This window comes from Lachnoclostridium sp. MSJ-17 (assembly GCF_018918205.1).
GTDB lineage: Bacteria > Bacillota > Clostridia > Oscillospirales > Acutalibacteraceae > Ruminococcoides.
The window spans coordinates 1-55,967 of sequence record NZ_JAHLQB010000032.1 but is presented as its reverse complement, the minus strand read 5'-3'; the positions used below and the strand labels follow the sequence as shown (position 1 = coordinate 55,967).

Below are 55,967 nucleotides of genomic sequence, written 5' to 3'. Positions count from 1 at the left end.
TGGCACCGCGGAATAAGGGCTTACGAAAGCGCGGGTTCCTGATCGGGGAAACGCAAACTGTCATTATTCACAAAAACCTCTTGCAAAGTTTGTACTGCAAGAGGTTTTATTTTTCGTTATAAGAAATATAATCTTGTGCGGATTTGATAAAATGAATTTGTATCATGGGACAATTATTGATATTTTTCAATATTCCCCGTAAACAAGTACGTATTAAATTTTATACAGGAGTGATAACGGTGAAATTCAAAAAATCATTATCGTTGTTGCTGGCTTCCGTCCTGGTAATGGGCACGGCGACCATCGCCGTGAACGCCGCGGTTGATGACGATTCCGTCGGCGCGTATTCCAACCAGAATTACCTTGAATCCCAGGCAAGCGCAGCTTACAACACACCCGACCTCGGCTGCACATATTCGCCGAGTTCGACTACCTTCAAGACATGGTCTCCCGACGCGACCGCAGTCAAGGTCAAGCTCTACAAGACCGGCTCTGACGCAGAGGCAGGCTCAGGGGTCATCGGCGAGTATCAGATGACCAAGGACAGCTCCACAGGTATCTGGAGCTACACCCTCAGCGGCGACCACAAGAACGAATACTATACCTATATTGTCAGCGTCAAGGGAAAGACCAACGAGACCCAGGACGTCTATTCCAAGGCTGTCGGCGTAAACGGCAACCGCACCATGATCGTTGACCTCGATTCCACCGACCCCGACGGCTGGAACAGCGACAAGCACGTCGTATTCCAGAACGCGGGCGAGGCGGTTGTATGGGAGGTTCACGTGCGCGACTTCTCAGCGTCCGACACCTCGGGCGTCAGCTATGAAAACAAAGGCAAGTACCTCGGCTTCACCGAGGGCGGCACTACGCTCAACGGTCAGTCGGGCGAAATTTCCACAGGCATCGACTACCTCGTCGAGCAGGGGATCAACTGCGTACAGCTCATGCCTGTCTATGACTTCCAGTCCGTAGACGAGACCTCGCCTTCCGCCACCAACCGCAACTGGGGCTATGACCCGCAGAACTACAACGCTCCCGAGGGCTCCTATTCCACGAACCCCTACGACGGCAATGTCAGAATCAAGGAATTCAAGCAGATGATTCAGGCGCTCCATGACCGCAACATCTCCGTTGTTATGGACGTTGTTTACAACCATACCTTCAACACTTCTTCTTCGTTTGAAAAGACAGCGCCGGGGTATTACTACAGAATGAACGGCGGCACCTTCTCCAACGGCTCAGGCTGCGGCAACGAGACCGCTTCCGACAAGAGAATGTACAGAAAGTACATGATCGAATCCGTCAAATACTGGGCTGAGGAGTATCACATCGACGGCTTCCGTTTTGACCTCATGGGTCTGCACGACGTTACCACCATGAACGAGATCCGCGCGGGTCTTGACGGTCTGGGCAGCGACGGCAGCAAGATCCTCATGTACGGCGAGCCGTGGACAGGCGGCGACACCCTCAACCCCGACCCGATCTTCAGCTGGCAGGGCACGGGTATCTCCCGCCTTAACTCGCGCGTAGGCGCCTTCGGCGACCAGTACCGCGACGCTATCAAGGGCGACACCGACGGCACAGGCAAGGGCTTCGTACAGGGTAACACCACCTCGAACACCGGCAACATCGTTCTCGGCGTTCAGGGTCAGCCCTATAAGGTTACCGCTCCCAAGGGTCCCGCTCAGGCGATCTCCTACGCCGACGCTCACGATAACCTCATCATGTGGGATAAGATCGTAAAGAGTAACGGCGGCTCCGACTACACCGGCACAAACGCCAGCTACCAGAGACAAATGAAGGAGATCTATACCCTCCTGCTCACCTCTCAGGGCATTCCGTTCATGACGGCAGGCTCCGAGTTCGGACGCACCAAGAATGGCGACCACAACTCCTACAAGTCCCCTGATTCCATCAATGCTATCGACTGGAGCCGCGTTAAGGCTATGTCGGGTCTTGCTTCCTACTACAAGGGACTTCTCCAGATCCGCAAGAACTACACACCGCTCCACAGCTCGAGCATCATCAAGCCCTCGTTCCAGTCCAACTACGGCGACGTTGTGGCTTACACCTACACCAACAACAAGGCTGCCGAGTGGAAGTACCTCGCGGTTCTCGTTAACGGCGGCTCACAGGCTTATTCAATCAACCTGCCGACCTCCAACTGGACTATCGTTGCCTCAACCGATCAGGGCGCGGGTCTCAAGAGCCTCGGCACCGTTTCGGGCAGCAGCGTAAGCGTTCCCGCCAAGGGCTCGCTCGTTCTCACCGACACAGGCAACTTCACGAACCTCGGCGTTACCGAGAACTTCGGCACCCTGACGATAAACCATGTTGACGACAAGGGCAACCTCCTCAAGACCCAGACCGCCAAGTACAGAGAGGGCAGCACCTACCGCGCCAATCCCGACAGCAGCATTCTCTATGACTACACCCTTATCCGCACCGAGGGCGAGACGACCGGCACCGTAGCGGCAAACGGCAGCTACACCGTGACCTTCGTTTATCAGACGTCAGGCGCAGGCTCCGGCTACGTAAACGTCACCCACGTTGACGCGAACGGCAAGCAGCTTGCGGAGCCTGAAAAGACCCGTTGCAAGGTCGGCGCGACCTACAGCACCGCGCCTGCCTCGATCGCGGGCTATCAGCTTGACACCACTAAGATTCCCGCCAACGCCGCGGGTACCTTCTCGGGCGATGTAGACGTCAGGTACGTTTATACGCCGTTGAATTCCAGCACGGTCAAGATCCATTACAAGAATACCAACAACTGGTCGACTGTCCGCTGCTACGCGTATTATACAAATGACGCCGGCACAACCGTTGAGCTCAACGGCAAGTGGAATTCTGCAAAGGTAATGAACTCTGAGGGCAGCAACTGGTACGGCGCGACATTTACCGCACCCAAAGCCTATGCGCTTTTCCACAACGGCAACGGCTCCTCAAATACCGCGCAGGATCCCGGCGAAGTCGGTTATCTCTGCATCGGCGAGGTTTGGATCGAGAGCGGCGTGACAACCTTCGGCACACAGGTCATCACCAGCCATGTTGACGCCAAGACCGGTCAGAAGATCGCGGAAGACGTGGTTGAAACCGCTTCCAAGGTCAGCTCCACAGACAGCTACACCACCTCTCCTCTCGCGGGCAGAAGCGACGTTATTGTTCCCTCTAACGCGACAGGCAAATACAGCGTAGGCGCTGTCAACGTTGTATATTACTACACAGGCTCCGAGCCTCAGCCCACCACGGCTGCTCCCACGACGGTTCCCGAGCCCACAACTACCGTTCCCGAGCCTACCACGACGGCTCCGCAGCCCACGACCGTTGAGCCTCAGCCCACGACCGTGCCTCAGCCCGTCGAGAAAATCTGGATCGGCGACGTAAACTTCGACGACAAGATCAACGTTGTCGACGCTACCGAGATCCAGAAGATCGCGGCAGAGCTTGTAACTCCCACCGAGAAGCAGAAGATCGCAGCCGACTCTGACGACAACGGCGTAGTTACCGTTGTTGACGCTACATATGTACAGAAGTATGCGGCGTCTCTGCCCGATACGGCTAACGTAGGCAAGTACACAGACGACCCGACTCAGCCGACGATTGCTCCCGAGCCTACCACAGCGGCTCCTCAGCCCACAACGGCAGCTCCCGAGCCCACAACGGCGGCTCCCGAGCCTACAACGGTTCCCGAGCCTACCACAACGGCTCCTCAGCCCACGACCGTACCCGAACCCACTACTCTGCCTCAGCCCGAAAACGTGATCTACCTCGACCCGACCTCTACCATGACCGGTACTGAGGTCTGGTGGGCATACACCTGGACTTCCGGCCCCGGGGACGAGGCGTGGATCGAAGGCGTTGACGAGGGCGGAATCTGGAGATTTGACGGCGTTACCAACTCAAACGTCATCTTCATCAGAATGGACCCTGAAAAGGCAGGACCTTCATGGAGCGGAGCATGGAACCAGACCGAAGACCAATATGTTGAACTCGGCGGAACCTTCGTCACCTCCGGCTGGGGCTCCGGCTATGGCGCTAAGCTCGAGGGCTTCTGGTCATAAGTCAGTTCACGACAAATAAATATTTTGCATAGCGTAGGCGGCAGTCTTTGATAAGGCTGCCGCCTTTTTTCTATGTTTAAAAAGAGTCCCGCGGCGTGCGGGAAAAAAATATTTTTTAAAAATTTTTTTAAATTGCATATTTTTATGCAATTTTTTTCATTTTTGCGGGGTAGGTGGAAGGCAGTCATTCACGCCTTTCGAAAATCTTATGGAGGTGACGGTTATTAAAAACAAGCTGACCGCAAGGGAGAGGGAATTCTGTCTGCTCTTCATGCAGACGGGAGACGCGGCGGTCTCCGCACGGCGCGCGGGGTTCAGAAATCCCGGTGCTGACGGCGAAAGGCTGCTGTGCGACGAAAAAATCTGCGCGGAGCTTGAGCGGCTGTCGGATTACCGGGCAAGACTTCTCCGGGCGATGGCGGTCATCGGCTACCGTAGGCTCGCCTTCGGCAGTACGTCTGACGCGGCGTCGCTGATGTTTGAGGAAAACCCGAGCCGCGAGACTCTCGAAAACATGGATCTGTTCCTCGTTTCCGAGATAAAACGCCCGAAGGACGGTGCGATGGAGATCAAGTTCTTCGACCGCGTCAAGGCGCTCGAGAAGCTTGAGACGCTGAGTATGGAGCGCGAAGGCGCCGGCAGTCTTTACGACGCGATCGGCAGCGTAGCCGCGGGAAGTGAGTACGATGATTAGCTCGTTCTCAAAAAAGCAGCGCAGGGTGCTGAGCTGGTGGCACCGCGATTCGCGCGATTATCTGCGCGACGCGATAATCTGCGACGGCTCGGTGCGCAGCGGCAAGACCTTCTGCATGTCGCTCTCGTTTGTGCTGTGGAGCTTTTATTTTTTCGGCAACGGGGATTTCGCGATCTGCGGAAAGACTATCCGCTCGCTCAGGCGCAACATGATCACGCCGATAACGTCGCTGCTGCAGTCAGCCGGGTTTTCGTGCGAGGAAAAGCTCAGTCAGAACCTCCTGCTCGTGACCTACCGCGGCAGGACGAACCGGTTCTATCTCTTCGGCGGAAAGGACGAGGCGTCAGCCGCGCTTATACAGGGCATGACGCTCTCGGGCGTGCTGTTCGACGAGGTCGCGCTGATGCCGCGCTCGTTTGTCGAGCAGGCGCTCGCTAGGTGCTCCGTCGACGGCTCGCGGTTCTGGTTCAACTGCAATCCCGAGCACCCCGAGCACTGGTTCCACCTCGAGTGGATAAAGGGAGCGCAGGCAAAAAACGCTCTCTATCTCCACTTTACGATGGACGATAACCCGTCGCTGTCCGATGAGGTAAAGCGCAGGTACGAGAGTTTGTACTCCGGCGTTTTCTACGAGCGCTTCGTCAAAGGGAAATGGGTCGCCGTTCACGGCGCGGTCTATCCCTTCATGGCGGACGAAAAGTATTACTTTGAGGTGCCGCAGGGCGAATTCGGCGAATACGCCGTTTCCTGCGACTACGGCACGGTCAATCCTGCTTCCTTCGGGCTATGGGGCAAGCGCGGAGATGTTTGGTACAGGATCGACGAGTATTACTTTGACTCACGCGCCGAGGGCTTTCAGAAAACCGACGAGGAGCACTATTCAGCGCTCTGCGAGCTTGTCGGCGGCAGGCATATCCGCGCTGTCGCGGTCGACCCGTCGGCGGCGAGCTTCATCGAGGTCATACGCAGGCACGGAGTTTTTCAGGTCGTGCCGGCGCAGAACAATGTTGTCAACGGTATCAGGCGTGTGTCGCAGGCGCTCAAGAGCGGCAGGATCCGCATTTGCGGTAATTGTAAGGCGTCGCGGCGAGAGTTTTCGCTCTACCGCTGGGACAGCGAACGTCACGCTGATTCTCCCGTCAAGCAGAACGACCACGCGATGGACGACATACGGTACTTTGTGACAACCTTAATGGACGGCGGCAGCTTCGTACCCGTGATTGCCGCCGCAAGATAGGAGGAAAACAATGTTTGGTAGAAAAAAGCAGGGCAGGGAGGTGAAGCGGGTCGCGCAGACGGTTCCGAAAAGTCCCTGTGACAGCTCTCTGCTGAATCTTTCGCGGTACGCGGTTCAGACGAGCGCGGAAAGACAGCTCTATTCGGCGCTCAGGGAGTCCGTGCCGATGATCGACGCCGCGCTCGGCAAGATCATCAGGCTTATCGGCGGCTTTCATATCCGCTCCGACAACGCGGAATGCGAGAGCCTGGCGCAGCATTTTGTCAAGGAGGTAAAGTCCAACGGCACCGACCAGGGGCTGCACGGCTTTATTTACACCTACCTCGACACCATGCTGACCTACGGCGAGGCTGTGGGCGAGATGATACCCTCGCCCGACGGACAGGGCATCGCTGCTGTTTACAACGCGAGACTCGACGACGTTGAAATACGCGCCGACGGCTCGCCGCTCAATCTTCTCGTCTGCAGGCGCGACGCCGGAGGTAACGTGCCCGTCAGGTATCAGAATCTGGTGGTGGTATCGCTGCTCAACCAGCGCGCGGGCACCGCGAGAGGAACCTCGCTGCTCAGAGGTCTGCCGTTTGTCAGCGGCATATTGCTGAGAATATTCGAGTCGGTTAAAAACAACTGGGAGAGGATCGGCGACGTCCGCTTTGCCGTGACCTACAAGCCCGAAAACGGAGTTTTCAGCGAGGAAAACGCTCAGCAGATCGCCGACGAATGGCGAAAGGCTATGCGCAGCGACAGCGTGTGCGACTTTGTGTCCGTCGGCGACGTCAGCGTAAAGGTCATCGGCTCTGAGAATATCATGCCCGAGTGCGAGGTTCCCGTCAGGGCGCTGCTTGAGCAGATAACCTCAAAGCTCGGCATACCGCCGTTTCTGCTCGGTCTCTCGTGGTCGAGCACTGAGCGCATGAGCAGTCAGCAGGCGGATATCCTCACCAGCGAGCTGGAGTTTTACCGCGACACCCTCGAGCCTGTGATAAGGCGCATCGTGCGCACGCATCTTCAGCTGAGCGGCTGCAACAGCGCGTTCAGGGTCGAGTGGGACGACATCAACCTTCAGGACGCGGTCGAGCTTTCGCAGGCAAGACTCAACAACGCGCAGGCGCAGAAGCTCGAAAATGAAATCGGTTGGGAGGAAGAAGATGGACAATAAAATCACCAAGGCGGCAGCCGGCGGCGTCTCGCCGGACGCGTGCAGGGCGACGGCTGAGGAGCTGGAGCTGATAAACACCTACACCCGCAGGACGCTCTCGGAAAACGAGGTCTACGTCTTTACCGTCGTGCTCTGCGACAACGACGTCGACCGCGACGGCGAACGCTTCACCGTGGAATCGCTGTTCGCTCTCGAAAAGCTCTTTGTCGGCAAGACGGGCATTTTTGACCACGACCCGAGCGCAAAGAACCAGACCGCGAGGATAATCTCGTGCAGGGTCGAAAACGTCGCGACCCGCACCACCGCGACAGGCGACGAGTATTTCCGCCTCACGGCGCGCGCCTATCTGCCGCGCACTCAGGGCAACTCCGAGCTTATCGCCGCTCTCGACAGCGGCATCGTCAAGGAGGTCAGCGTCGGCTGCGCGGTAGGAAAGATACTGTGCAGCGTCTGCGGCGAGGATATAAGTCTCTGTCCCCACAGAAAGGGCGAGACCTACGGCGGCAAGCTCTGCTGCGGCGAGCTGAGCGAGCCATACGACGCATACGAATGGAGCTTTGTCGCGGTTCCCGCCCAGAAGAACGCGGGCGTGACAAAGACAGCTTACGGAAAGGAAAATGATATGGAAGGAATTATGAAAAAGCTCTCGCGCGGTCAGAGCGCGACCTTCAGCGACCGCGACTGCAAAAAGCTGCTCGAGTACATCGACAGCCTCAAGCAGAGCGCCAAGGACGGCGTGTATTACCGCGACAGTCTTACCTCGGAGGTGCTGCGCCTTTCGGCGGCGGTACAGCCGGGCATTTCCCGCGAAACGATGGAGAGCGTGACCAAGGGTATGACGGTAGCGCAGCTCAAGGAGTTCAAAACCGCCTTTGAAAAGCAGCGCGCCGAGCTCATTCCCATCACACCGCAGCTCTACACCGAGAAAAAGTCAACCAAGTCCGACCTCAACGGACAGTATCACATTTAACTTAAACGGAGGTATTTGAAATGAATGTAAACTTTAAGGGCTTCAACGAAAACGTGCTCACCTTTATCGCGGCGTCAGCTCTCACTGCAACGGGCGTTCCCGTCAAGATGAGCGCCGACGGCACCGTTACCGTCAGCGGCAACGGCGATCCGTTCATCGGCGTCTGCGTCGGTCTGAGAAACGGCTACGCCGCAGTTCAGGTCGCAGGCTACGCCGAACTTCCCGCGGCGGCAAAAATCACCGTCGGCTACCAGAATCTCGCCGTCAACAGCTCCGGCAAGGTCGCCGCTAACGCCAACGGCAGAGAGTATCTCGTCGTCGACGCGGACGCAACCAGAGTCGGAATAATTCTTTGATCTTAAGGAGGTATTTTTATGGCAACTTTTGAAAATATTAACATTGAGAAGGGTATGTACCAGAACAAGGGCGGTCTGACCGCCGCTCTCGAAAAGCTCGACCCCAGCGAGAACTACGCAGGCACCTCTCTCGAGGGTCTTGACGCGTTCTCACGTCAGCTCAAGCGCTACGACATCAGAGTCAGCGGCAGAGGCAGCGACTGCGTTGAGAAGTTCTTCCAGACCTCAAACTCCGCGGCGCTTTTCCCGGAGTATGTGAGCCGCGCGGTTCGTCAGGGCATGGAGAGAGCTGATATTCTCCCGAACCTTGTCGCTACCGTCACCGATATCGAGGGCATGGACTACAGAAGCATCGTTTCCGCTCCCACGGAGGACGAAAAGAGCCTCAAGATCGTCGGCGAGGGCGCGGCGATCCCCCAGACTACCGTCAGGACCCGCGAGAATCTCGTCAAGCTCCACAAGAGAGGCAGAATGCTCGTCGCTTCATACGAGGCTCTGCGCTTCCAGAGACTTGACCTCTTTACCGTCACCCTCAACCAGATCGGCGCGTACATCGCCCGCGAGCAGCTTCATGACGCGGTCGACGTGCTTATCAACGGAGACGGCAACTCAAACGCCGCTTCGGTCATCACTCCCGCAACCGCGGGTACGCTGACCTACGGCGACCTTGTCAAGCTCTGGGCGAATATGACTCCCTACGAGCTCAACACAATTCTCGCGCCTACTACAGAGATGCAGAAGATCCTCGCCCTCACCCAGATGCAGGATTCCCGCGCGGGTCTTGACTTCCAGGGCACCGGCAAGATGATCACTCCCATGGGCGCGACCCTTCTGCACGTACCCGAGATGACTTCGGGCAGAATTATCGGTCTCGACAGGAACTGCGCGCTTGAGATGGTTCAGGCGGGCGGAGTTGTGACCGACTACGACAAGCTCATCGACCGTCAGCTCGAGCGCGCCGCGATCACCTGCACCGCAGGCTTCGCGAAGATCTTCACCGAGGCAAGCAAGATGCTTACCGTCTGATGAGGTGAGAGTGTGAACATTGCAAATGTAGACGAGCGTTTTATGATGCTCGCGGGAGTAAGACCCGACGAGATGTGCCGATGGCGCGGTCTTGTTGAGGACGCGCTCGAGTATATCGGGGCGCATACAAGGGTCGGGTCTCCCGACGAAGCCCAGACGAGAGCGCTTGAGCTGCTCGCCGCCGCTTACGCGTACAGGCTCTTTGAAATCTGCAATGCCGACAACCTCACTTCCTTTACCGCGGGTGACGTGAAGCTCACGTCATCCGCCGGCGAAGGCGGAGCGGAAAAGCTGTGGCGCAGCCTGTGCGCGGAGTATTCGGGGCTGATAGACACAAAGGGCTTTATTTTCGGAAGGATAGTGATTTAATGAGTCTTATGGGCGCGGTGTCAAATTCCATCGCGAAATTCGGCGGCGACGTCGAGGTCACTCAGGGCAGCTCAAGCGTGAAAACCCGCGCTATCGTTGAGCCGCTGCGTTACAAAAATAAAATCTATATCGGCGGCGAACAGCGAAGCCTCGGCTCGCTCATACAGGACAGGTATCTGTATATCGGACAGCCCGACGTACCTCTGCGCGCAAACGCGTCTGTAATAGAATCGGTCGGCGGCAAATATATTGTAAAAAGGTGCGAAACCTATTACGTTCAGGACAGACCGGTCTATGTCTGGGCGATTATGGTGCCCTTCGGGGCAAGACGGGAGGATGATTATGACTCAGATTAACGAACAGGCGGACGGTATCGTGCTCGGACTCAAGGCGATCCCCGCGCTGAGCTCAGTGCGCTTTGTCAGGGAGTATTCCTCGGAGCCGATAGAAACTCCCGTCAGCGGCTTTCTCGCTGCGGTCGGGGTCAACAGCGCGGAGCGCAAGAACGGCTTTATCGGCGGCGACGCTACCTCCGCGCTCAAGGGCGAGATGTACTCGGCTTCTATCGAGATCAGGCTCTATTCACCCAACGGCGGCAACGGCAGCGGTCTTTCGGAGATCGCGGGAGAGATTCTCTCGGGACTTAAAACCGCGGATACCGCGGGCATTGTCTCAGAGCCTTCGGTGTCGTCTATCGAGTTCGACACGGAGCTCAACACGATATTCCGCAGGATCGGCTTCCGCCTTGAATTCTGTCTGTGTGAGGAGGGTTCGGCATGATTGCGTCATTTCTCAAGGGCTGCGACGTGACCGTCACAGCGGACGGGGCGAGAGTCGGCGGCGTTATCTCGGTCGAATGCGGTCAGAATAATACCGTTGAAAAGATAGAGGAATACCTGACCGACGTGCCTGCAGCGCAGCTTTCAAGTTCATCATACTATGTTAAGCTGCGCATGCGCGTTCAGCCGTACTCGTCTATCGGGCTGAATCCTTCGGCGGTGACCTTGGCTTACGGAAACAAGCGCGTTTCATACACCGGCTGCTGCGTGGAAAGTGTGAAGTGCGAGATCCTGCCCGACTCTGCGGTGGAGTACGCCGTACTTATTTCGGCGGGAGAAAGGAGCGTTGAAAATGTCTGAGACAGATAATTTCAGCCTTGCCGAGCTCAGCGAGCTGCTCGAACAGGAGAGCCGCCGCTACAGCCGCAGGCTCGACGAAGAACAAGAGGTGAACGGCGAATGAAGCAGGTACCGATGAAGTTCAAGGGCTACAGCTGGAGCCACAACCCGCGGGAAATCGTATTTGAGAACGCAAAGCAGCTCAACGAGACTCTCGCGCCGTTCGGCAAGAGCCTTGTGCAGAACACGGGCAGGCGCAATATGAAGATCTCGGGCGAGGGCGAGCTGTTCGGCGCGGATTGTGTTGAGCAGTTCAAGGAGCTTCTCGGGCTGTTCCGCGAGGGCGGCGCAGGAGTGCTGACGATCCCGAATTTTCCCTCGTTTTACGCGGAATTCGAGAGTATCAGGCTGATCGGCAAGCCGCGTAACGACGTGCTGACCTACGGCTTTGCGTTCAGGGAGCTGATGGAGGAACGCGGCGACAGACGGCGCGGGGTGATCGCCGCCGCGAATGAAAACCTCTGGGATATATCCTACAAATACGGCGTGGACATAGACACTCTCGTGCGCCTGAATCCGCAGGTGAAGCGTCCCGATATTCTCGCTGAGGGCGAGGTGGTCAGGCTTTGCTGAAATACATACTGACGCTTACGGACAAGAGCGAATTACCGCTCAACAGCGTGCTGTCCGCGCGTCTGGACAGCGAGCTTGACGTACCTGCCGACAGCCTGAGCGTGACGGTTCCGTATTCGGACAGGCTCCGCGAAAAGGCGGACATGCTCTCGGCGTATTCGGTCGGCAGCCGTGTTTTTTACGGGCAGATCGACGAGATCATCACCGTAAAGGACAGCGGAAAATGCCTTCTGCGCTTCAGCGCGCGCAGCCTTGCCGCGTTTTTGCTCGACAACGAGGCTGAGCCGCTTGTATATACAAATCCCTCGAACCGGATGATGCTCGACCGCCACCTAAAGCCCTTCGGGATAACCTCCTGCGAGGAGGAGCGTCACCCGCTTTACGACAGCCTGAAAATCGACAAGGGCATGTCGCATTGGCAGGTGCTCGAAAGCTACTGCGCCAAGCGCTACGGAGCGAAGCCGCGTATCGCGGACACAAGGGCGATATTAAAGGGCTTCCGGGCGCAGGGCGAGGTGATTTTCGGCGCAGGCGGGATAAGTATTCTCGAAAAAACCGACAGCTTCCGCAGGTACAAGCTCATTTCCGAAACGAGGGTGCGGCTGACTAAAACCGGCGGCTACGATTCGCGCGTTATAAATGAGAATCCTGACGCGGCGGCTGTTACCCGCGTGCGCTACGTCAACGCCGTCGCCGACAACATCAGCCTTGACACCGCGAGCCGCATTATTGAGAAGGGCAACCGCGAGGCAAGGCTTGTAAAGATAAAATGCGCGGGCGATCTGACGGATATTCTCGGAAAAACCGCCGTTGTCGACGGCGAAAAGGGTTTTATCGCGGCGGGACTCAGCTACAGCATGAGCGACAAGGGCGAGTATACCGCCGTGAGCCTGAGAAAGGAGATTTAATATGTGGCTGATGAGCTATATAACAAAAAATTCAATAACGCCGCCTAACGCCGTAAAAGGGGACGTCCAGGGCAATGACGGCAGCTCCGTGAGGTCGTCGGGAGAGCACAAAAACCTGCCCTGCTGCGCGCCATACGGAGTGTTCAGCATTCCTCCGTCGGGAGAGAGGGCAGTCGTGCTTCCTCTCGACGACGGAGAGGTCAGCGTAGGCGTGATCTCCTCAGCGGATAATCTCAGCGAGGGCGAGATCATGCTCCGCTCGAGCGGCGGCGCTTCGATAGTGCTCAAAAACGACGGCACTGTGCTGATAAACGGCAGGGTGTTCGAATGAGAGACGTAAAAACGGAGTACGGCGATATCGTCCTCGACAGCGCGGGCAGAGCGGAGCTTTTGTCGGAAAAGGACTCGGAGTTTCAGCGCGCGCTGATTCGCATAAGCGCGAAAAGAGGTAGTTTTATCTACGACAGACAGCTCGGCGCGGACTGTGAGGATATCGGCGGAGAATTGATTTTGCAGCAGTACGACAGGGCGTTCTGCGAAGCGCTCGCGCCCTGTGAAAACGTCTCGGCACAAGCCATTGCCGTCACAGATAACGGAGTGCGCGCCGAGATAAATGTCAACGGTGAAACAAGAATAAGGGAGGTGCGTCACTACGGATAACTATGACGCGATTTACAGCAGAATGAAGGCGCGCTACGAGCAGGAGAGCGGCTTTGAGGTGGACGAGGCGAGCGACATCGCCATTCGCCTAAAGGTGCTCGCTGGCGAAATATACAATATGCAGACGACGCTCGACTGGACGAAGCGGCAGATGTTCGCCGCCACAGCGACGGGCGACAACCTCGACAACCTCGCCTCACAGCGCGGACTTACGCGCAAGGCTGCGGTCAAGGCGACGGGTCAGATAACCTTCCGCCTTGCCGAAACGCTCGACTACGCCGTGCCCATACCGAGAGGTACGGTTGTCGCGACGGACGACGAGATCCCCGTCCGCTTCGTAACCACAGAGGACGGCGAGATTCCGCAGGCGACGTATTCCGCCGCCATAAACGCCGAGGCTGAGCTTGCGGGCTACCGCGGAAACATCAACGCAAACTCCGCCACCGTGCCTGTAACGGTGCCGGCGGCGGTCAGCTCAGTGTACAACGCCTCGCGCTTTACGGGCGGCAGCGACGAGGAGAGCGACAACAATCTCCGCGACCGCGTTCTAAAGACCTACACCGCCGTTCCGAACGGAGTCAACGCGGATTATTACAAGAATCTCGTGCTCACGGTCGAGGGCGTCGAAAAGGCGGGCGTTATCGAGCGAATCGACGGCTACGGCACTGCGGGCGTGTACGTCTGCGGACTGCGCGAGCAGGTTTCCAACGCGGTCGTCAGCAGGGTCAACGCTCTGCTCTCTCAGAACGACTGCGTCGGAGCAATGGTGACTGCGTACCCCGCGGTGCTGAGGAGCGTCGACCTCGATGTTGTCGTCACGCGAAAGCCGGGCTACAGCGCGCAGGACGTGCGTGTGGCGATCGAAAACGCCTTCGCGGATTATGTTTACTCTATTCCGATGGGCGAGAGGTTTTATCTTTCGGCGCTCGGAAAATATATGCTCGACACGGGGTGCATTGAAAACTACGTTTACGACTCGTCGATGACCGATATCGGCGCGACAGCCGCGACCTGCTTTATGCCGGGCAACGTGATATTAGGGGTGAGCGAATGACATCTTATGAGTCGATGAGCTCGAAGCTTCTTCAAACGGGCTTGTACTCGATCGGACAGGGCGGAGCCGTGGACTGCGAGCTCAAGGCGTATGCCGTTGAGCTTGACAGGATATACGCGGAGCTTGATACCATGATACGCGAGGCGTTCGTTCCTACAGCCGAGACCTACGGCATAACCGAGCGCGAGAAATTCATCGGCAAGGAGAGATCTGACCTGACCCTTTCAAGGCGGCGCGAGCTGCTTATGCTCAGGGAAACGCGGGCGTCGGGAGGTCACGGAAGCGCGGATCTGAATCAGCTTATCGAGGCGCTCGGAGTGACGGATTACACGGTGTCGATCGTGCAGCGCAACGGCAAGATCACAATTACCGTAAACGATCCGCTCACCGCCGTTCAGAAGGCGGATTTCGAGAAGGGAATCAAGGCGTTTACCCCGGTGACCTTTGAAACGATTTTTGAATATAATGCGTAAGCGAGAAAATACTCAAAACAAGTTCGGTTTTTATTTGTAGGGGAGCTCCTTGCGGGCTCCCGTCAAAATCGCAGTGTTTCTGCGATTTTGAATGACAGCCGCAAGGGCTGTCACTACGTTGTAAAGGAAACAGACGCAAAAAAGCTCCGCGCGCCGGTGGGCGCCTTCTCCCGCCTATAATGACGTTCATCCTTCGCAATGTTCATCGACGGCGGGGTTATACAAATAGAAAAAGCTCCGTCTGAGTTGACAGACGGAGCTGATTTGTTTTTTATTGTATACCCTTTGCGAAGGAATTACTTGCTGTTTACAGCAGCCTGAGCAGCAGCCAGTCTTGCGATCGGCACACGGAAGGGTGAGCAGGATACATAGTCAAGACCGATCTTGTGGCAGAACTCTACAGATGAGGGATCGCCGCCGTGCTCGCCGCAGATACCTACGTGGAGCTTGGGATTAACGGGCTTGCCGAGCTTGATAGCCATTTCCATGAGCTTGCCTACGCCTGTCTGGTCGAGCTTAGCGAAGGGATCGTTCTCAAAGATCTTGGTGTCGTAGTAAGCGTTGAGGAACTTGCCTGCGTCGTCACGTGAGAAGCCGAAGGTCATCTGGGTGAGGTCGTTGGTGCCGAAGCAGAAGAAGTCAGCCTCGGTAGCGATCTCGTCAGCTGTAAGAGCAGCTCTCGGGATCTCGATCATTGTACCAACCTCATACTCGAGCTCTACGCCTGCAGCAGCGATTTCAGCGTCAGCGGTCTCAACAACGACCTTCTTGACGTACTTGAGCTCCTTGATCTCGCATACGAGCGGAATCATGATCTCGGGCTTAACGTTCCAGTCAGCGTGAGCCTTCTGAACCTCGATAGCAGCGCGGATAACAGCCTTGGTCTGCATCTTTGCGATCTCGGGATAGGTGACAGCCAGACGGCAGCCGCGGTGACCCATCATCGGGTTGAACTCGTGGAGAGACTGAATGATAGCCTTGATCTCGTCAACGGTCTTGCCCTGAGCGTCAGCCAGCTTCTTGATGTCCTCTTCCTCAGTGGGAACGAACTCGTGGAGAGGCGGATCGAGGAAACGAATGGTTACGGGGCAGCCCTCGAGAGCCTCGTACAGAGCCTTGAAGTCGCCCTGCTGATAGGGAAGGATCTTGTCGAGAGCAGCTTCTCTCTCCTCAACGGTGTCAGCGCAGATCATCTCTCTGAACGCAGCGATTCTGTCCTCTTCGAAGAACATGTGCTCTGTACGGCACAGACCGATACCCTCGGCGCCGAGCTCTCTTGCCTTCTTGGCGTCAGCGGGTGTGTCGGCGTTGGTGCGGACCTTGAGGGTTCTGAACTTGTCAGCCCAAGCCATGATTCTGCCGAACTCGCCTGCGATCTCAGCGTCCTTTGTAGCGATAGCGCCGTCGTATATGTTACCGGTAGAACCGTCGATTGAAATATAATCTCCCTCGTGGAATTCCTTGCCTGCGAGAGTGAACTTCTTGTTAGCTTCATCCATAACGATGTCGCCGCAGCCGGATACGCAGCAGGTACCCATACCACGGGCAACAACGGCAGCGTGAGAGGTCATACCGCCGCGAACGGTCAGAATACCCTGTGAAGCCTTCATGCCTGTGATGTCCTCGGGAGAGGTCTCAAGACGAACGAGAACAACCTTCTCGCCCTTAGCGTTCCAAGCTTCAGCGTCCTCAGCAGTGAAGACGATCTTGCCGCATGCAGCACCCGGGGAAGCGCCGAGACCCTTGCCCATGGGAGTAGCAGCCTTGAGAGCAGCCTGATCGAACTGGGGATGGAGGAGAGTGTCGAGGTTTCTGGGATCGATCATCGCAACAGCCTCTTCCTCTGTTCTCATGCCCTCGTCAACGAGGTCGCATGCGATCTTGAGAGCAGCCTGAGCGGTTCTCTTGCCGTTTCTGGTCTGGAGCATGTAGAGCTTGCCGTGCTCAACGGTGAACTCCATGTCCTGCATATCTCTGTAGTGGTTCTCGAGAGTAGCGCAAACCTGCTGGAACTGCTCGAAAGCCTCGGGGAACTTCTCAGCCATCTGAGCGATGGGCATGGGAGTACGAACGCCAGCAACAACGTCCTCGCCCTGAGCGTTTGTAAGGAACTCACCCATGAGCTTCTTCTCGCCGGTAGCGGGATCTCTTGTGAAGGCTACGCCGGTACCGCAGTCGTCGCCCATGTTACCGAATGCCATTGACTGTACGTTAACGGCAGTACCCCATGAATAGGGGATATCGTTGTCGCGGCGGTAAACGTTCGCTCTGGGGTTGTCCCATGAACGGAATACAGCCATAACAGCGCCCATGAGCTGCTCCTTGGGATCGTCGGGGAAGTCCTTGCCAATCTTCTCTTTGTACTCTGCCTTGAACTGATAAGCCAGCTCCTTGAGGTCGTCAGCGTCGAGCTCTACGTCCTGCTTAACGCCCTTCTTCTCCTTCATCTCGTCGATGAGCTCTTCGAAGTACTTCTTGCCGACCTCCATAACAACGTCGGAATACATCTGAATAAATCTTCTGTAGCAGTCCCAAGCCCAACGGGGGTTGCCGGACATCTCAGCGATGGTGTTGACAACAGTCTCGTTAAGACCGAGGTTAAGAATTGTATCCATCATACCGGGCATGGAAGCTCTCGCGCCGGAACGTACGGAAACGAGGAGCGGGTTCTCCTTGTCGCCGAACTTCTTGCCTGTGATTTCTTCCATCTTGCCGATGTACTCGTTGATCTGACCCTGAATCTCGTCGTTGATCTTCTTGCCGTCCTCATAATACTGAGTACAAGCCTCTGTAGTAATTGTGAAGCCCTGGGGTACGGGAAGACCCATGCCGGTCATTTCAGCAAGGTTAGCGCCCTTACCGCCGAGAAGCTCACGCATGTTCGCATTACCTTCTGAGAAAAGGTATACCCATTTGTTTGCCATTGGAAATCATCCTCCTAATGAAAAATAATTTGGCTGTAGCAAAAATGCCCAAAGGCAGTCCTGCCAAACTATATGCCTACAGTGTATTATACCAAATTCTGTTAAAAATAGCTATATATTTTAAAAAATTTTTCTTATAAAAAACAACACTAAATTTTATTAATATTGTATAAATCGTTTAAAATGGCTTTGACAAGCGATTTTTTGATTATTTCACTTGAAATTTCGGCTTTTCTGCGATAATATTAATATTGAACAACGCTGTGCCAATACGGAAATATACGGCACGGAATCCTGCGGACAAACATGATTTTTCCGCATATTCAAGAGGTAATATATGAGTAACTGCGCAATTATTCTCGCGGGCGGCGAGGGCAAGAGAATGAAGTCCGACAAGCCCAAGACACTCTCAGAGGTGCTCGGTCAGCCCATGCTGCTCTGGGTCATGAACGCGCTCAGAAAAGCCGGTATCGACGACATCTGCGTCGTCAAGGGCTACAAAAAGGAGTGCATAGAGGAGTACCTCGATACTCTCGATTTCAAGGTCGAGAGCGTATTTCAGGCGGAAAGACTCGGCACGGGTCACGCCGTTATGATGGCGAAGGACTTCCTCGAAAGACACGACGGCAACGTCGTTATCCTCAACGGCGACGCGCCCTTTATGAGCGCGGAAACGATCGAAAAATCACTATCTCAGCACACGTCTACAGGCTGCGCCGCTACGGTCATTTCCGCGAGAGTGGACGACCCCTCCGGCTACGGCAGGATCGTGCGCGATGAAAATGGCAATCTCAGGGCGATCGTCGAGCACAAGGACGCCGACGAGGAGACCCTCAGAATCGACGAGGTCAATTCGGGCGGCTACTGGTTCGACTGCAAAATGCTTCTCAGCGTTCTCGGCAGCATAAAGAGCGACAACAAGGCGGGCGAGTATTATCTGCCCGACGCGATAAAGCTTCTGCTCCAGAGCGGCAGGACCGTCGGAGCTTACACAGCACAGTGCAGCGACGCCGTTTTGGGCGCAAACGACCCCGCTCAGCTTGAGGAGCTGAATCAGATCGCTTTGAAAAAGGGTTATACCTGTTAATATACAGCGAGCAAAGTTAATACGAGGAATAAGGAAAAGGAGTTAGAATCAATGAATTTTCACGGCAAGGACATCAAAATCTTCGCAGGCAATTCAAATGTTGATGTGGCTCAGGGAATCGCAGGCTGTCTGGGTCTGTCTCTCGGCAAGAGCGACTGCACGCACTTCTCCGACGGCGAGATCGCGGTTTCGCTTCACGAGTCTGTAAGAGGCAGCGACTGCTTCATCGTTCAGTCCACCTGCACACCCGTCAACGACAACCTGATGGAAATGCTCATCATGATTGACGCGATGAAGAGAGCCTCCGCGGCGAGAATCACCGCCGTAATGCCCTACTTCGGCTACGCGCGTCAGGACAGAAAGGCTAAGGCGAGAGATCCGATCTCTGCAAAGCTCTGCGCTGACATCATCACCACCGCGGGCGCTGACAGAGTTCTTACAATGGATTTGCACGCAAATCAGATTCAGGGCTTCTTCAATATCCCTGTTGACCACCTTCACGGCGCGGGAATCCTCGCCAACCACATGAAGGAGAAGATCGGCGGCAACTTCGACGACTTCATCGTTGTGTCACCCGACCTCGGTTCCGTTACACGTTCGCGCAACTTCGCTTCCAAGATCGGCACAGGTCTCGCGATCATCGACAAGCGCAGACCAAAGGCTAACGTCTGCGAGGTCATGAACATCATCGGCGACGCGAGAGGCAAGAAGGTCATTCTCGTCGACGACATGATCGACACCGCCGGCACTCTCTGCAACGCGGCTAATGCTATCGTTGAAAAGGGCGGCGCTGTTGAGGTTTACGCCTGCGCTACTCACGCGGTTCTCTCGGGTCCCGCTATCGAGCGCATCAAGAACAGCGCGATCAAGGAGGTAATCCTCCTCGACACTATCCCCGTTCCCGAGGACAAGATGATCGACAAGTTCACTGTGCTTCCCACGGCTCCCATCTTCGCAGAGGCTATCGCGAGAATCTATAACGACAAGCCCTTCACCGCGGCGTTCAACTAAAAGCGGCAAGGCAAACAAATATACAATCAAGGCGGACTGTAAAAAGTCCGCCTTTTGAAAGTTCAGAGTTCAGAATTGTATTTAGTTGGCAGTTGGTAGTTTTTTGCCGCTTCGCTCCGAATATAATTCGGGTGCGGGTGTCCCGCCGTTCATTGTCAATTGTCAACTGTCAACTGTCCATTGAACTCTTAACTCTCACAACGGAGTGATGAAATGTTTGGCTTTAAGAAACCCGGCGGTCCTGTCGAGTACCTCATCGTAGGTCTCGGGAACCCCGACAAAAAATACGAGAACACCCGCCACAACTGCGGTTGGCTTGCCCTCGATCATATCGCGGAAAAACGCGGCTGCCGCATAAACAAAATCAAGTTCAAGAGCTTTGTCGGCGAGTGCACCGTCGGCGGCAAAAGAGCCATGCTGATGAAGCCGACCACCTACATGAACAACAGCGGTCAGGCAGTCGTTGAGGCGATGGATTTCTACAAGCTCAAGCCCGAGAACGTCATTGTCATCTTCGACGACATCTCGCTTCCCGTCGGCAAAATGCGCATACGTTCAAAGGGCAGCGACGGCGGTCAGAAGGGCATGCGCAGCATAATTTATCTCAGCGGCAAGGACGATTTTCCGCGCATAAAAATCGGCATAGGCGCAAAGCCTAATCCCCGGTGGGAGCTTGCCGACTGGGTGCTCTCGAAGTTTACGAAGGACGAGCTGAAAGCTCTGACCGAAATGTTCGACAACGCGAACGACGCGATCGACCTCATGGCTGAGGGAAAAACCGACCGCGCCATGAATATATATAACTGATATGAAAAAGGATCTTTCGTACCGCTACGCCCTGATCGACGCGTTCCGAGGCTTCGCGCTCGTCAATATGGTCGCCTATCACTTCTGCTACGACATTTTCGCGGTCTACGGACTTGACCCCAAATGGTTCACGTACCCGTGGGTGATCGTCTGGGAACGCTTCATCTGCGTGAGCTTCATATTGATTTCGGGAGTGTCGCTGCATTTCTCGTACCACCCGATAAGGCGCGGACTGATAATCAACCTCTGCGGTCTGCTCATCACCTTAGTCACCGCTCTGTTCATGCCCGAGCAGGCGGTGTGGTTCGGAGTGCTCAATCTCATCGGCTGCGCAATGCTGATAGCGACGCTTTTCCGCAAGCTCCTCGAAAAGATAAACCCCTTTGCGGGAGCTGTGATGTCGCTGCTGTTCTTCGCGGTTTTCTACGGAGTGCCCGAGAGGTACATAGGCTTTTTTAACATCAAGCTTTTTGAGGTGCCGGACTTTTTCTATCAGTTCAAGTACGTAGCCTTCCTCGGTTTTCCCGACAGCGGCTTCCGCTCGGCGGACTACTTCCCGATAATCACGTGGATATTTATCTTTTTGCTCGGCTTTTTCCTCTGGGGCATCGTAAAGCGTTATCACAGGGAGGAGCTGTTCCGCAAGGGCTTTCCGCCGCTCAATTTTCTCGGAAGGCACGCGCTTATCATCTATCTCATACACCAACCGGTATTGATGGGGATATGCTTCCTCATATTCAGATATTGATTTAATAAAACTATGAAAATGGACTTTATCGCGCAGGCGTTAGGCGGCTCCTCGCCGTTTTTGACCCTGCGCAGAAATCTCAAAACAGGACGTTCGCTCTGCGTGTCGGGACTATCGGCGGTCTGCAAGGCGGACGTGATATTCACCCTCATTCGAAAGAATGGGGGTCAGGCTCTTTGTATCGCTTCCGACGAGAAGGAAGCCCAGACCCTGTGCAACGATCTCTGCGGCATGGGTCTGCGCGCGTTCGTATATCCCGTCCGCGACTACAATTTTCTCGATTTACAGAGCCGCTCCCGCGAGTACGAGCACATGCGCCTCAAGGTGCTGCTCAAGCTTATCGAGGAGGAGTGCGACGTTGTAATATCCTGCCTTGACGCGGCGAGCCAGCTCACCGTTCCGCAGGATTTCCTCGCGGATATCGTGCTCTCGATGTGGGAGGGCAAGACCCTCGATCTTGACCGCGCGGTGCGTGCGCTTACGCTCCTCGGCTACGAGAGGTTCGACGCTGTTGAGGGCAGCGGTCAGTTCTCGCTGCGCGGCGGAATCCTCGACTTCTTCATGCCCGACGCGGATTATCCCGTCCGCGCGGAATTCTGGGGCGACGAGATCACCGACCTGAGCTATTTTGACATAGAAACCCAGCGCAGGTTCAAGAAGGCAGGCACTATCCACCTGACTCCCTCGACCGAGATCATCATCGAGGACAGAGAGGAGCTAGCCGAAAAGATCGTTCACAAGGCGGGGCTTCTGCGCGGCAAGGGCGTTGTAAAGGCGCGCGAAAAGCTGTACGCCGAGGCTGAGCTTATCCGCAGCGGCGCGACTCCTGCGAACGCCGACAAATTCATCGGTCAGATCTACGGCAAGCCCGAGTGCCTGTTCGATTATTTCAGCCGCGATTCGCTGATGTTTATCTCAGAGTTCAGCAACGTCCGCGACAGGGGAAAGTCGATGGACTTCCAGAACGCCGAGCTTTTGAAGGAAGGTCTTAAAGAGGGCTTCCTCGCGCGCGGGTTTGACCGTTTTCAGCTGACATACAACGAGTGCATGGAGCGTTTCTCGTCGCACGGAGTTATTCTGCTCGAGAGCTTTGTGCACGGCAGCATAGATCTCAAGCTTTCGGAGATAATCACCTTCACCGCAAAGCAGCTCACCCAGTGGACGGGTTCGTACAAGCAGCTGCGTGAGGATCTGAACGGTCTTTTCACCACCGGCAGCCGCGGAGTTATCCTCGCCGGCACCGAAAGAGCGGCTAAGAACCTCTGCGACAACCTTATTGCCGACGGTTACGACGCTCAGTACGTCGCCTCGCTCGAAAAGGCTTCAAAGGGCAGGCTCTACGTCATGCCGGGCGCGCTGAGCGCGGGATTTGAGCTGCCCGGCGAGAAATTCTTCGTCATCACCTTCGGCTACAATTCCTACCGCCCCGAGAAAAAGCGCAAGCGCCGCGGCAAAAAGGAAGGACAGGAGATATACAGCCTGTCCGAGCTTACCGCGGGCGATTACGTCGTTCACAGCGTCCACGGCATCGGTATTTTCAGCGGCATACGGAAAATCGACACCCACGGCATCGTAAAGGACTACATCAAAATCGACTACGCGAAGGGCGACGCGCTCTATGTGCCCGTCACTCAGCTCGACATGGTCGCGAAATACATCGGACCTCAGGAGAATTCACGCGTCAAGCTTAACCGCCTCGGCTCCGGCGACTGGCAGAAGGCTAAGGCGAGAGTAAAATCTTCCGTCAAGGACATCGCAAAGGAGCTTATCGCGCTTTATTCCGCGAGAATGAAGGCAAAGGGCTACGCGTTCTCAGGCGACAACGAGTGGCAGCGCGATTTTGAGGCGGCGTTCGAGTACGAGGAAACGCCCGACCAGCTCGCCTGCATCCGCGAGATAAAGCACGACATGGAGCGCACCGTTCCCATGGACAGACTGCTCTGCGGCGACGTCGGCTTCGGCAAGACAGAGGTCGCTCTGCGCGCGGCGTTCAAGTGCGTCGCGGATTCAAAGCAGTGCGCGCTTCTCTGTCCGACGACTATCCTCGCGTGGCAGCACTACCAGACCGTGACCAAGAGATTTGAGGGCTACCCGATACGCGTGGAGCTGCTCTCGCGCTTCCGCACCCCAAAGCAGCAGAAGGAGATCCTCGAGCGGCTCAGGCGAGGAGAGGTGGACATGGTCGTAGGCACCCACCGTTTAGTCCAGAAGGACGTTGAGTTCCGCGATCTGGGGCTTGCGATCATCGACGAGGAGCAGCGGTTCGGCGTGGCTCAGAAGGAACGCTTCAAGGAGCTTGTAAAGAACGTCGACGTGCTCACTCTCTCCGCTACACCTATTCCGAGGACTCTCAACATGGCTATGAGCGGACTGCGCGACATGAGCGTCATCGAGGAAGCTCCGATGAACCGTCAGCCCGTACAGACCTACGTGCTCGAGCACGACAACGCTGTTATCTACGAGGCGATACGGCGGGAGATGCGCCGCGGCGGTCAGGTGTTCTACCTGCACAACAACGTCGAGACGATCTCGTCCTGCGCATCACGGATTCAGGAGGCTATTCCCGACGCAAAAATCGCGATAGGCCACGGCAAGATGAAGGAAAACGAGCTCAGCGAGGTCTGGAGACAGATGCTTGAGCAGGAGATAGATATTCTCGTCTGCACGACAATAATAGAAACGGGAGTCGACCTTCCGAACGCAAACACACTTATTATAGAAAACGCCGACTGCATGGGTCTGTCGCAGCTCCACCAGCTGCGCGGACGCGTCGGCAGAAGCGCAAGAAGGGCTTACGCGTACTTCACCTTCCGCCGCAGCAAGGTTCTCACCGAGATACAGCAGAAGCGTCTCGCGGCGATCAGAGAGTACACCGAGTTCGGCAGCGGATTCAAGATCGCGATGCGCGACCTCGAGCTGCGCGGCGCGGGAAATATCATGGGCGCTCAGCAGCACGGTCACATGGAGAGCGTCGGCTACGATATGTACCTAAAGCTGCTCGGCGAGGCTGTCAGCGAGGAGAGAGGCGAAACCGCGCAGACAAAAGACCTCGACTGCCTTATCGACATCTCCGTTGACGCGCATATTCCCGAGTATTATGTCGAGAGCCTGACGCTCAGGCTCGACGTTTACCGCCGCATAGCCGATATCCGCACTCCCGCGGACGCCGGCGACGTGCGCGACGAGCTGCGCGACCGCTTCGGCGAGATACCGAAGTCGGTGCTCGGACTGATAGAGATCGCGCTTATCCGCAACCGCGCGAACGCCCTCGGAGTTTACGAGATACGCCAGAACGAGGGAAATCTTCTGCTCTATGTCAGGGAGATCAAATCGCCCGCAGTCGCCGATCTGCTCATATCTCTCAACGGCAAGGCGTCGCTGAACGCCGGACAAAAGCCGTTTTTGTCGGTAAAATGCCCCAAGGGAGAGGATTCCGTGGCTGTATTAAAGCGTGTTTTCGGCATAAATTAGAAAAATTTCAACAAAATTTTTTTAAGATATAGACAATGACGAAAAAATTGTGTATACTAGTACAGTACGCACCCATATGTGAATGGGTGAAATTTGTGTAAGGATGGTATAAAAATGAAACCAACGGTTAAAATCGGTTCCTTACTCCTCGCTGTAGTGATGGCGTTTTCCGCAGCGTTCGCCACAGGCTGCAGCATGGGCAAGGAATGGTCTTACAAAACAAGCGACAAGGAGCTCGCCATAGGCGTGTACATCTACTGCCTTGATCTTGCCTTCCAGCAGGCTCAGACAAAGGCTAAGGAGCTCGACGACTACGACGGCACCAACGACAAGTGGCTCGACCTTGAGATCACCGACGACGACGGCAACACCGCTGTTGCCAGAGAGTGGATCAAGGAGGACGCCCAGAAGAAGTGCCTGAACTTCCTCGCTGTCGAGAAGGCGATGAAGGACGAGGGCGCGTCTGTTGACGAGGCAACCCAGCAGGCTGCCGACGAGCAGGCAAAGACATACTGGAACGTAGGTCAGTACGCAAACTACGGCTACATCATGCCCATGAGCAAGGATCTTGAGCCCTACGGCATTTCCTTTGACAGCTTCCGTTACTGCACCTCGCAGTACTCCGTAAACTACAGCGCTCTCTTCGATACGCTCTACGGCGCGGGCGGTTCTCAGGAGGTTTCTGACAAAGAGCTCGAGGATTACTTCACCGAGAACTACGTTGATTACAGCTACATTCCCGTTAAGCTCTACGAGGCTTCGACCGACGAGGCGGGCGAGTCCACAGACGTCGCTCTCAGCGAGGACAAGATCGCCGAGTACACCTCTGAGCTTGAGGGTTATGTAAAGGATATCAACGACGGCGGTTCCTACGACGACGCGGTAAGCGCTTACACCGAGAAGCACGAGCTCACCGAGAGCCCCGCGGTAGACAACACAGAGCAGCTTGAGAGCGTTTCCGCAGGCGACCAGATCAAGGACGCGCTCAAGGAGCTCGGAAACAACAAGGCAGTCACCGTCAAGGTAGGCGAGGGCAACACAGCCATGCTCTACCTTGTATACAAGAGAAACAGCGCGGATTCCGCCAAGGATTACCTCGAGAGCGAGCAAAACCGCGCCGGCGTCCTCAACACAATGAAGAAGGACGATTTCGAGGATTACATTCAGAAGATCGCAGATGACCTCGATTACGAGAAGAACTCAGCCGTAGACGGCTACGATCCCAAGATGTTCTTTGTAGCCGAGCAGCCTACAACGGCGGCTGAGGAGACAACCTCCGCGGAGGAGGAAACCACCGCAGAGGAATAATCAACCTTTCAAAAGGAGGTTTTTATGGGCAGACATACAAGAGTAATCGCAGCTATATTAACCGCAGTATTCCTTTTCAGCGCGTTCGGCGCGGCTTCGGTTTACGCCGAGGTCGACATCGAGCCGAATCCCGATCCCGTTGTGACAGAGCCCTACAATCCCGAACCGGAGCCGACATATCCCGATATGCCGGTAGATCCCGATCCCGTTGTGACGGATCCTCCGTACAATCCCGAGCCCTACAATCCCGAGCCCTACGATGACGGCGGCAACACCGGCGGAAATACGGGCGGCAACACCGGCGACAACACAGGCGGCGGTACCGGCAACAACGGCTCAGGCTGGGTCGACGGCGACGGCAATGTATACAGCAGTCCGCAGGACGTGTATGTCGGCGGCGGTCAGAGCTACCAGCCTCCGCAGAGCACAGCTCCGTCAGCGGCGCTCTACGAAACCAAGGAGAAAAAGACCGACGACAAGACCCTGTCCTCCAACGACTGGGGCGACATCGCGGCAAAGCTCAAGAACGCTTCAAACACCCCGGGCGATGACGACGGCAGCGGCGACTTTTCCTTCATTCAGCAGAACACGGCGAGAGAGGATAACGGTCACTGGATCCTTATCGTTGGAGCGGCATGTCTGACGCTCAGCCTCGCGGGCTTCATCTATCTGATCGCTTCGGCGGTGTCACGCCGCAGAAAGCTCAAAACCGCTATGAGCACAAACGGCGCTCAGAACGGCTATTACCGTGCAAACGACGATTACGACGACGGCTACAAGCCCGCAGCCAAAAAGGAAAAGACTCCCCGCAACGGAAAAAGATATAAGTAAATAAAACAAAAACGTCTCTGAATGATCAGGGACGTTTTTTTATTATTCAAAGCCTATGTAATTGAGCTTTATCAGGTAGATGATGAAAATGTGGACGGGATAGATCAGGTAGAACAAATACTTCAGAAACGCGCCGCGGATAAAGCCGCGTTTGCCGTTATAAAGAGAAATCGGAAGGAACGCGAGCGCGACAAAGCGGAAGTTGTTGAGCAGAACCGCCGTAAAGACGCGAAGTATCTTCTGTTCTCTCAGGGCATAGAGGAGGATAATGAACGCAAAGCCCTGAATGCTGTAGTCCGCGTCAAGAAAATATGAAACCACCGCAAGACAGAGCAGCGACAGAAACACGCGCAGCGGTTTTTCGCGGAAGCGCTCTATCGCGCACAGACCGAGGTAGCCGAGCAGCAGGGTGAAAAAAACGTTTTGCTCCGGATAATACAGTGTGCCGTTGTGCTCGAGGTCGTAGGGGATTTCAGATATGACCGCGAGAATCGCAAGACTTGCGCCGTAGCGGATCTTGTTCCGCGTGTGAAGAAAGCCCTCAATCAGCAGGAAGCAAAAAATCGGAAAGGCGAACCTTCCGAGGTCACGCATCAGACGGTACAAGGGCAGCTTATACCCTCCGGCTTGAAGCAGAATGATATTATGGTCGACAAGATGACAGCCGACGTGGTCGATGATCATAGAGATCACCGCGATGAGCTTTAGCATGCTGCCGCTGAGTACACTGAAACGGTCGGGAATGAAGTCCTGCCGTATCATAGCCCGAACATCCTCTGCGCGTTTTTGTACATGAGGTTTGCGTAATCCTCAGCGGAAATCATTTCTTTAAGCTCGTTGAAATACTGCTGGTACAGTGAACGTTCGCCTGTTCGGTTATGGAGCAGGGTGTCTTTTCCGTCGATCGGATTGTCGGTGCCGAATAGCATTTTTTCGCTTCCGTAACGCCGTATCGCCTCGACGGTGGTACTGACGGGAACCCACGTCGTGTCGCCGTAGAGGTTAGGCAGCTTGCCGAGCAGATCGAGGGCGACTGAGTTGTCGGTGCCGAGATCCATGTGTACCATAATGAATTTCAGCTCGGGGTGACGCTTCGCGGCGTTGTAAAGGTGCGGCGACATAGCCTGTTCGCAGCCGCCGGTGTGCGACGCTATGGGCAGCCCGTACTCTGCGGCGAGCTTGTATATCGGTTCCAGACGTTCGTCGTCGGGAGCGGTCAGCGAGTGGAACGGGTGCAGCTTTATTCCGTAGATGATATCGCGGTTTTCCCTGAGCAGCGACTCAAACTCCGCGTCGGGCAGCTCCTGTTGGATACGCAGCCACGGCATTATTCCGAGCCTGTCCTTATGCGGGCGCACGGCTTCAACGGTCTGGCGCAGAAGCTCATTCTGCGGCTTTGAAAACGGCGGCGGAACGGGCATGCCCTGATGGTCGTTTTCCGCGCCCTCTATGTTGCTCAGGATCGTGAAGCCGATTCCGTACCTGTCCATCGAATAAAGAACCTGCTCTATCGTCATGTCGAACGGCGGGAGAGTGCCGATATGAGCGTGAGTATCTATAATCATTTTTTTGCCTCCTTTATCAGCTGCACCACGCATTCGATATGCTCGGTGTGCGGGAACATATCCACGGGCTGGATTTTTTTGACCTTGTAATCGCTGTTGTCCGCGAGAAAGCGCAGGTCACGCGCTAAGGTCTCGGGATTGCAGCTGACGTACACGACCCTTTCGGGCGACATCTTTATCAGCGAGCGCAGGAATTTTTCGCTGCTGCCCGCTCTCGGCGGATCCATGAACACCACGTCGGGACGTTCATCTTCTTCGGCGGCGGATTCCATGAATTCTCCGGCGTCGCCCTTGTAGAAGCGGATATTTTTCAGGCCGTTGCGTTTGGCGTTGGTTATCGCGTCACGCACGGCGTCGCCGTTGAGCTCGACTCCGATAACTCTGCCGGCTCCGTTTTTGGCGGCGACGATGCCTATCGTGCCGATGCCGCAGTAGGTGTCGAGAACGGTTTCATCGCCCCTGAGCCGCGCAAATTCGATCGCCTTGCCGTAGAGCACCTCCGTCTGAACGGGATTTATCTGGTAGAAGCTCTTGGGGGAAATGCGGAAGCGGCAGCCGCAGAGCACGTCCTCGATATAACCCCTGCCGTAGAGCACGGTCTGTCTGTCGCCGAGGACGAGGTTGGTGCTGAGGTTGTTGACGTTCTGCACGATCGTCGTGATCTCGGGGAACTGTTTCAAAACAGCCTTCACGAAGTTGTTTTTTGACGGAAATACGGGAGTGCCGGTAACGAGCACGAGCATTATCTCGTTCGTTGAGAAGCCGCGCCTGACAAGCACATGACGAAGAAACCCCTTGCCGGTGTCCTCGTTGTAGGTTGTGAGCTTGAATGACGGAAGCAGCCTGCGGACTGCGACGATGATCCTGTCGGCGGTCTCGTCCTCTATCATGCAGCTGTCTATGCCGACTACGTGGTGGGTGCCCGACTGGTAAACGCCCGAGATGATTTTGCCGCTCCTGTTTGTGTAGAACGCCGCCTGAACCTTGTTTCGGTAGTGACAGGGTTTTTTCATTCCGATGATCGGCTCGACCCTGCAAAACCGGCGGAGAAGGCGTTCGACCTTTCGCTGCTTGAAGCCCAGCTGATCGGGATACGCGGTGTCAAGCTGGCAGCCGCCGCATTTTTTGTATACGGGGCAGCGTTTTGTTGTAGATTTTTCCATAAAAATTCCTCCGCTCTGTTCTGATTATATTCTATCATCAACAGACTTCAATTTCAACCCGGAAAACGCTTGACAAAAAGGATAATTGGGAATATACTGTCAATGATGACGGCAAAGGCGCTGCGGGTATGTCCGCGGCGTTTGTTTTTTTGAAATTACAAAAATTTTCAGTTAGGAGAGTATTTTATGTCAAAGGTGCCCGAAATGTTCGGATGCATGGTATTCAACGACAAAAAAATGCAGGAGAGACTACCCAAATCAACCTACAGGGCTCTCAAAAAGACCATTCAGGACGGCGAACCGCTCGATATCACCGTGGCTAACGTTGTCGCGGCGGCGATGAAGGACTGGGCTATCGAGATGGGCGCGACCCACTACACCCACTGGTTCCAGCCGATGACGGGAGTTACCGCCGAGAAGCACGACAGCTTCATTCAGCCCCACGGCGACGGCGTTATCATGGAGTTCTCGGGCAAGGAGCTCATCAAGGGCGAGCCCGACGCTTCGTCCTTTCCCAGCGGCGGTATCCGCGCAACCTTTGAGGCGAGAGGCTATACGACATGGGATCCCACCTCGCCCGCGTTTGTCCGCGACGGCTCTCTGTATATTCCCACCGCCTTCTGTTCCTATACAGGCGAGGTTCTCGACAAAAAGACTCCGCTTCTCCGCTCGATGGAGCGCATGAGCACCGAGGCGGTCAAGATACTTCACCTCCTCGGCAAGACCGAAGTTACACGAGTCACGACTACTGTCGGTCCCGAGCAGGAGTATTTCCTCATCGACAAGGAGCTTTACGATCAGAGAGAGGACCTCAAGCTCACCGGCAGAACCCTTTTCGGAGCGAAGGCGCCCAAGGGTCAGGAGCTTGACGACCACTATTTCGGCGCGATCAAGACAAGGGTCGCGGCGTACATGAAGGATATCGACGAGGAGCTGTGGAAGCTCGGCGTGCTCGCAAAGACCAAGCACAACGAGGTCGCTCCCTCACAGCACGAGCTAGCTCCGATCTTTACCACCTCGAATATCGCGAACGATCACAACGAGCTGACAATGGAGATCATGCAGAAAACCGCCGAGCGTCACGGACTTGTCTGCCTGCTCCACGAGAAGCCCTTCGCAGGCGTGAACGGCTCGGGCAAGCACAACAACTGGTCGCTGAGCACAAATACCGGCGAGAACCTGCTCAGCCCCGGCAAGCACCCCGAAAATAACCTCACCTTCCAGCTCTTCCTCGCGGCTGTCGTAAAGGCTGTCGACGAGTATCAGGATCTGCTCAGAGCTACCGTAGCCTCCGCGGGCAACGACCACAGACTCGGCGCAAACGAGGCTCCGCCCGCAATTATGTCGGTATACCTCGGCGACGACCTCGGCGAGATGGTTCAGGCTATCATCGACGGCGAGGACTATGTCAGCCACGGCAAGGAAAAAATGGAAACCGGCGTTGAGGTGCTCGCCGACTTCAAGAAGGACACCTCAGACCGCAACCGCACATCTCCGTTCGCTTTTACAGGCAACAAGTTTGAGTTCCGCGCACTCGGTTCCGCGCTCAACATCGGCTGTCCGAACTACATGCTCAACACAATGGTAGCCGAGGAGCTCAGTCAGTTCTACGTAGAGCTCAAGGGCGCCGAGAATATCAACGCGGCTGTCCGTTCTCTCGTCAGAAACGTGCTCACCGAGCATCAGCGCATCATCTTCAACGGCGACAACTACGCCGACGAGTGGGTAGAGGAGGCTCAGAGACGCGGCCTTTACAACCTCAAGTCACTTCCCGACGCGTTCTCGCACTTCCTCGACAGAAAGAATATCGACCTCTTTGTCAAGAACAAGATCGTCACCGAGGCGGAGTACCGCGCGCGTTACGAGATCGAGCTTGAGACCTACTGCAAGCAGATCAACATCGAGGCGCTCACCATGATCGACATGGCTAAGAAGAAGATCACTCCCGCGGTCACCGCTTTTGTAAGGGAGCTCACCGACGCGGCTCTCGCAAAGAAGGCGCTTTCCGCGGCTATTCCCACAAGCGTTGAGGAGGATCTTATCATGAGCCTTTCAAACAAGCTTGTCTGCTTTGTCAAAAAGACCTCGGAGCTTGAGGACGCTGTTATGAACGCGGGCGACGCATCGTCCGATCCCCTCGAGAGAGCTAGATATTTCCGCGAGAGCATCTTCGCCAAGATGCAGGAGCTGCGCGCCGTCGGAGATTCAATGGAGACCGAAACCGCGGCTGATTTCTGGCCTTATCCCTCGTATACCGAGCTGCTTTTCGGCGTTTAAGGCTTTTTTGTACAACGTGACAAGGCGGAAAATACTTTTGACGGCATTTTTGACTCGATAGACAAATTTAGTCCGAATAGTTGTAAAAATAGAATAAAAACCAATCCGAATTATTGAAATCTTTAGTACAGAGAAGTATATAATCTGGGTTATGTTGCGCTAAAATTAGATGTAATTTGCAAAAAACACTTTACAAACCAAATCATTAGTGATATAATCTATACGTAAATTCTTCGAAAATGGTTTTCAGCGGTTCTGTAACCGTTTTCTGAGGATTACATAAATTACTCAAAAGGTGGTAGAAAACAATGAAAAAGTTATCCGCAATCTTCGTTGCACTTCTTCTCGTTGCCGTATCCGCTGTTTCAGCTTTTGCTGCCGGTATCAATGACAATGAGCAGAAGGTTCTTGACGAATTAAAGACCAGTGTTAAGATGCAGGGTACTGAGATGTACTTGCCCGAAGCTTATGTAAATCAGGCTGAGAATTTCTTTAACACTATTGACATGACTGAAGATCAGGCTGATAAGGTTCTCTCCGCTATCAAGAGCGGCAAGACCCAGCTTGAGGCTACAGGCGCAAAGAATATTGCTGATTGCACAACTGCTCAGAAGAAGGAGCTCATGACTACTCTCAAAAACGTAATGGCTCCCCTAAACGGCACTGCTTCCTATGATAAGACCACAGGTGAGATTACCCTTAAGTCTGAGAGCGGCGAGGTTATCTTCAAGGCTGTTCCTACTCTCGTAGAAAAAGGCAGCAGCAAGGGCGAGGACGTTAACGGCAAGACCACAGACGGCGGCGTTGTTAAGACAACAGGCGCTTCTGCTAACACCATGACCTTCGTTATCATCGGTGTAGCTGCAGTTCTCGTTATCGCAGGCGGCGCTTTCTTCGTAATTAAGAAGAGAGGCTAATGTCCGGTCAAAACAGACACAGGCACAATAAAAAAGTTGGTGGGAAGAGTTTTGTGATTCTTCCCATTATCTTTTGTCTCGGAATATTTTTGGTGATATACGCGGCGCTTGTTCCTTCTGTCGGACCCTTTGTCGCTGCGGCAGGCATGGTGTTTTCTGACTCAGAAAAAGACTACTCTACCGAATATAAGAATATTTTTGTGCCTGTAAAAGAAAATGAAACGGTAGAGACGGTAACCGACAGCAGCGGTAAGGAAGAGATTAAATCCGAGGTGGTTGAATATCCGAACTACGGCAACCAGTTCGGCGAAATCAGCATTCCCGACTGCGGAATCGAGTGCCCTCTGCTCATGGGTGACGGAGACATTGCGCTCAGCAACGGCGTTGGTATTTATTACGGAAGCTTTGTTCCGGGTTATGGCGGCACAACAATGATCGCCGGACATAACAACACCTATTTTAACGGCTTAAAATACGCCGCTCCCGGTCAGAAGATCACAATTAGAACAAGCTACGGTAACTACAAGTATACTATAAAGGAAACGGCGGTTAAGGAAGCGCTTGACACCGATGCGTACGATCTGTCTGCCGACTATGAGAATCTGGTTCTGTACACCTGCTATCCTTTTGACGAAATCGGTCTTACAAGCAAGAGATTCTTTGTTTACGCCGATCTGACCGAAGGTATTGCTATCGAGAAAGCGGCGGAGTAAGTGATATTATGAGCAAAAAAACAGTAAGCAAAAAAATACGCGACATTATTTTCGGCGTCTTATCGTTTATTCTGGCGCTTTTTCTTTTTGCGGATTCTATTTGTGTTTTATCCGTTGCATTTGTTTTTAATAAAAACGCATGGATCGATCAGATGCATCTGTCAAACTACTTTGTTGATAAAACGGATGAGGTTAAAAATAAACTGATCATTCTCGGTAACGCAAGCGGCTTGGCGCCGGAGTTTTTTGATAAGGTTGTCGATACTATTCAGATCACCAAGGATACGCAGACTTATCTTGACGCGTACTTTGACGGAAAGAACGATATTATCGATACAACTGTTTTTAAGCAGACGTTCTATTCGGAGCTTGAAGCATACGTCAAGGAAAAAAATGCAAAAGTCGACGACGCTAACGTTGATTATCTGGTCAAACAGGCTGAGCATATTTACACCAAAAGCCTCGAAATTCCCCTGCTTTACAGGTTATCGGTATATTTTACTGCGCTGAGAAAGATAATCCCATTTATTATTGCGGGACTCACGGCGCTTTCTGCGGTAATAGTGCTTATTCTGTTTTTGGGTAACAAAAAATGGCGTCACCGCGCTTTTAAATACCTGTATTACGCGTGTGCGGGTACATGCCTTTCGCTTCTTGCTGCTGCGGTTTATCTGTCTGCCATCGGCGGACTTAAAAAGATAGTCCTCGAATCAAGAGCGTTATATAATATGGCGGTGTCTTACGGCAACAGCCTGACAGTTGCGTTTTGGGCATTGACAGCGTTTTTCTTTATAGTGGCGTTCGCACTGTACTTTGTATACCGTTCAAAATACATTAAGGTTATATCATCCGACTGATAATTGAAATTTGAAATTTAGAAAACATTTTTTCGGTTTTGTGCCCTCGCAAAAAAAGGCGCGAGCAGCGGCTTGTGAGGGCTAATTTGTTATCTGAAAGGGTGTTTTTTGTTAATATGGATACTGCTTTTTGAGCTTTATTACAAATAGTAAAATGTGTTGGGGACGAAACTAACAATAAATTAAATATTGCTTAAATAAATATCGGCTAAACGGAGAATTTTCTTAATAAGCCGTTATTTGTCGGTGCTCTGCTTGAATTATTTAAGCCATTATTGTATAATTAAATGCGGTCAAAAGTTGTTATCTTACGATTATTTGAAAGGTGAGTGAATTGAGTGGAAGAACGTGATGAGATATTAATTTCACCTAAAACGATAATTGAGGTGCTTAAGAAAAACCTGGTATTTATTATTATCACCGTATTGGTATGTACCGTCGGTTCTTTTTTCATTACCAATTTCCTGGTGACGAAGCATTATACCTCATCTATTTCGCTGTATGTAGAAACCGTCGATCTGCAGGCGGATTCTCCGAACAGCGCGGTTTATTCTCTGAACATGCAGAATTACGCGCTTAAGCTCGTTAATACCTACATCAGAATGCTGGACACAAATACCTTCTTCACCAAGCTCGCCGATGAGCTTGGCGACAAGTATACCGCGGCGCAGCTGCGGAGCATGGTCACCTTCACGAGCGATGATACTACGGAGGTCTTTAATGTCAGCGTTGTTTCCGATTCTCCGACAGAATCAAAGATCATTGCGGATACAATCGCTGAGGTAGCGCCCGATACCATTTCAAACCTTAAGTCAAACGCAAAGCTCAAGGTTTGCGATGAGGCGCAGATGCCCACAAAGCCGTCGTCGCCGAGTGTGAGCAGAAACGTGATAATCGCTTTTGCTATCGGTTTGGTGCTCTCTCTCGTGATATCGTTTGTCAGACATTTCCTTGACAAGAAGATCAAGTATGACGACGAGATGACTACTATCTGCGATATTCCCGTACTGGCTGCAATCCCCAGCTTTGACACGTATATAAACCAGAAGGGCAAGAACGGAGGCGCAAAGGATAATGGCAAAGAATAATAACAATAATAACAGCTACGGTACAGACAGAAAAAGAGCCGATAACCTGCTAAACATGGAGGCTATCGCTTTCCAGATCAGAGAATCGTACAAGACTGCCAGAACCAACATCGTTTACTCGATTATCAAGAAGGGCTGTAAGAAAATCAGCTTTACCAGCGCCAACAAGGGCGAAGGCAAGACCGTTACCTCGGTCAACATAGCGATCGCTCTTGCTCAGCAGGTAAACACAAGGGTTCTGATCATCGACTGCGACCTCAGAAGACCTCAGATCCACAACGTTCTTTCGATCGCTTTTGCTCCGGGTCTGACGAATTACCTCAACGGCGAATGCTCAAAGGATGAGGTTGTCCGCAGTACAAAAATCAACAATCTTTCCGCTATAACATACGGCGCGATCCCGCCTAACCCCTCAGAGCTTCTCTCCAGTGAGAGTATGAGAGAGTTTATCAAGGAGCTTGAAAAGGACTACGATTATATCATTTTCGATACTCCTCCCGTCGGCGTAGTAATCGACTCGCTTCCTCTTGTCAAGCAGTCTGACGGCGTTGTGCTGATCATCAAGCATAATTCCACAACATACCCCGATCTGAAAAAGATCATTGAGACGATAAACAGAAACAACGGTAAAATCCTCGGAATTATCGTAAACAGCGTCGATTCCGTCAAGTCTCATAAGTACGGAAAGGGTTACGGCTATGGCTACGGTTACGGTTACGGCTACGGCTACTGATTCTCCGCGGGGAATCGGCTCTGCAGTATTCGACGGATATGCAGGGAGCGGGACGCTTGAAAAAGAAATAACGGAAAAGAAGAGTATGCGTAAGGAAGTAATAAAAAACGGAGTTATATACTACGTTGACGAAAAAAAGTTTTATAGTATTGTAAAGCGTGTGTTCGATGTTACTGTTTCGGTGCTGTTTGTGATATTGTTCTGGTGGCTGTTCGTCGGAATTGCGGTTGCGATCAAAATTGACGACAGAGGTCCGGTTTTTTACGTTCACAACAGAGTCGGTTTATTCGGCAGAGAATTTAAATTTTATAAGTTCAGAAGCATGAGACCCGACGCGGATAAAATGCTTGATTCGATACAGCATCTTAACGAAACCTCGGGAGAGCTTTTTAAAATCAAGGATGATCCGCGCGTGACGAGGGTCGGAAGGTTCCTGAGAAAGACCAGCCTTGACGAGCTTCCGCAGTTTTTCAACATCATCAAGGGCGACATCAGCTTTGTCGGTCCGCGCTCTCCGCTTCCCAGAGAGGTCGCCAATTACACGGATTATTCAATGCAGCGCCTGTCTGTTATCGGCGGCCTGACCTGTTACTGGCAGGTCAGCGGCAGAAGTCAGATAGATTTCAGCGGTATGGTCGAGCTTGATTACAAGTACATCAGGGAGAGAGGCTTCCTTACGGACATAAAGATTCTTTTCCTTACCATTCCCGCGGTAATAAAGGGCGACGGCGCGTATTGACCGCATATTCTTTCCTGAAATACAACTTAATAATATATACAGCAAAGGGGCTGCCGCATTTGCGCCAGCCCCGTTTTGAATTATTAATCAGATAAGAGAACAAATATCAACAGACTCGCGGTTGTGAGCCTCGGCGACGTTTTTGTTTGTGATCTTGCCGAGATAGCAGTTTACGCCCGAGCAGATAACAGCGCTCTTTTTGCAGGCTTCCTCAAGACCGTTTTCCGCGATTTGCAGACCGTAACGGAGAGTGGCGTTCGTCAGGGCGATGGTGCTTGTTCTCGGAACCGCGCCGGGCATATTTCCTACGCAGTAATGAACTACGCCGTCCTCGATATAAACAGGGTCGTCGTGAGTCGTTACGCGGCTTGTTTCTCCGCAGCCGCCCTGATCGATAGCGACGTCAACGAATACGGCGCCGTCCTTCATTCCGGGCAGGTATTTTTTCTTGAACAGCTTCGGAGTGGAAGCGCCGGGGATAAGTACGGAACCGATAACGAGATCAGCGTCCTTTACCGCGCGCTCGATGTTGCTCTCGTTGCTGACAAGAGTCTGGATACGTGAGCCGAACATGTTGTCAAGCTCCTCAAGACGTTTCAGGCTGATATCGAGAATGGTGACGTTCGCGCCCATTCCAGCGGCGATTTTGCAGGCGTTCATGCCCACGGTGCCGCCGCCGAGAATAACGACGTTCGCCTTCGGGGTACCGGGTACGCCGGCGAGCAGTATGCCCTCGCCGCCGAAGCGTTTCTCAAGATACTTTGCGCCTTCCTGAATTGAAAGACGTCCGGCGATCTGCGACATAGGCGCGAGAAGCGGCAGAGAACGGTCGGTTTCCTGAAGCGTCTCGTAAGCTACAGCCTTGACCTTGCCTTTGAGAAGCGCGTCCATCTGTTTTTCGTCGGCTGCAAGATGAAGATATGTGTAGAGGATCATACCCTCGCGGAAGTAAGCGTATTCTTCCTCAAGCGGCTCCTTGACCTTTATCATCATATCCACCGTGCTCCATATGTCCTTGGCGCCGTCAACCATTGCGGCTCCCGCTTCAACATATCCCGCGTCAGTGAAGCCTGATCCGATGCCCGCGCCCTTTTCGATATAGACCTCATGCCCCGCGGAAACGTAAGCGCGCACATTATCAGGTGTCATGCCAACGCGGAACTCATTGTTTTTGATTTCCTTGACACATCCGATTTTCATTAAAAAACCTGCCTTTCAGTAGAAAAAATATTATTGTAAGCCGAAGCTCGGCTGAATATATGGGAATCATTCCTCTGCGTCCGGTTTTTTCCTGAGTGAATCAACCTCATTGAAAAGCTTTTTGCGGTGCCTTATCAGCCCGTTGAAAGGTCTGTATACCACCAAAAGAGGATACAGTACCCGGTGACGGTAAACAACGGGATGATATTGCTCGAGGTGTTCCTTTGAAGGGAAAACACGGCTGATAATATAGCGGAGTTTTGCTTTTTTGCTGTTGTCGCCTCCGAGACGGTTTTTTATCATGTTGTCAACCGTGCCGTAGGAGCCTGAATCCGCGTAAAACGCAAGCTCCTCTTTGTCGCTGTCCGACAGCGGCTGAAATGAAAATACCTTTTCGGCAAGCCCGCGCGTTTTTGCTTCATATTCCCTTATACCCAAAAATTCAAGCTCATTGCGGATATATTCCCGGTCGAGCGACTGACCCTTTGCTTTGTTGAATAAATAGACGTCGGCAAGCGAACGCAGCCCCGTGCCCGCATGGGAGAAATGCTTGTACATATGTATGACGCAGTAGACATAAAAATCCTCGTCGGTCATATGATATCCGCAGCTGTTATCGTCGTCCTTTATCAGGCGCTCCTTGAGCGTTGAGTAGTAGGAGTAAGCCGTCGGCCACGTGATCGGGTTAAAGAGATGGGCGTGTATTTCAAAGGAAACCGGTTTTTTGCTATATACGTCGTGGTTGTGATTTCCGAATTCCACGCAGGTGAATCCCAGCGAGCACATTATATCTCTGATCTCGGACATTTTTGAGGCGTCGCAGAGTATATCGTTGTCAGACATTTCGCGCATTGACGCCTCAGGGTAAATATCCTTCAGGAGGATGCCCTTGAGAGGAAGATACCAGATTCCGTGCCTGTCAAACTCACGTAAGATTTTTGCGCGTTCCGCCTGAAAGATAATCAGCCGCCGTTTTGAGTTGCCCTTTGCGTTCAGCCAGCGCTGAGAAAGCGGCGACACCTTTTCAATCGCATACGCCGCGGCTGCGGAAAGCATATGGCTGCTTGCCATACTGTACACCGCCGCGTCATCCATTTCGGAACAGCGCTGCGCGTCGGGAGTTATGGAATTGAATGCACACGATACAAGATAAATCAAATCCATAGCCGTTTTAGATACTTTGCTTTGATTCATCGTCAGCTGATCCTTTCCGTGCAGAAATTTGTCGGATTATGAGTCTGCACCGTAATATTATAGCATTTTGTTATATGCTGTGTCAATCCGCCAAAATAAATGATTATTCAGTTTGTAAAAATAAAAAAATCAAGAAATCTCAGTTTAATTCCTTTATGTAAATAAACTGTCCGGGAAATCAGGTAAAATAATATGTTGAAGAATGAAATAGCGGTGGTGATAGTTTGAAAAATGCATTGCTTGTAACAAACTCCGAACAAAGCGCCGTCGCACTTTCAAAGCTCCTCGAAGAGGAAGGCTATGAGGAGATCACCGTTACCTACTCAGCCTACAGCGCCGAACAGCAGGAGCCTGAATTCGACCTTGTGTGTATCAACGCTCCTCTTGCGGACGAGAACGGCATCGCGCTTGCGACGCGTTTTGCCGACACCACACGTTCCGGCGTCGTGATAATCGTATCAAAGGCAAGCTCCGACAAGGTAAGCGATATGCTCAACGAAAAGGGAGTGCTCGTTATCTCAAAGCCTATCAACAGGCACCTTTTTCACCACTATCTGCTGTTCACGGATTGCTTCAGGAGCCGCCTTCTCAGGGTCGAGCGCGAAAACGACAAGCTCAAGCACATGGTCGAGGATCTGAAAATCATCGACCGCGCCAAGCTTTTGCTCGTCACCTGCCTGAATATGAGCGAGGAGCAGGCGCACCGCTACCTCGAAAAACAGGCGATGGACCTGCAGACCAGCAAGCTTGCCGTCGCGAAACAGGTCATCAGGACCTATCAGAACTGATAAACACAAACGTCAATTCCGGGGCGGTATTCCGCCCGATTTGAATAAACCACTATTTGAAAGGATTGTTACTATGAGTCGTGCTGCGTATTTAGTGCTCGAAAACGGAACGGTTTTTGAGGGCAAGGCATTTGGCGCCGAAAAGGAAACTATGGGAGAGCTTGTTTTTACAACCGCTATGACAGGCTATCTTGAAACACTCACCGACCCCAGCTATTTCGGTCAGGTGGTTCTTCACACATTTCCTCTTATCGGCAATTACGGCGTTATCCGTTCGGATTTCGAGACGCCCACACCCGCGCTCAATGGTTATATCGTAAGAGAATGGTGTCAAGCACCGTCCAACTTCCGCAGTGAGGGCGATCTTGACGCCTTTTTAAAAGAGAAGGGCGTAACCGGCATCTGCGGTCTTGATACCCGCGCTCTCACAAGGATCGTCCGCGAGTACGGCGTTATGAACTGCAGTATTCAGTACACCCCCGAGGTGACGGACGAGCTGCTCAGCAAGCTCAAGGGCTTTGTTATCACCGAGGCGGTCGAGAAAACCACGATCTCCGAGATTGAAAACTTCCCCGTCGAAAACGCGAAGTATCACGTTGTCCTCATGGACTTCGGCGCGAAGCATAACATCGGCAGAGAGCTCAACAAGCGCGGCTGCAGCCTGACTGTCGTACCCGCCCACACAACAGCCGAGGAAGTCCTCGCGCTCAATCCCGACGGCATCATGCTCTCGAACGGCCCCGGAGACCCCGCGAAGAACACCGCGGTCATCGAGGAGCTTAAAAAGCTCACAGAGAGCAATGTTCCGATGTTCGGCATCTGCCTCGGTCACCAGCTGCTCGCTCTCGCTCACGGAGCAAAGACCGAAAAGCTCAAGTACGGCCACCGCGGAGCCAACCAGCCCGTCAAGGAGCTCGAGACAGGCAAGGTCTACATCACCTCACAGAACCACGGCTACGCCGTCGTTTCCGACAGCCTGCCCGAGGACAGCGAGGTAAGCTACGTTAACGGCAACGACAACACCTGCGAGGGCGTGACATACAAAAGCTTCCCCGCTTTTTCGGTGCAGTTCCATCCCGAAGCCCACGGCGGTCCGCTCGACACCTCGTTCCTCTTTGACCGCTTCCTCAGAATGATGGACGACAGCAAGCAGTAATCTCAGATATATTCAAAAATATTCTATAAAGTAAGGATTGATAGTATGCCACTGAAAAAGGATATTAAAAGAGTAATGGTTATCGGCTCGGGTCCCATCGTTATCGGACAGGCAGCCGAGTTTGACTACGCCGGCACACAGGCGTGCCGCGCCCTCAAGGAGGAGGGTCTTGAGGTTATCCTCGTAAACTCCAACCCCGCTACGATCATGACCGACAACGCCATGGCGGATAAGATCTATATCGAGCCGCTCACCCTCGACGTGGTGAAGCGCATTATCGTCAAGGAGAAGCCCGACAGCCTGCTCTCGACCCTCGGCGGTCAGACGGGTCTGACTCTCTCAATGCAGCTCGCAAAGGAAGGCTTCCTCGAGAAGCACGGCGTTCAGCTCCTCGGCGCAAAGCCCGAGACTATCGACAAGGCTGAGGACAGACAGCTCTTCAAGGACACGATGATGTCCATCAACCAGCCCGTCATTCCGTCGCTCGTCGTAAACGACGTCGAGTCCGCCGTCAGGTTCACAAACGAGATCGGCTATCCCGTAATCATCCGTCCCGCCTTCACCCTCGGCGGCACAGGCGGCGGCATAGTAAATAACGAGGAGGAGCTTCGCGAGATCACTTCAAACGGTCTGGAGCTTTCTCCTATCACACAGGTCCTCGTCGAGAAGTGCATCTCCGGCTGGAAGGAGATCGAGTTCGAGGTAATGCGCGACTCCAAGGGCAACGTAATCACGATCTGCTCAATGGAGAACTTCGACCCCGTCGGCGTTCACACCGGCGACTCTATCGTAATCGCTCCCGCCGTTACTCTTTCGGACAAGGAGTACCAGATGCTGCGTTCCGCGGCTCTCGACATCATCTCAGCGCTCAAGGTTGAAGGCGGCTGCAACTGTCAGTTCGCTCTCGACCCCGAGAGCATGGAGTACGCCGTTATCGAGGTAAATCCGCGTGTATCGCGTTCCTCGGCTCTCGCCTCAAAGGCTACCGGCTACCCGATCGCCAAGGTAGCTTCCAAAATCGCGATCGGCTACACCCTCAGCGAGATCAAAAACGCCGTTACGGGCACAACCTACGCGTGCTTCGAGCCGGCTATCGACTACGTTGTCGTTAAGTTCCCGAAATGGCCTTTCGATAAATTCGTATACGCCAAGCGCGACCTCGGCACCCAGATGAAGGCGACAGGCGAGGTTATGGCTATCGCTCCCACCTTTGAGCAGGCTATCATGAAGGCTGTCAGAGGCGCGGAGATCTCCCACAACACCCTCGACGACAAGGAGTACGCAAAGCTCAGCGACGCTAATGTCATGCACCAGCTCAGCGTCTGCGACGACAGAAGAATATTCTGCGTCTACGAAGCGCTCAAGCGCGGTATCTCCGTCGACAAGATCCACGAGATTACCATGATCGACGAGTGGTTCCTCGAGAAGCTCAGAAACATCATCGCCGTTTCGGACGAGCTGAAAAAAGGCGTTCTCACAGAGGAGCTTTACTCAAGAGCCAAGCACACCGGCTTCCTCGACAAGACGATCGAGGAAATGAGCGGTCAGACTATCGAAAATCCGCTCACTCCCGTATATAAAATGGTTGACACCTGCGCGGCTGAGTTCGCCGCCGAGACTCCCTACTTCTATTCCACCTTCGACAAGGAAAACGAGGCTGAGGAGTTCATCGCCGAGCGCAAGAGCGACAAAAAGACCGTCATCGTATTCGGTTCAGGTCCTATCCGCATCGGTCAGGGCATCGAGTTCGACTACGCCTCCGTACACTGCGTATGGGCGCTCAAGAAGGCGGGCTTCGACGTTGTAATCGTCAACAACAACCCCGAGACTGTTTCAACCGACTTCGACACCGCCGACAGACTTTACTTTGAGCCGCTGACAACAGAGGACGTCATGGGCATCATCAAGACCGAAAACCCCTACGGCGTTGTTGTCGCCTTCGGCGGACAGACCGCTATCAAGCTGACGAAGTTCCTCAGCGAGAACAACGTAAATATCCTCGGCACCTCCTACGACGCTATCGATATGGCTGAGGACAGAGAGCGCTTCGACGAGCTTCTCGAGAAGTACCACATCAAGCGTCCGCGCGGCGTGACCGTTATGACTACAGAGGAAGCGCTTGAGGTCGCCGACACTATCGGCTATCCCGTTCTTCTCCGTCCGTCCTACGTTCTCGGCGGTCAGAACATGATCATCGCCTTCAACGAGGCTGACGTTAAGGAATACATGGCGATCATCCTCGCACAGAACATTGAAAACCCGATTCTTATCGATAAATATCTCCAGGGCACCGAGATCGAGGTCGACGCTATCTGCGACGGCGAGGATATCCTCATTCCCGGTATCATGGAGCACGTTGAACGCGCAGGCGTTCACTCAGGCGACTCTATCGCTGTTTATCCCGCGTGGAACATCTCCGACGAGATGACCGAGATCATCGTTGAAAGCTCGCGCAACCTCGCGATCGAGCTGAGAACAAAGGGTCTTGTAAATATCCAGTACCTTATCTACAACAACGAGCTGTATGTAATTGAAGTTAATCCGCGTTCCTCGAGAACGATCCCCTACATCAGCAAGGTAACGGGCGTTCCGATGGTCGACCTCGCGACAAGAGCGATGCTCGGCGAGAAGCTCGCGGACATGGGCTACGGCACAGGTCTTTACCGCAAGAGCCCGTATATCGCGGTCAAGGTTCCCGTATTCAGCTTTGAGAAGCTCATCAACGTCGACAACCACCTCGGTCCCGAGATGAAGTCCACAGGCGAAGTCCTCGGTATCGCGGGCACCCTTGAGGAGGCTCTCTACAAGGGACTTATCGCCGCGGGCTACAAGATGAAGAAGAACGGCGGCGTGTTCATCACCGTCCGCGACTCCGACAAGGCTGAGATCGGCGAGATCGCCAAGAAATACTACGACCTCGGCTTCAAGATCTACGCCACCGAGGGCACCTCGAAGGTGCTCAACAAGTACGGCATCGACGCTGTCGGCGTTAAGAAGATCCACGAGTCCGACCGCAACAACACCCTCTCGCTTATCGAGTCGGGCAAGGTCCAGTACGTTATTTCCACCTCCGCGAAGGGCAGAATTCCCTCGCGTGACTCCGTAAAGATCCGCAGAAAGACCGTTGAGAGGAACATTCCCTGCCTTACCTCTCTCGACACCGCCAACGCTCTCGCGGATTGCCTCAAGAGCCGCTATTCACAGCACAGCACAGAGCTTGTCGACATCAACAACATGAGAGATTCCAAGACCAAGCTCCGCTTCACAAAGATGCAGGGCATCGGCAACGACTATATCTACTTCTCAACCTTCGGTCAGTGGATCAACAACCCCGAGGCTCTCGCTGTAAGACTCAGCGACCGTCACTTCGGTATCGGCGGCGACGGCGTTATCCTCGTCGCTCCCTCAAAGGTAGCTGACGCCCAGATGAAGATGTACAACCGCGACGGCACCGAGGGCAAGATGTGCGGCAACGGTATCCGCTGCGTCGGCAAGTTCCTCTACGACCACGGCATGGTAAACATCAAGGAGAAGGACGAGATCACGATCGAGACCCTCAGCGGCATCAAGTCGCTCAAGGCATACACCACCGACGGCGAGGTCAAGACACTCCGCGTCGATATGGGCAAGGCTATCCTCGACCCGAAGCTCATTCCCGTTGACCTCAGCGGCGACAAGGTAGTCGACCGCAGAGTGACTATCGGTATGCAGGACTACCGCATCACCTGCGTTTCCATGGGCAACCCGCACTGCGTCGTATTCGTCGACAGCGATATCGACAACATCAACCTTGAGGAGATCGGACCGCTGTTCGAGAACGACCCGATCTTCCCCGAGAGAGTAAATACCGAGTTTGTCACCGTTCTCAATGACAAGACAATCAAGATGCGCGTATGGGAGCGCGGCTCCGGCGAGACATGGGCATGCGGTACAGGCGCCTGCGCCGTAGCTGTAGCGGCATGTGAGAACGGCTTCTGCAAGAAGGGCGACGACATCAAGATCAAGCTCAAGGGCGGCGATCTTATCATCAACTACACCGACGAGACCGTATACATGACCGGCAACGCCGAGAAGGTTTACGAGGGTGAGGTCGAGGTTTAAGACCTTGTCGTTTATCAGATATTAGGAAAAAATCTGATATAAAGGAATGAAACCACTTTGAAAATCAATAAAAATTTTGACAACCTTGTGCCGAACTATCTTTTCGCCGACGTAGCGAGAAAAACCGCGGAATATGCGGCGGCAAATCCCGATAAGAAGATCATCCGTCTCGGTATCGGCGACGTGACCCTGCCTTTGGCTCCCGTCGTCGTCGAGGCGATGAAAAAGGGCGCCGAGGAGCTCGGCCACAAGGAGACCTTCAAGGGCTATCCGGAGTACGAGGGCTATGACTTCATCAGAGAGGCGATCTCGGGCTATTATAAGAGCTTCGGCGTGAATGTTTCAGCCGACGAGATTTTCGTGTCCGACGGAGCAAAGTCCGACTGCGGCAACATCGGCGACATCTTCTCTCAGGACAACACAGTCCTTGTCACCGACCCCGTATATCCCGTTTACGTCGATTCCAACATCATGGCGGGCAGAAAGATCATCTACGCCGCCTGCAACGAGGAAAACGGCTTTACGGCTATGCCCGACGAGGACGTTAAGGCAGATATAATCTACCTCTGTTCTCCGAACAACCCCACAGGCGCGGCGTTTACATACGACCAGCTCAAGGCGTGGGTGGATTACGCGAACAAAAACGACGCGGTCATTCTCTACGACGCGGCGTATGAGGCGTTCATCACCGATGATCTGCCGCGTTCGATCTACGCGGTCGAGGGCGCGAGAACCTGCGCCATAGAGCTCTGCTCGCTCTCAAAGACCGCGGGCTTTACCGGCACCCGCTGCGGATATACAATTATCCCGAAGGAGCTTGAGCGCGACGGTCACAATCTCTACGCCACATGGTACCGCCGTCAGGCTACGAAGTTCAACGGCGTTTCGTATCCCGTACAGTGCGCCGCGGCGGCTGTATTCAGCGAGGAAGGACAGCGTCAGATCCGCGATAATATCGCCTACTATCAGGAGAACGCGCGCATTATTGCTTCCGCTCTCGACGAGCTGGGCATTTACTACACCGGCGGCAAGAATTCACCGTACATTTGGCTCAAATGCCCGAACGGAATGGGCAGCTGGGAGTTCTTTGATCTGCTCTTAAAGAAAGCCAACGTCGTAGGCACACCGGGCGAGGGCTTTGGTGAAAACGGCGCGGGCTACTTCCGTCTGACCTCGTTCGGCGACAGAGAAAACACTGTTGAAGCTGTTGAAAGAATCAAAAAATTATTGTCATAAGGAATCAGCTCCGAGGATATCCCCGGAGCTGTTTTTTTTATGCTGCTGTATTGTATTCTTCGCCTGTGATTGTTTTGTATTCCTGAGCTGTTATCCAGCCCTTGACTACGGCGTTTCGCACTCTCTCGATGCTCCACAAGCCGCTGTCAAAATACATTTTTACCTTTTTGAAATGCTTACTCACTCAAGCTCCACCTCCGTCATCATGGCGAGGTACTCAAGGTCAGCCTGAGCCTTCTGGTTCGCCTCGTCCATGAGTTTGATATACTCGTCCTTGCCGTACTGAACCATGCGATATTTCCAACCGTCAGAAGTCTGAGTGATTTCCGTGTTTACCCAGACCGAATGCTCGTCGACAATCTTTTCGTCAGGCTTGACTGTGCTTCTTACAATACCGTAATCTGTCATATGCGTCTCCTTTCCTTTATACCGCCGCGGTCGGAACATACAGCAGGCGGCCGCCGATCGAATTGGCTTTTGAGCCGCTCGGACCGAGACAATTCAAAAGAAAACCGCCCGCTGCATTGCCGCTGTTCCAATAGCCGCCGTGCCGGATTATATAGTAACCATTCATATCTTCTGTACCGTAATAGCGGTCGCCGACAGGAAGCGAGCTGTTGCCTGTTGTTTCCGAAGGCATAAACAGCCAGTCGAAATCCTCATTTCCGTAAGCGAACGCGGATATCCAGCCGCTTGCGTTTGCAATGGTGAAGCCTGCGGGATGATAATTTCCGCTGTGCGCTTCTTCGTCAAAGCTGAAGTTATCGGCTATGTAAGCCTGACCTCCGCCCATTTCGCCGTTGCCCCAGAGGTTGATTCCGTTTACATGCTTCCAGATGTTGCCCCATGGGTTTTCAAGTCCCCGGTAAGAAACAGATAATTTGCCGTTGGTGGTGTTAACTGTTTCGTTTCCCGCTGATTCATAGGTTGTTTCTGCTGCCATGCCTGTTGCGTTACCGAGGGAAGTGGTCGAGCCGGTGAGAGAAGAGCAGTTGTAGGCGCCGTTATTCGGAGTGTCGGTAACGCCGCTGCCCATAGCCGCCTGCGTATTGAACTGACCCATTTCAATTATCATGAGCAGCTGATTTGCAGATACAGACTTGATAGTATCAAGGTGCCAGTTCGACGATTTGCGCTGCGCGAGCGCTTCCATGTTAGCCTTAGTCATCGCCTTGCGCTGTCCCGAGATCGGTTTTACTCCGGGCATGGATTTGAGCACGTCATGTGCCCAGTCTATATTCGTGTTTGTATCTGTTCCGTCGCTGAAATAATGATAATTTCCGGTTTCGGCATGCAGATACGACGCTTCATACGCCGAGAGCAGAACATAATCGACCTCATTGCCGTTTGCGTCGATGAACAGAGGGTGAACCTTGAACCCCGCGTGCGGAGTCGAGGTGATGTAGTAATTCGCCTTGCGGATATGATATCCCGTACCGCCTGACTGCTTCTCGAGCTTGAGCGGAACTACCTTGTAGTAGAATTTAGGCTGATATACCATAACGTCGAGGTCATAGTCTGTTTCAGTGACGCTTGCCGGAGCAATGCTGTCATCGATAACGCCGTCCGAGTCGACGACAACGCGCCTGCGCCCTCCGTACATCGGGAACACGTCGAAGTCGCTGCCTGCGTTTTTGCCGACAGCCGCGCCCAGACGGGTGAATACCTTGTTCTCAAAATCAGCCTGCAGACCGAGGATATCGCCCGAGGTGTAGCCGAGGTAGGTCTTGAGGTCGGCGACAGCATCGTTCGTTTCCGCGATATCCTCGTTAACAATGTCGACGATCTCTCCGCCGAATTCATAGACCGCCTTCGCCGTGGGGTACTGAGCGTCGGTGGAATCTCCGTCAATGCCGTATGCTGAGGTCAGCTTGTTTGACAGTGCCTCGTATTTTTCGGCGAGGTAGTCGACGACCGCCTTGATTGTGGGGAAAAGCGTGGAGCTCGTCTTGTTTGACGAGGTGATCGCGTTGCTTTTGTTGGCGGCTTTTTCTGCCGCAGGCTGCCAATCGGTATAAGTATCAGCACCGTTTCTCAACCGTATTTTTGTAGTTCCGTTTCGTCCGAAGAAAAACTGGAACCCGGAATTATGTGCGGAAGTAATAACAATACCGTTTTCTCCGTCAACAACGGCGTTCAGATATATGATCTTTGGATTATTGACATTGAACGGAACAGCTGTGGTCGTGTTGTCAAAGGTGTAGGCGGTCGACAAGGGGGCCTTTGTATTCAGCGCGGCGTTTACGATTCTGTTCTGAACAGGGTGCGCGCTTGTGCTGCTGAGCTCGTCGTCGACGATTATCCCGCCGTGCTCGTCGATCAGCTGCACCTCGCGGATAAGCCTGTTGAGGATAGAATACGCGGGGTCTGAGGTCACGTCGGTGTCGAGAGCGTCGTCGACGTAAATCAGAAATCTCTGTGTATTGTATGTTCTTTGGCTGTCGGAAATCACAAATCTCGCGGCGGCAAAGCCCTTTACCGCGAAGGTTATGTCGTCGGTAACCGCGGTCGCGGTGCCGTCCTGTTCAATATTGCAGTCGACGGCGACTCTGCTTCCGTCGGAATTAACGCCCTTCAAAACAACAGAGCAGCCGCTGACGGAGTAGGGCTCGCCGTTCGCCTTTACGGTGAGGTGGATTTTCTTGCCCTTGTCAAACTGCGTCAGCATGATAGTCCGGCAGCTGCGTTCACAGTTGAGATCAAGGGTGATTTCCGAGATATAATCGTTCATTTTATTCCTCCTGAAAATTTATTTGAGGATGGGGCTTCCTCACTCACAGGACTAAAACGGAAAAAATTGCATAAAAATATGCAATTTAAAAAATATTTCCAAAAAAATTCTTTGACGCAGCGCCGCCGCATTTCTCGGTTGCGCAACAGAATAAAATATGCTATAATAATATATTAAGATAAAAACAGGAGGTGTTTTTCTTGAACGTACAGGTCGGAGACCGCGTCGAAATGAAAAAACCGCATCCCTGCGGCTCAAAGACGTTTGAAATACTGCGCGTAGGAATGGATTTCAAGCTCCGCTGTCTTAACTGCGGACGCGAGGTCATGGCTCCGCGCAAAAAAATCGAGAAAAACATCAGAAAAATCATCGGAGAATGAATATGTTCGAAAAAATAGAGATTTTTGACAAGAGATACTCTGAGCTCAACAGCAGGCTCTACGAGCCGTCCGTAGCGGCTGACCCCGAGGCGTATCAGAAGATAATGAAGGAGATAAAGTCGATCGAGGAGATAGTGCTGACCTACCGCGAGTACAAGGCGGCTGTGCAGACCGAGCGCGAGAGCCTTGAGATCCTCGAGAGCGGCGACAGCGAGCTGCGCGAGCTTGCACAGCTCGAGCTTGACGAGGCGAAGGAAAAAACGGAGGAGCTCTCCGAAAAGCTCAAGATACTGCTTCTTCCCAAGGACCCGAACGACGACCGCAACGTCATTGTCGAGATACGCGGCGGAGCGGGCGGCGAGGAAAGCGCTCTGTTTTCCGCGGTGCTTTTCAGAATGTACACGATGTACGCCGAAAAGCGCGGCTACCGCGTCGAGGTCGTCAATGTCAACGAGACCGAGCTCGGCGGCTACAAGGAAATTTCGTTCATGATCGAGGGCGACGGAGCGTATTCGCGCTTCAAGTACGAGAGCGGAGTTCACCGCGTACAGAGAGTACCCGAGACCGAGAGTCAGGGACGCGTTCACACCTCGACCACCACGGTAGCGGTGCTTCCCGAGGCGGAGGACGTTGAGCTTGAGATCGACCCCAAGGATTTAAAGATAGACACCTTCCGTTCGAGCGGCGCGGGCGGTCAGCATATCAACAAGACAAGCTCCGCGATACGCGTAACGCATATCCCGACGGGCACGGTGGTTGAGTGTCAGGACGAGCGCAGTCAGTACAAGAACAAGGACAAGGCGCTCAAGGTGCTCAAGTCGCGGCTTTTGAAAGAGAAGCAGGACAAGCAGGCGAGTGAGATCGCCGCCGACAGAAAATCTCAGGTCGGCACCGGCGACCGCAGCGAGCGTATCCGCACCTACAACTATCCTCAGGGCAGACTGACCGACCACAGGATAGGACTGACTTTGTACAAGCTCGAGGATATTCTCAACGGCAACCTCGACGAGGTCATTGACGCTCTCGTCACCGCCGACAGAGCGGAAAAGCTAAAGGAAAGCATGGAACAGCAATGACGACACAGCTTTTGCACAACAACGAAAACGATATAAATACAGCCGGAAGGATACTGTCAGACGGAGGTTTGGCGGCGATCCCGACGGAGACGGTCTACGGTCTTGCCGCCGACGCCCTGAACGGAGAGGCGGTCGCGAAAATCTTCGCGGCGAAGGGCAGACCGATGGACAATCCCCTGATAGTACATATCGCGGCGTTTGAGGACATCAGCCGATTCGCGTTAGTCCGCGAAATCCCCGAAGCGGCGTACACCCTCGCCAAAGCCTTCTGGCCGGGGCCGCTGACGATAATCATGAAGAAGGGCAGAGCTATTCCCGGCGAGGTCTCCGCGGGGCTCGATACCGTCGCGATACGATTTCCGTCGCACCCTGTGGCGCAGGCGGTCATAAAAGCGGCAAACACGCCTTTGGCGGCTCCCTCGGCGAATATTTCAGGCTCGCCGAGCCCCACAACAGCCGCTCACGTTATGAACGACATGAACGGCAAAATCGACGCTGTGCTCGACGGCGGCGAATGCTCCGTCGGACTCGAGAGCACGGTTATCACCGTCGCTACAGACATTCCGAGAGTGCTTCGTCCGGGCGGAATAACCGTCGAACAGCTCAGAGCGGTTCTCGGCGAGGTCGAGGTCGACGACGCGGTGCTTCATCAGCTCGCTCAGGGTCAGACCGCCGCTAGTCCTGGCATGAAGTACAAGCACTACGCTCCTAAAGCGAACGTGATACTTCTCAAATGCTCTGACGACGCGTATATTGACTATGTCAACAAGAACGCAGGCGCCGGAGTTGCCGCTCTCTGCTGCGACGAGGATATCCCGCTTCTTAAGGGCGTCAAGACGATTTCTCTCGGCAAGCGGCTCGACTACGAGACTCAGGCGCACCGCCTGTTCGACAGCCTGCGCCGCGTTGACGGCTACGGAGGAGTCATGACTGTCTTTTCGCGGCTGCCATCTACCGACGGCGTAGGTCTCGCCGTATACAACCGCCTTATCAGGGCGGCGGGATTTGAGGTGATCGACCTTGAATAGAGTCAGGCTTATCGGAATGACGGGTCAGAGCGGAGCAGGCAAAAGCACGGCGGCGGAGATATTCACAAAGAACGGCATGACAGTCATCGACGCTGACGCGCTCGTGGCAAAAATCTACGAAACCTCGCCCGCGTGCCTGAAAGCTGTCGCCGCGAGCTTCGGTCAGGATATCATCAGACCCGACGGCGTTCTTGACCGTAAGCTTCTCGCAAAGCGCGCCTTTGAAACCAAGGAAAATACCGCGCTTCTCGGCGAAATCGTTCATCCGTTCGTGATCGCTCAGACGCTAAGAATACTTAAGACCCTCAGCGGCACGGCTGTGTTTGACGCGCCGCAGCTCTTTGAGAGCAACATGGACGCGGTCTGCGATATTATCATAAGCGTGACCGCGAACGAGGAAGTGCGGCTGCAAAGGATCCTCGGGCGCGACAATGTAACAAAGGAACAGGCGCTGGAGCGTATCCGCGCCCAGTACAGCGAAGAATTTTTCCGCTGTCATTCGGACTATGTGATCGAAAACAACGGAGATATAGACGAATTCAGGTCGCGCATGTACGCGCTGACAGAAAAAATAAATGCCGGGGTGATGTGATGGCGCAATATTCGCAAAACAGAAGATACGCGCCGCGCCGCGGCAAAAAGCAAAAAAAGGGCAGGATGCCCGCTGCCGTATGGATCGCGGTATTTTTTATCCTTGCCGCCGCGGCTGTGCTCTTTGTCGTGAACTGCCAGGGCAGAACCGCCGATAATCTGCGCAAGGTCGCCTATCCGCAGAAGTACAGCGAGTACGTCAACAAGGCTGCCGCAGACTACAGCCTGCCGCCGGCGCTGATCTACGCGGTTATCCGCACCGAAAGCGGCTTTAACCCCGACGCTCAGTCCTCCGTCGGCGCAAGAGGGCTTATGCAGCTGATGCCGTCCTCGTTTGAGTGGCTCCTGCAAAAGCGCGGCGAGACTGATAAATACACCTCGGACGACCTCTTTGACCCCGCCGTCAACATAGACTACGGAGCGTACCTGCTGCGGTATTTTTACGACTATTACGGCACCGAGCAGTGCGCTGTCGCGGCGTATAACGCGGGATTTGTCGTGTCGGACTGGCTTGCGGACTCCTCGTACAGCACAGACGGCGTGACCCTGAGCACGATACCGTACCCCGAGACCTCGCAGTACGTCGACAAGGTCGAAAGCGCGAAGTCGGTGTATATTGAGCTTTATTATTCTTAAAATAAAAATAATTACTTTTCAGCGAAAGGAAGATATATATGTCAGAAGAAAAAACAAAGACCGAAGAGCTCCGCGAGCGCGTTATGCTCACCGAGAACAAGGGAGTAAAGTCGCTCTCAGCGGAGGAGATCGCAAAAGCGGACGAGTTCTGCGAGGGCTACAAGAGCTTTCTGAACCTCGCGCCCGTTGAGCGCGAGGCAGTCGCCGAGGCGCTGGCTCAGGCAAAGGAAAGGGGCTTTGAGGAATACGACCCCGAGGCTGAGTACAAGGCGGGCGACAAGGTTTATCTTGTCAACAGAGGAAAAGCCATTGCCCTTGCGGTGATAGGCAAAAACGGAGTAAAAAACGGCGCGCGTCTCGCGATCGCCCACATCGACTCCCCGAGGATCGACCTCAAGCCGAATCCGCTTTATGAGGCGAACGGTCTCGGACTTTTCAAGACCCACTACTACGGCGGTCTGAAAAAGTACCAGTGGACTGCTATTCCGCTGACTCTCCACGGAGTTGTCGCAAAGACCGACGGCACCGTAGTAAATATCAAATGGGGCGACGGTGAAAACGAGAGCTGCTTCTGCGTTACAGACCTGCTTCCGCACCTTGCTCAGGAGCAGGTGACAAAGCCCATGGCGAAGGCGTTCACGGGTGAGGATCTGAACGTTCTCGTCGGCTCGCGTCCGTACGCCGAAGCCGAGGACGAGAAGGAGCTTGTCAAGCTCAACATCATGTCTATCCTCAATGAAAAGTACGGCATCACCGAGAACGACTTCCTCTCAGCGGAGCTCTGTCTTGTTCCTACCTTCAAGGCGAAGGACATCGGCTTTGACCGCAGCATGATCGGCGCTTACGGCCACGACGACAAGGTCTGCGCATATCCGGCGCTCGTCGCGGCGTTTGACGCGGGAATTCCCGAGGACACCTGCGTCACCTACCTCGCCGACAAGGAGGAGATCGGCAGCGACGGCAATACCGGTATGCAGAGCGATTTCCTGCGCTATTTTATCTATGACCTCGCCGCTCAGGACGGCGTTGAGGGCTACCGCGCGCTGTCAAAGAGCGTTTGTCTGTCAGCCGACGTAAACGCCGCCTTCGACCCGACCTACGCCTCCGCGTTCGAGGCGAAGAACAGCTGCTATATCAACAGCGGCGTAGTTATATCCAAATACACCGGTCACGGCGGAAAGTACGACACCTCCGACGCTTCCGCCGAGTACATGGGCAAAATCCGCGCCATGCTCGAGAAGAACGGTATCCTCTGGCAAATCGGCGAGCTCGGCAGGGTTGATCTCGGCGGCGGCGGTACTATCGCGAAGTACGTCGCCAACATGAACGTCGACGTCATCGACCTCGGCGTACCCGTACTCTCAATGCACGCGCCCTTTGAGATCGTATCAAAAACCGACGTGTATATGGCTTACCGCGCGTTCCTTGAGTTCTTTAAGGCGTAAGATAAAGAGGTGTGATCATGGAAAACATTACCGTTTACTGCACTCAGTGCGGAAATCCGATATCCTGCGAGCAGGGCAGAGAATTCGTTTTCTGTACGAGATGCGGCTACAAAATCATACTCACTCCGCCGAGTGAAGCTCCCGCTGAGGTCAGCGAGCCGCAGGCAGACTCCGCTGCCGGAGAAGCCGTAACCGGTGAGCCTGTTGCGGCGGAGGAACAGCCCGAAGCCGCACAGTATCAGCCCGCACCGCCTGTTCAGAATATGCAGCCGGCGCCTGTTGCTCCCGTACCCGTTGCTCCTGCTCCGGCTTATCAGCCTGTTTATCAGCCTGTTGAACCGAAGGCAGATCTGTCCCTTGCGATCTCGTGCTACAACCGCGGCGACTACGATACCGCCGACAAGTGTCTTTCGCTGCTTTTCGATACGGAGTCCGAAAATTCGGGTGTGTGGTTCTGCGCATGCAAGGTGCTTGCCGCCAAAAGACCCGAAACCCCCGAGCAGGATCTTGTAAAATACGTGAACTTCGCGTCCGAGTGTCTGCGCCTGAGCTCAGACAGCCCCGAAGCCCGCGGTCATCTCACGATCGAGTTCAACCACATGCTCAAGAACGCGGTCGACGCCATGGTCAACAGCAGAATGTTCTTTGAGCCCTACGACGGCAACATCATGTCCGAGAGCGTGCCGTCAATGCGCTATCAGCCGCTGGGTAAGGCGGATATGTTATATCAGAGCGTTTACGGCTGCGTCTGCGAGTTCAGAAGCAGCGTCAACCCCAACTACCGCGACGACTATTTCCGCACTGTATGGAACGACGCGTTTTACTGCATTTCGCACATCATCAGCAAGCAGCTCGCCGACGACATGAACGCCTCCAAAATGTTCTACTGGTACAAGTCCGAGCTCAATTCGCGCACACCGGGCAACAACGCCTACCGCGCGCTGTGCGACTTCATTTACGGCTACAAGAACACCTTCGTCACCATGTTCAACCGCGTGCCGTTCAAGGACGCGCGAACCACTATCGTCAACCGCATCATCTATCTCGACAAGTGGCTGCTCAAGCTCAAGTACATGGATATGCGCGGAGTTTATGTGCTGCATATTCCCGACCCGCGTCAGAGAGCCGCGATCGAACAGGAAATGCGCGACTACAAGATCCTGCTCTCACGCTCATAGTATCAGAGCGGATCAACGGCAAAAATATTACTTATGAACGAGGTGCAGCATGACTTCGCTGACTAAGGACGCAATCAAAAAATCATTTATGAAGCTGCTCAACAGCAAACCGATAGACAAAATCACCGTCAAGGAGATCGTCGAGGACTGCGGGATAAACCGCAATTCCTTCTATTACCATTTTGACGATATTCCCTCGCTGATGGAGGAGATCTTCAGCGAGCAGGCGGACGAGTTTGTCAGCCGCAGCTTTTCTCCCGATAACCT

At 53.8% G+C, this 55,967-nt stretch carries 52 protein-coding genes and 1 pseudogene; 44 read left to right on the top strand and 9 right to left on the bottom strand.

Annotation, left to right across the window (positions count from 1 at the left end):
- Positions 1 to 239: 239 nt before the first annotated feature.
- The 17 genes from pulA (at position 240) to KQI64_RS02800 (ending at position 14,721) form a co-directional block, all read left to right on the top strand.
- Complete coding sequence (gene pulA / locus KQI64_RS02880) at positions 240 to 4,064, top strand: type I pullulanase (protein ID WP_216523257.1); 3,825 nt, start codon at positions 240 to 242, stop codon at positions 4,062 to 4,064.
- A 208-nt stretch (positions 4,065 to 4,272) separates the two neighbouring features.
- Positions 4,273 to 4,758: a terminase small subunit gene (locus tag KQI64_RS02875; RefSeq protein WP_216523256.1), complete on the top strand. Its 486-nt coding sequence runs from the start codon at positions 4,273 to 4,275 to the stop codon at positions 4,756 to 4,758.
- Positions 4,751 to 5,995, top strand: coding sequence for a PBSX family phage terminase large subunit (locus KQI64_RS02870; protein WP_216523262.1), 1,245 nt, complete (start codon positions 4,751 to 4,753; stop codon positions 5,993 to 5,995). The genes KQI64_RS02875 and KQI64_RS02870 overlap by 8 nt, the downstream gene beginning before the upstream one ends.
- 10 nt (positions 5,996 to 6,005) lie before the next feature.
- Positions 6,006 to 7,154, top strand: coding sequence for a phage portal protein (locus KQI64_RS02865; protein WP_216523255.1), 1,149 nt, complete (start codon positions 6,006 to 6,008; stop codon positions 7,152 to 7,154).
- Complete coding sequence (locus KQI64_RS02860; protein ID WP_253289161.1) at positions 7,144 to 8,124, top strand: hypothetical protein; 981 nt, start codon at positions 7,144 to 7,146, stop codon at positions 8,122 to 8,124. Before KQI64_RS02865 ends, KQI64_RS02860 begins: the two co-directional genes overlap by 11 nt.
- 20 nt (positions 8,125 to 8,144) lie before the next feature.
- A complete protein-coding gene (locus KQI64_RS02855) occupies positions 8,145 to 8,480 on the top strand; it encodes a hypothetical protein (protein WP_216523254.1) in 336 nt (111 codons plus the stop codon).
- 18 nt (positions 8,481 to 8,498) lie between these two features.
- Positions 8,499 to 9,506, top strand: a complete 1,008-nt coding sequence (locus KQI64_RS02850; protein WP_216523253.1) for a phage major capsid protein — start codon at positions 8,499 to 8,501, stop codon at positions 9,504 to 9,506.
- Between the two features lie 12 nt (positions 9,507 to 9,518).
- Positions 9,519 to 9,875 carry a hypothetical protein gene (locus KQI64_RS02845; protein WP_216523252.1) on the top strand — a complete coding sequence of 119 codons (357 nt, stop codon included), beginning with the start codon at positions 9,519 to 9,521 and terminating at the stop codon, positions 9,873 to 9,875.
- On the top strand, positions 9,875 to 10,231 hold the full coding sequence (locus KQI64_RS02840) for a hypothetical protein (RefSeq protein ID WP_216523251.1): 357 nt from the start codon (positions 9,875 to 9,877) through the stop codon (positions 10,229 to 10,231). Before KQI64_RS02845 ends, KQI64_RS02840 begins: the two co-directional genes overlap by 1 nt.
- Complete coding sequence (locus KQI64_RS02835) at positions 10,218 to 10,655, top strand: hypothetical protein (RefSeq protein ID WP_216523250.1); 438 nt, start codon at positions 10,218 to 10,220, stop codon at positions 10,653 to 10,655. Before KQI64_RS02840 ends, KQI64_RS02835 begins: the two co-directional genes overlap by 14 nt.
- The gene (locus KQI64_RS02830; RefSeq protein WP_216523249.1) at positions 10,652 to 11,014 is read left to right on the top strand and encodes a hypothetical protein; all 363 of its coding nucleotides are present in this window, start codon (positions 10,652 to 10,654) and stop codon (positions 11,012 to 11,014) included. Before KQI64_RS02835 ends, KQI64_RS02830 begins: the two co-directional genes overlap by 4 nt.
- 99 nt (positions 11,015 to 11,113) lie before the next feature.
- On the top strand, positions 11,114 to 11,626 hold the full coding sequence (locus KQI64_RS02825) for a LysM peptidoglycan-binding domain-containing protein (RefSeq protein WP_216523248.1): 513 nt from the start codon (positions 11,114 to 11,116) through the stop codon (positions 11,624 to 11,626).
- Positions 11,620 to 12,534, top strand: a complete 915-nt coding sequence (locus tag KQI64_RS02820) for a hypothetical protein (RefSeq protein ID WP_216523247.1) — start codon at positions 11,620 to 11,622, stop codon at positions 12,532 to 12,534. Before KQI64_RS02825 ends, KQI64_RS02820 begins: the two co-directional genes overlap by 7 nt.
- Positions 12,535 to 12,544: 10 nt before the next feature.
- The gene (locus KQI64_RS02815; protein WP_216523246.1) at positions 12,545 to 12,865 is read left to right on the top strand and encodes a phage baseplate assembly protein; all 321 of its coding nucleotides are present in this window, start codon (positions 12,545 to 12,547) and stop codon (positions 12,863 to 12,865) included.
- Positions 12,862 to 13,194, top strand: coding sequence for a hypothetical protein (locus tag KQI64_RS02810; protein ID WP_216523245.1), 333 nt, complete (start codon positions 12,862 to 12,864; stop codon positions 13,192 to 13,194). Before KQI64_RS02815 ends, KQI64_RS02810 begins: the two co-directional genes overlap by 4 nt.
- 22 nt (positions 13,195 to 13,216) lie before the next feature.
- Positions 13,217 to 14,248, top strand: coding sequence for a baseplate J/gp47 family protein (locus tag KQI64_RS02805; protein ID WP_216523244.1), 1,032 nt, complete (start codon positions 13,217 to 13,219; stop codon positions 14,246 to 14,248).
- On the top strand, positions 14,245 to 14,721 hold the full coding sequence (locus KQI64_RS02800) for a putative phage tail protein (RefSeq protein ID WP_216523243.1): 477 nt from the start codon (positions 14,245 to 14,247) through the stop codon (positions 14,719 to 14,721). Before KQI64_RS02805 ends, KQI64_RS02800 begins: the two co-directional genes overlap by 4 nt.
- A 296-nt stretch (positions 14,722 to 15,017) precedes the next feature.
- Here KQI64_RS02800 and ppdK read toward each other — a convergent pair whose 3' ends face one another.
- The gene (ppdK, locus tag KQI64_RS02795) at positions 15,018 to 17,645 is read right to left on the bottom strand and encodes a pyruvate, phosphate dikinase (protein WP_186833066.1); all 2,628 of its coding nucleotides are present in this window, start codon (positions 17,643 to 17,645) and stop codon (positions 15,018 to 15,020) included.
- A gap of 337 nt (positions 17,646 to 17,982) precedes the next feature.
- On the opposite strand from ppdK, the gene KQI64_RS02790 reads away from it, so the two are divergent.
- The 7 genes from KQI64_RS02790 (at position 17,983) to KQI64_RS02760 (ending at position 26,908) form a co-directional block, all read left to right on the top strand.
- Complete coding sequence (locus KQI64_RS02790; protein ID WP_216523242.1) at positions 17,983 to 18,732, top strand: sugar phosphate nucleotidyltransferase; 750 nt, start codon at positions 17,983 to 17,985, stop codon at positions 18,730 to 18,732.
- A gap of 51 nt (positions 18,733 to 18,783) precedes the next feature.
- Positions 18,784 to 19,743: a ribose-phosphate diphosphokinase gene (locus KQI64_RS02785; protein WP_216523241.1), complete on the top strand. Its 960-nt coding sequence runs from the start codon at positions 18,784 to 18,786 to the stop codon at positions 19,741 to 19,743.
- Between the two features lie 213 nt (positions 19,744 to 19,956).
- Complete coding sequence (gene pth, locus KQI64_RS02780; protein ID WP_216523240.1) at positions 19,957 to 20,550, top strand: aminoacyl-tRNA hydrolase; 594 nt, start codon at positions 19,957 to 19,959, stop codon at positions 20,548 to 20,550.
- Between the two features lies 1 nt (position 20,551).
- Positions 20,552 to 21,298, top strand: coding sequence for a heparan-alpha-glucosaminide N-acetyltransferase (locus tag KQI64_RS02775; RefSeq protein WP_216523239.1), 747 nt, complete (start codon positions 20,552 to 20,554; stop codon positions 21,296 to 21,298).
- 12 nt (positions 21,299 to 21,310) lie between these two features.
- Positions 21,311 to 24,769, top strand: coding sequence for a transcription-repair coupling factor (gene mfd, locus KQI64_RS02770; RefSeq protein WP_253289160.1), 3,459 nt, complete (start codon positions 21,311 to 21,313; stop codon positions 24,767 to 24,769).
- Positions 24,770 to 24,883: 114 nt separating this feature from the next.
- On the top strand, positions 24,884 to 26,077 hold the full coding sequence (locus KQI64_RS02765) for a hypothetical protein (protein ID WP_216523238.1): 1,194 nt from the start codon (positions 24,884 to 24,886) through the stop codon (positions 26,075 to 26,077).
- A gap of 24 nt (positions 26,078 to 26,101) precedes the next feature.
- The gene (locus KQI64_RS02760; protein WP_216523237.1) at positions 26,102 to 26,908 is read left to right on the top strand and encodes a hypothetical protein; all 807 of its coding nucleotides are present in this window, start codon (positions 26,102 to 26,104) and stop codon (positions 26,906 to 26,908) included.
- Positions 26,909 to 26,950: 42 nt separating this feature from the next.
- Here the strand turns inward: KQI64_RS02760 and KQI64_RS02755 are convergent, their stop codons facing one another.
- Genes KQI64_RS02755 through rlmD form a run of 3 tightly spaced genes read right to left on the bottom strand, consistent with a single transcriptional unit; the run spans position 26,951 to position 29,636 of the window.
- Positions 26,951 to 27,670: a TraX family protein gene (locus KQI64_RS02755; RefSeq protein WP_216523236.1), complete on the bottom strand. Its 720-nt coding sequence runs from the start codon at positions 27,668 to 27,670 to the stop codon at positions 26,951 to 26,953.
- Positions 27,667 to 28,473 carry an amidohydrolase family protein gene (locus KQI64_RS02750; protein ID WP_216523235.1) on the bottom strand — a complete coding sequence of 269 codons (807 nt, stop codon included), beginning with the start codon at positions 28,471 to 28,473 and terminating at the stop codon, positions 27,667 to 27,669. The genes KQI64_RS02755 and KQI64_RS02750 overlap by 4 nt, the downstream gene beginning before the upstream one ends.
- Entirely contained in the window at positions 28,470 to 29,636 is a 1,167-nt protein-coding gene (gene rlmD / locus KQI64_RS02745) for a 23S rRNA (uracil(1939)-C(5))-methyltransferase RlmD (protein ID WP_216523234.1), read from the bottom strand. The genes KQI64_RS02750 and rlmD overlap by 4 nt, the downstream gene beginning before the upstream one ends.
- A gap of 186 nt (positions 29,637 to 29,822) precedes the next feature.
- Here rlmD and KQI64_RS02740 point away from each other — a divergent pair, with 186 nt between their 5' ends.
- The 7 genes from KQI64_RS02740 (at position 29,823) to KQI64_RS02710 (ending at position 36,960) form a co-directional block, all read left to right on the top strand.
- A complete protein-coding gene (locus KQI64_RS02740) occupies positions 29,823 to 31,913 on the top strand; it encodes a glutamine synthetase III family protein (protein ID WP_216523233.1) in 2,091 nt (696 codons plus the stop codon).
- A gap of 308 nt (positions 31,914 to 32,221) precedes the next feature.
- Complete coding sequence (locus KQI64_RS02735; RefSeq protein WP_216523232.1) at positions 32,222 to 32,830, top strand: LPXTG cell wall anchor domain-containing protein; 609 nt, start codon at positions 32,222 to 32,224, stop codon at positions 32,828 to 32,830.
- A 53-nt stretch (positions 32,831 to 32,883) separates the two neighbouring features.
- Positions 32,884 to 33,543 carry a class D sortase gene (locus KQI64_RS02730; RefSeq protein ID WP_330622943.1) on the top strand — a complete coding sequence of 220 codons (660 nt, stop codon included), beginning with the start codon at positions 32,884 to 32,886 and terminating at the stop codon, positions 33,541 to 33,543.
- An 8-nt stretch (positions 33,544 to 33,551) separates the two neighbouring features.
- Positions 33,552 to 34,400 (top strand): hypothetical protein, encoded by an 849-nt coding sequence (locus tag KQI64_RS02725; protein WP_216523230.1) that lies wholly within the window; start codon positions 33,552 to 33,554, stop codon positions 34,398 to 34,400.
- A 338-nt stretch (positions 34,401 to 34,738) separates the two neighbouring features.
- The gene (locus tag KQI64_RS02720) at positions 34,739 to 35,488 is read left to right on the top strand and encodes a YveK family protein (RefSeq protein WP_330622942.1); all 750 of its coding nucleotides are present in this window, start codon (positions 34,739 to 34,741) and stop codon (positions 35,486 to 35,488) included.
- A complete protein-coding gene (locus KQI64_RS02715) occupies positions 35,475 to 36,221 on the top strand; it encodes a CpsD/CapB family tyrosine-protein kinase (RefSeq protein WP_216523228.1) in 747 nt (248 codons plus the stop codon). The genes KQI64_RS02720 and KQI64_RS02715 overlap by 14 nt, the downstream gene beginning before the upstream one ends.
- The gene (locus KQI64_RS02710) at positions 36,187 to 36,960 is read left to right on the top strand and encodes a sugar transferase (RefSeq protein ID WP_253289159.1); all 774 of its coding nucleotides are present in this window, start codon (positions 36,187 to 36,189) and stop codon (positions 36,958 to 36,960) included. Before KQI64_RS02715 ends, KQI64_RS02710 begins: the two co-directional genes overlap by 35 nt.
- A gap of 87 nt (positions 36,961 to 37,047) precedes the next feature.
- On the opposite strand, the gene ald is transcribed toward KQI64_RS02710, so the two are convergent.
- Together ald and KQI64_RS02700 are read right to left on the bottom strand one after the other, a co-directional pair.
- Positions 37,048 to 38,160 carry an alanine dehydrogenase gene (ald, locus tag KQI64_RS02705; RefSeq protein WP_216523227.1) on the bottom strand — a complete coding sequence of 371 codons (1,113 nt, stop codon included), beginning with the start codon at positions 38,158 to 38,160 and terminating at the stop codon, positions 37,048 to 37,050.
- A 66-nt stretch (positions 38,161 to 38,226) separates the two neighbouring features.
- Positions 38,227 to 39,354 carry a nucleotidyltransferase domain-containing protein gene (locus tag KQI64_RS02700; protein WP_216523226.1) on the bottom strand — a complete coding sequence of 376 codons (1,128 nt, stop codon included), beginning with the start codon at positions 39,352 to 39,354 and terminating at the stop codon, positions 38,227 to 38,229.
- Positions 39,355 to 39,578: 224 nt separating this feature from the next.
- On the opposite strand from KQI64_RS02700, the gene KQI64_RS02695 reads away from it, so the two are divergent.
- The 5 genes and pseudogenes from KQI64_RS02695 to KQI64_RS02680 all read left to right on the top strand — a co-directional run bounded on the left by KQI64_RS02695 (position 39,579) and on the right by KQI64_RS02680 (position 46,635).
- Entirely contained in the window at positions 39,579 to 40,142 is a 564-nt protein-coding gene (locus tag KQI64_RS02695; RefSeq protein WP_216523225.1) for an ANTAR domain-containing response regulator, read from the top strand.
- Between the two features lie 73 nt (positions 40,143 to 40,215).
- Positions 40,216 to 41,298 (top strand): carbamoyl phosphate synthase small subunit, encoded by a 1,083-nt coding sequence (locus KQI64_RS02690; protein WP_216523224.1) that lies wholly within the window; start codon positions 40,216 to 40,218, stop codon positions 41,296 to 41,298.
- A 45-nt stretch (positions 41,299 to 41,343) separates the two neighbouring features.
- A pseudogene (gene carB, locus KQI64_RS02685) lies at positions 41,344 to 44,490 on the top strand (carbamoyl-phosphate synthase large subunit); the annotation flags it as partial.
- A gap of 42 nt (positions 44,491 to 44,532) precedes the next feature.
- Positions 44,533 to 45,399: a diaminopimelate epimerase gene (gene dapF, locus KQI64_RS10675; RefSeq protein WP_334299530.1), complete on the top strand. Its 867-nt coding sequence runs from the start codon at positions 44,533 to 44,535 to the stop codon at positions 45,397 to 45,399.
- A 57-nt stretch (positions 45,400 to 45,456) separates the two neighbouring features.
- Positions 45,457 to 46,635 carry an LL-diaminopimelate aminotransferase gene (locus KQI64_RS02680; RefSeq protein ID WP_216523222.1) on the top strand — a complete coding sequence of 393 codons (1,179 nt, stop codon included), beginning with the start codon at positions 45,457 to 45,459 and terminating at the stop codon, positions 46,633 to 46,635.
- 37 nt (positions 46,636 to 46,672) lie between these two features.
- Here KQI64_RS02680 and KQI64_RS02675 read toward each other — a convergent pair whose 3' ends face one another.
- Genes KQI64_RS02675 through KQI64_RS02665 form a run of 3 tightly spaced genes read right to left on the bottom strand, consistent with a single transcriptional unit; the run spans position 46,673 to position 49,366 of the window.
- Entirely contained in the window at positions 46,673 to 46,819 is a 147-nt protein-coding gene (locus tag KQI64_RS02675) for an XkdX family protein (RefSeq protein WP_330622940.1), read from the bottom strand.
- Positions 46,816 to 47,043, bottom strand: coding sequence for a hypothetical protein (locus KQI64_RS02670; protein WP_216523221.1), 228 nt, complete (start codon positions 47,041 to 47,043; stop codon positions 46,816 to 46,818). Before KQI64_RS02670 ends, KQI64_RS02675 begins: the two co-directional genes overlap by 4 nt.
- Positions 47,044 to 47,059: 16 nt before the next feature.
- Complete coding sequence (locus tag KQI64_RS02665) at positions 47,060 to 49,366, bottom strand: BppU family phage baseplate upper protein (protein WP_216523220.1); 2,307 nt, start codon at positions 49,364 to 49,366, stop codon at positions 47,060 to 47,062.
- A 200-nt stretch (positions 49,367 to 49,566) separates the two neighbouring features.
- Between KQI64_RS02665 and KQI64_RS02660 the strand changes: the two genes are divergently transcribed.
- From KQI64_RS02660 to KQI64_RS02625, 8 genes are all read left to right on the top strand, one after another.
- Positions 49,567 to 49,746 (top strand): DUF951 domain-containing protein, encoded by a 180-nt coding sequence (locus KQI64_RS02660; RefSeq protein WP_216523219.1) that lies wholly within the window; start codon positions 49,567 to 49,569, stop codon positions 49,744 to 49,746.
- 2 nt (positions 49,747 to 49,748) lie between these two features.
- Complete coding sequence (gene prfA, locus KQI64_RS02655) at positions 49,749 to 50,822, top strand: peptide chain release factor 1 (protein ID WP_216523218.1); 1,074 nt, start codon at positions 49,749 to 49,751, stop codon at positions 50,820 to 50,822.
- A complete protein-coding gene (locus KQI64_RS02650) occupies positions 50,819 to 51,850 on the top strand; it encodes an L-threonylcarbamoyladenylate synthase (RefSeq protein ID WP_216523217.1) in 1,032 nt (343 codons plus the stop codon). Before prfA ends, KQI64_RS02650 begins: the two co-directional genes overlap by 4 nt.
- Positions 51,843 to 52,442, top strand: coding sequence for a dephospho-CoA kinase (gene coaE, locus KQI64_RS02645; RefSeq protein WP_216523216.1), 600 nt, complete (start codon positions 51,843 to 51,845; stop codon positions 52,440 to 52,442). The genes KQI64_RS02650 and coaE overlap by 8 nt, the downstream gene beginning before the upstream one ends.
- Positions 52,442 to 53,077, top strand: coding sequence for a lytic transglycosylase domain-containing protein (locus tag KQI64_RS02640; protein WP_216523215.1), 636 nt, complete (start codon positions 52,442 to 52,444; stop codon positions 53,075 to 53,077). The genes coaE and KQI64_RS02640 overlap by 1 nt, the downstream gene beginning before the upstream one ends.
- A gap of 38 nt (positions 53,078 to 53,115) precedes the next feature.
- Positions 53,116 to 54,522, top strand: coding sequence for an aminopeptidase (locus KQI64_RS02635; RefSeq protein ID WP_216523214.1), 1,407 nt, complete (start codon positions 53,116 to 53,118; stop codon positions 54,520 to 54,522).
- A gap of 17 nt (positions 54,523 to 54,539) precedes the next feature.
- Entirely contained in the window at positions 54,540 to 55,700 is a 1,161-nt protein-coding gene (locus KQI64_RS02630; RefSeq protein ID WP_216523213.1) for a hypothetical protein, read from the top strand.
- 49 nt (positions 55,701 to 55,749) lie between these two features.
- Positions 55,750 to 55,967: TetR/AcrR family transcriptional regulator (locus KQI64_RS02625; protein ID WP_216523212.1), on the top strand; the 218-nt coding region annotated here is incomplete at its 3' end.

Bases quoted from the DNA above. Each gene is read 5' to 3' on its own strand.
- KQI64_RS02670 (WP_216523221.1), bottom strand. From the start codon at position 47,043: ATGACAGATTACGGTATTGTAAGAAGCACAGTCAAGCCTGACGAAAAG.
- mfd (WP_253289160.1), top strand. From the start codon at position 21,311: ATGAAAATGGACTTTATCGCGCAGGCGTTAGGCGGCTCCTCGCCGTTT.
- KQI64_RS02825 (WP_216523248.1), top strand. From the start codon at position 11,114: ATGAAGCAGGTACCGATGAAGTTCAAGGGCTACAGCTGGAGCCACAAC.
- KQI64_RS02740 (WP_216523233.1), top strand. From the start codon at position 29,823: ATGTCAAAGGTGCCCGAAATGTTCGGATGCATGGTATTCAACGACAAA.
- KQI64_RS02775 (WP_216523239.1), top strand. From the start codon at position 20,552: ATGAAAAAGGATCTTTCGTACCGCTACGCCCTGATCGACGCGTTCCGA.
- KQI64_RS02815 (WP_216523246.1), top strand. From the start codon at position 12,545: ATGAGCTATATAACAAAAAATTCAATAACGCCGCCTAACGCCGTAAAA.
- KQI64_RS02865 (WP_216523255.1), top strand. From the start codon at position 6,006: ATGTTTGGTAGAAAAAAGCAGGGCAGGGAGGTGAAGCGGGTCGCGCAG.
- KQI64_RS02835 (WP_216523250.1), top strand. From the start codon at position 10,218: ATGACTCAGATTAACGAACAGGCGGACGGTATCGTGCTCGGACTCAAG.
- dapF (WP_334299530.1), top strand. From the start codon at position 44,533: ATGAGAGATTCCAAGACCAAGCTCCGCTTCACAAAGATGCAGGGCATC.
- KQI64_RS02700 (WP_216523226.1), bottom strand. From the start codon at position 39,354: ATGAATCAAAGCAAAGTATCTAAAACGGCTATGGATTTGATTTATCTT.
- KQI64_RS02860 (WP_253289161.1), top strand. From the start codon at position 7,144: ATGGACAATAAAATCACCAAGGCGGCAGCCGGCGGCGTCTCGCCGGAC.
- KQI64_RS02755 (WP_216523236.1), bottom strand. From the start codon at position 27,670: ATGATACGGCAGGACTTCATTCCCGACCGTTTCAGTGTACTCAGCGGC.
- ald (WP_216523227.1), bottom strand. From the start codon at position 38,160: ATGAAAATCGGATGTGTCAAGGAAATCAAAAACAATGAGTTCCGCGTT.
- KQI64_RS02665 (WP_216523220.1), bottom strand. From the start codon at position 49,366: ATGAACGATTATATCTCGGAAATCACCCTTGATCTCAACTGTGAACGC.
- KQI64_RS02735 (WP_216523232.1), top strand. From the start codon at position 32,222: ATGAAAAAGTTATCCGCAATCTTCGTTGCACTTCTTCTCGTTGCCGTA.
- KQI64_RS02765 (WP_216523238.1), top strand. From the start codon at position 24,884: ATGAAACCAACGGTTAAAATCGGTTCCTTACTCCTCGCTGTAGTGATG.
- KQI64_RS02715 (WP_216523228.1), top strand. From the start codon at position 35,475: ATGGCAAAGAATAATAACAATAATAACAGCTACGGTACAGACAGAAAA.
- KQI64_RS02725 (WP_216523230.1), top strand. From the start codon at position 33,552: ATGAGCAAAAAAACAGTAAGCAAAAAAATACGCGACATTATTTTCGGC.
- KQI64_RS02690 (WP_216523224.1), top strand. From the start codon at position 40,216: ATGAGTCGTGCTGCGTATTTAGTGCTCGAAAACGGAACGGTTTTTGAG.
- KQI64_RS02750 (WP_216523235.1), bottom strand. From the start codon at position 28,473: ATGATTATAGATACTCACGCTCATATCGGCACTCTCCCGCCGTTCGAC.
- KQI64_RS02805 (WP_216523244.1), top strand. From the start codon at position 13,217: ATGAAGGCGCGCTACGAGCAGGAGAGCGGCTTTGAGGTGGACGAGGCG.
- pth (WP_216523240.1), top strand. From the start codon at position 19,957: ATGTTTGGCTTTAAGAAACCCGGCGGTCCTGTCGAGTACCTCATCGTA.
- KQI64_RS02850 (WP_216523253.1), top strand. From the start codon at position 8,499: ATGGCAACTTTTGAAAATATTAACATTGAGAAGGGTATGTACCAGAAC.
- rlmD (WP_216523234.1), bottom strand. From the start codon at position 29,636: ATGGAAAAATCTACAACAAAACGCTGCCCCGTATACAAAAAATGCGGC.
- KQI64_RS02840 (WP_216523251.1), top strand. From the start codon at position 9,875: ATGAGTCTTATGGGCGCGGTGTCAAATTCCATCGCGAAATTCGGCGGC.
- KQI64_RS02830 (WP_216523249.1), top strand. From the start codon at position 10,652: ATGATTGCGTCATTTCTCAAGGGCTGCGACGTGACCGTCACAGCGGAC.
- prfA (WP_216523218.1), top strand. From the start codon at position 49,749: ATGTTCGAAAAAATAGAGATTTTTGACAAGAGATACTCTGAGCTCAAC.
- KQI64_RS02855 (WP_216523254.1), top strand. From the start codon at position 8,145: ATGAATGTAAACTTTAAGGGCTTCAACGAAAACGTGCTCACCTTTATC.
- KQI64_RS02630 (WP_216523213.1), top strand. From the start codon at position 54,540: ATGGAAAACATTACCGTTTACTGCACTCAGTGCGGAAATCCGATATCC.
- KQI64_RS02810 (WP_216523245.1), top strand. From the start codon at position 12,862: ATGAGAGACGTAAAAACGGAGTACGGCGATATCGTCCTCGACAGCGCG.
- KQI64_RS02710 (WP_253289159.1), top strand. From the start codon at position 36,187: ATGGCTACGGTTACGGTTACGGCTACGGCTACTGATTCTCCGCGGGGA.
- ppdK (WP_186833066.1), bottom strand. From the start codon at position 17,645: ATGGCAAACAAATGGGTATACCTTTTCTCAGAAGGTAATGCGAACATG.
- KQI64_RS02790 (WP_216523242.1), top strand. From the start codon at position 17,983: ATGAGTAACTGCGCAATTATTCTCGCGGGCGGCGAGGGCAAGAGAATG.
- KQI64_RS02800 (WP_216523243.1), top strand. From the start codon at position 14,245: ATGACATCTTATGAGTCGATGAGCTCGAAGCTTCTTCAAACGGGCTTG.
- KQI64_RS02635 (WP_216523214.1), top strand. From the start codon at position 53,116: ATGTCAGAAGAAAAAACAAAGACCGAAGAGCTCCGCGAGCGCGTTATG.
- KQI64_RS02875 (WP_216523256.1), top strand. From the start codon at position 4,273: ATGGAGGTGACGGTTATTAAAAACAAGCTGACCGCAAGGGAGAGGGAA.
- KQI64_RS02640 (WP_216523215.1), top strand. From the start codon at position 52,442: ATGGCGCAATATTCGCAAAACAGAAGATACGCGCCGCGCCGCGGCAAA.
- KQI64_RS02870 (WP_216523262.1), top strand. From the start codon at position 4,751: ATGATTAGCTCGTTCTCAAAAAAGCAGCGCAGGGTGCTGAGCTGGTGG.
- KQI64_RS02785 (WP_216523241.1), top strand. From the start codon at position 18,784: ATGAATTTTCACGGCAAGGACATCAAAATCTTCGCAGGCAATTCAAAT.
- KQI64_RS02650 (WP_216523217.1), top strand. From the start codon at position 50,819: ATGACGACACAGCTTTTGCACAACAACGAAAACGATATAAATACAGCC.
- KQI64_RS02760 (WP_216523237.1), top strand. From the start codon at position 26,102: ATGGGCAGACATACAAGAGTAATCGCAGCTATATTAACCGCAGTATTC.